Source organism: Desulfosporosinus sp. OT (genome assembly GCF_000224515.1).
GTDB lineage: Bacteria > Bacillota > Desulfitobacteriia > Desulfitobacteriales > Desulfitobacteriaceae > Desulfosporosinus.
The window spans coordinates 1-57,671 of record NZ_AGAF01000167.1 but is presented as its reverse complement, the minus strand read 5'-3'; the positions used below and the strand labels follow the sequence as shown (position 1 = coordinate 57,671).

The window sequence follows — 57,671 nt, the reverse complement described above, 5'->3', positions numbered from 1 at the left end:
AGAGGTTTTAAATTGTCTGGATTTAGCACTTAACAAAGTCGTAAACAACGTAGCCCTGAATTTGCCTGAACGGGGCAAAACATGTTAGAATAGTTCAAGAATAAGTTTGGCACACTAGCTCTAGTGTGTCTTTTTTGCGAATAATGGTTTGGTGTACGACTGATTCTCGTTTATTTTTTCAATAGGGGGGATATTAGTGACAAAAGAACGCGAATTACCGTTACTCCCGTTACGTGGAATTTTAGTTTTCCCGTATATGGTTATTCATCTGGATGTAGGTAGAGAACGCTCCATGGCTGCGATTGAGGAGGCCATGCTCAGTGATCGAATTATTCTTTTGGCTTCCCAAAAGGAGACAGAGATTGATTCACCAAACCCAGACGATCTGTATTCTATGGGTACGGTAGCAGAAATCAAGCAACTTTTAAAACTTCCCGGAGGCACCATGCGTGTCTTGGTTGAAGGTATTTCGCGGGGGCGGGTACTCGAATTCTTAGAGGAAGACAAGTATTTCAAGGTACGCGTCGAAGAATTTTCTGAGGAAAAGAGAGCCCTTACGACGGAATTAGAAACGTTAATTCGCGGCATGACTCATCAGTTTGAAGAGTATGCTAAGCTTAGTAAACGCGTCCCTGTAGAAACCTTAGGAACGGTTTTAGCGGTGGAGGAACCAGGCCAATTAGCCGATATCGTAGCTTCCCACCTTAACCTTAAAGTGCCCGATAAGCAAACGATTCTGGAAGCAATGGTGATTGAGGTGCGTTTGGAACGTTTGACAGAACTTATAATGCGTGAAATCGAGATCATGGAATTGGAACGACGGATTGGTCAACGAGTACGCAAGCAAATGGATAAGGCACAAAAGGAATACTATTTACGGGAGCAAATGAAAGCCATCCAGAAAGAACTTGGGGATAAAGATGAGCGTCTGGTTGAGGCAGAGGAATACCGAGAAAAGGTAGCTAAGGCTAAGTGCCCCAAAGAGGTTGAGCAAAAAGCACTCAAAGAAATTGAACGCCTTGAAAAAATGCCTCCGTCCTCAGCTGAGGGTACGGTTGTACGTACTTATCTAGACTGGATTCTCGCCCTTCCTTGGGGAAAGGCATCGAAAGATAAGATTGATTTACAAAAGGCTGAAGATATTTTAAACGAGGATCACTACGGTTTAGAGAAAATAAAGGAACGGATTCTGGAGTTTCTGGCGATTCGCAAACTGACACCCAAAATGAAAAGTCCGATTCTATGTTTAGTAGGTCCGCCGGGAGTTGGCAAAACATCCTTAGCTAAATCCATTGCCCGGTCATTAGATCGCAAATTCGTACGTATGTCCTTGGGCGGGTTACGAGATGAGGCTGAGATTAGAGGGCATCGCCGCACATATATCGGGGCATTACCCGGACGGATTATTCAGGGGGTTCGGACGGCAGGGACACGCAATTCGGTTTTTCTCCTGGATGAAATAGATAAGATGACCTCAGATTTCCGGGGGGATCCCGCTTCTGCTCTGCTAGAGGTTCTTGATCCTGAACAAAATAGTACCTTCACAGATCATTACATGGAAGTTCCTTTCGATCTATCGCAAACACTTTTTGTGTTGACCGCCAATACATTGCACACGATTCCTCGTCCACTCTTGGATCGGATGGAGGTCATCACCCTCAGTGGGTATACAGAAGATGAGAAGGTCAATATTGCTAAGCGTTACCTCGTACCAAAGCAGATGGAATCACATGGACTAAAACCAGATGTCGTAACCATGGATGACGAGGTTCTTCTCAAGCTGGTTCAGGGCTATACGCGAGAATCGGGAGTACGGAACCTAGAACGAGAGGTAGCTAATCTTTGTCGTAAAATAGCCATTCTCTGGGTGAAAAAGGAATGGGAACCGCATGCTTTGACAGTTGAAGATCTCGGGAAAGCGCTGGGTGTGCCTCGTTACCACTTCCAAGTAGCGGCGAAGGCTCCTGAAATCGGTGCTGTAACGGGATTGGCGTTCACGGAAGTCGGTGGAGTCGTTTTAACCGTTGAGGTAACTCCATTGCCAGGCAAAGGAAGACTGACGTTAACTGGTCAATTGGGAGATGTGATGAAAGAATCCGCCCAAGCGGCTTGGACCTTTATTCGAGCCTATGCACTTGAACTGGGAATAGAAGAAGACTTTTATGATCGCACAGACCTCCACATTCATGTCCCGGAAGGCGCTATTCCTAAAGATGGTCCTTCCGCTGGAGTAACCATGGCAACGGCGATGGCCTCTGCCCTGTCCAAGCGAGCGGTGCGCGCAGATCTCGCCATGACTGGTGAAATAACCTTGCGTGGCAACGTTTTGCCTATCGGTGGTGTAAAAGAAAAAGTCTTGGCAGCTCATCGGGCTGGAAGTAAAGTCGTGCTCCTTCCAGAGGAAAATCGCAAGGATCTGGAAGATGTGCCGGAGAATGTTCGTAAATTGCTGGAATTCCACTTTGTTAGTCGGATTGAAGACGTGCTGAAACTTGCTCTCTTACCGCTGGCCCATTCGGATGAAGTTCCCGGAGCAGATGTTTCAGTCCCAAGTCATTCCGTCTTTACTAAAGAGGGAATACCAGTTACAGATTCAAGACCAGAGGAAGCGCCTGTGTGGAAATCGTAAGCGCGGATGAACGATTAAGAAGAGGTCACATTGCACCTTCGACCGGTTGCATGGCGTTGGGTTATGAATTAATTAGACAGATGCCCAGTATCAGGGCATCTGTCTATCCGTTTTTAGAAAGATGGTGAAACCTTGATAGTTATCCGGAAAGCAGAATATGTGGCGTCTGCTGTTAAACACGATCAGTACCCTGTCGGTGGCTTACCCGAGATTGCGATGGCTGGACGGTCAAATGTGGGTAAATCCTCGCTAATTAACAAATTTCTAGGGCGCCGTAACCTTGCGCGGACGGGGAATACACCCGGAAAAACGCAAACTCTCAATTTCTACAGTGTCAATGATGCTTGGTTTCTTGTCGATTTACCGGGTTACGGCTATGCTAAAGTCGCCAAGACAGTAAATGCACAATGGGGTCCTATGATGGAAACGTATCTTAAGAAGCGGGAGTCGCTGCGGGCGGTGCTTCAAATTGTAGATATCCGCCATGCGCCGAGTATCGAAGATATTGAAATGCAGCAGTGGTTACGTACGATGGAAGTTCCAACCTTGGTTGTAGCGACGAAGGTAGATAAGGTTTCGCGTGGACAGTGGCCCAAACACTTGAATGTTATAGCCAAGGCGTTAGATGTTCCAGATGTCTCTCTGATTCTGCCTTTTTCAGCTGAATCGGGGGTCGGGGTAAAAGAATTGCACGAGGCGTTTGAAGAGATTCTGGGACTTGTGTGACACAGCGCTCGGTGCCTACGACGCAGAGCAAACTAACCGTTCAAGCTCCCGGCTATGGGGAGCGGGGTTCATCCTACGCCGGAAAGTATTCCTTTCGGGATCGCGGCTTCGGCGATATTAATCCTACGCCGGTAGGTATTCCTTTGGGGATCACGGCTTCGGCGATAGTCTCCACTGGAGACTATCGTCACTGGAGACTATCGTGCCAAAAGCGCCATCCGCTGGCCCGAAGACACTGTCTTCGCACGTATTAGCCTTCTTGCAGGATGGCCGAGTGTCCCTGAAGCCAAGGACGGCGAGAAGGGACCTTGGCGCATTGGCGGCAGCGCACGTCCTTGTGCGCTGCCCCGTCTTTGGGGTCGGTCGCTTGAACGGAAGTTTACTGTTCTGCTTACATAGAGACCTCACGCTCGTGTCACACTGCGTCCTGGGCTGGGGTCCGAGGAACGGAATGTGGGAGACGGCACTTTTATGTGCACCGTCAGAAATAAAGCTGGCTGGGGGGCGGGTTCTAGGTTGCATAATTTGCATGACTTTAGTTCATCGTTTGAGGTCGGTCGCCAGGGCTTACTCTACTCACACTGCGTCCGAGGTACGGAATGTGAGTGATTGAGCAGCATGGAACAGGAAAGTTCTGATGACTTCTTTAGTTTGCTTGCGGTTACATTTGTGATTAACTGTCCTTGCCATAGCTACTTTCCTTTTGCATAGTACCTTACATAAAAGTACATACTTACCTTTTGCTATGAAGTCATATATACTCAAGTAGAACATTTCTTTCGACGAATGCAATGGGGAGGTAGTAGTAATGAACGTATTAGCTATTAATGGAAGTCCGAGAAAAAATGAAAATACTGCAACTTTATTAAATAAAGCACTAGAAGGTGCGGCTGCGCAAGGAGCTAAGACTGAGCTCGTCCATCTTTATGATCTCAACTTTAAAGGATGTATTAGCTGTTTTGCCTGTAAATTGAAAGATGGAAAAAGTTACGGTAAATGTGCGGTTAAGGATGACCTGACCGCGATCCTAGAGAAAATTGATAATGCTGATGCGATTATCCTTGGTTCACCTATCTATTTTGGGAATGTTACGGGTGAGATGAGGTCATTCATGGAACGGATGACATTCCCGTACCTAGTGTATGATAAAAACTACTCTTCTCTTTTCAAGAAGAAGATACCGGTGGGCTTTATATACACCATGAATTTAGATGAGAAAACGATGCAAGAATGGGGCTACATTCCTGTTCTGAAGGGAACCGAAAATATGATTGGGCGCATTTTTGGAGCCCCTGAGGGTCCTGAAGTGCTGTATGTTACTGACACTTATCAGTTTAACGATTATTCTAAATATGTTGTGACAGGGTTCGATGAAGCTCAGAAAGCCAAGAGACGGAAAGAAGAATTTCCTAAGGATTGTGAAAAGGCCTTTGCAATGGGAGCAAGGTTCGCTGGAAATATTAAATAAGAGAAAAGCATACGGTAAGGGTTTTTCAATTGGCTGTCGTGTACAATATTACAAAGTGTCAAGCGTAAATTATTTTTAATATCGTGGCCTTGCTTTAAGGTATATTGCCTTAGAGTAAGGCTGCTTTTTAATGGAACACGACATAGGTTAGTTTTTTATGCTATCATCATCGTTATTTTTCAAGATAAGTTATCCAGTAGGATCTTTGTATGAAAAGGAGTTCAAAATGGATTCATCAAATTTAAATACAAATATGGAACTCCTGCGTAATAAATCATTTGTCTTGATTTGTTTTGCACGTGTGTCCACTACGTTAGCCTCACAGATGTTGGCTGTTATTGTAGGCTGGCAAATATATGAACTTACTAAAAGTTCGTTTTATCTTGGCCTTGTCGGCTTGGTTCAGTTCTTACCCATGGTTCTGCTTACTCTTATGGTGGGTCACGTAGCTGATCGTTATAATCGACGTGTAATTCTTACCGTTTGTCAATTTGTTGAGGGAGCAGGAGTTTTAGCCTTAGCTCTAGGAAGTTACTATGGTTGGCTCAACAAAGAAAGCATCCTAGTGATTATGTTTTTATTTGGTACTGTCCATGCGTTTGAAGGACCTACTATGCAGGCCCTGATGCCTAATTTAGTAGCTATTGAACATTTTTCGCGGGCCATTGCTTGGGCTACTTCTTTAACCCAAACGGCCGTAATAATCGGGCCGGCACTGGGCGGATTTCTCTATGTTTTTGGTCCTACGACGGTTTACTTAGTTATTAGCTTACTTTTTCTAATATCGAGTTTGTTCGCCTCTCAACTTCAAATTCGAGGGACAACTTTTAAACGTAATGAAATTAACAGGCGTTCGTTATTTGCGGGGATTAGCTTCATTCGAAGCAAATCGGAACTACTTGGGGCGATATCCCTGGATCTCTTTGCAGTGTTGCTTGGTGGAGCAACAGCATTATTACCGATTTATGCTCAGGATATTTTTTACGTCGGTCCCGTTGGATTGGGAATCCTACGGGCTGCTCCAGCTGTCGGAGCACTATTGATGTCAGCGGTTTTAGCACGTCATCCTTTACGAGAGCGTGTGGGGAAAATCATGTTTATTGCTGTCATTGTATTTGGAATCGCGACCATTATTTTTGCTGTATCAACGTCTTTCGTCTTGTCGGTCGCTGCGCTCATTGTACTTGGAGCATCAGACGTTATTAGTGTGGTTATCAGGTCCTCTCTTGTTCAGCTTAAGACACCCGATGAAATGCGTGGGAGAGTTAGCGCGGTTAATATGTTGTTTGTTGGAACCTCAAATCAACTGGGAGAGTTTGAGTCAGGATTAACTGCTTCCTGGTTTGGTACTATACCATCAGTGTTGATCGGCGGTATAGGAACTATAGTTGTAGCCGTAATCTGGATGCGGATGTTCCCTAAACTCCTTCAGGTTAAGAATCTGGAGTAAGTCCACGCCATCATGAGGCGTGCGATGGGCTTGGGTCGAGAGACTGTTAAGAAAATTAGGGAGACGGCACCTTCCATGTGAGCCGTCTCCATTTGCGTCTAAAAAGAGTCCTGTTGTCCTCTCTGAACTCGTCTCTCCCAGCCAGCCTGGAACTTCGTCGCTTACAAAAGCGAGTCTTAGTTTGATCTGTGATGACCAGGTAAGCGAGCGTTGTAAGGCTAAGTTCCCTAGTTTCATACATAAAAAAATAGCTCTCTCGTATATTTAGAGTGAGCGGGGAACTAGAGGGAAGTCTAACGTGATCTGCGAGAGGAAGGGAGAGAAATATTTGAGAGATATAGGCTTACTTATTGTGAGTTTAGGTATCATTTTGATAGGGGCAGAAGCGTTTACCAATGGGATTGAATGGTTGGGGCAAAAGCTCAAGTTAGGGGCCGGAGCTGTTGGAAGTATTCTTGCTGCTGTCGGGACGGCTTTGCCGGAAACGATGGTTCCTATTATGGCCTTTTTGAGTGGGGGAGTGGGCACAGAAGGTTCAGATATTGGCATTGGGGCTATTCTGGGTGCGCCGTTTATGTTGGCAACACTTGCCTTTTTTATCACAGGGCTCACGGCACTCTTGTTCCGTCGGAGAAATCTGCCCCTTCAGTTGGATGCTAAAGTCGTTCAACGTGACTTGGGGTTTTTCTTGTTTGTTTATACAATGGCTATTCTGGCGTCTTTTTTGCCCAGTCAACTGCTTAAGAATGGAGCGGCATTAGCGCTTCTCGCTGCTTATGGAATATATGTCTTCCTTACCTTACGCGCGAGTAAAGGGGGACATAAGCAGGAAAATTTGGCTCCGCTTTATGTGGCAACACGGACCAACAATCCGTCGCTGCTCATGATTTTAGTGCAAATCGCTTTGGCCTTAATTGCCATTGTTTTTGGAGCACGGGGTTTTGTCAACGCAGTGCAGCCTATCGCAGTGGCAATTGGAATACCGGTCTTTGTGCTCTCTTTAATTATTACTCCGATTGCCACAGAGTTACCAGAGAAGTTTAACAGTGTCCTTTGGATTCGTCGTGGCAAGGACACACTAGCCATGGGAAACTTGACCGGAGCCATGGTATTTCAGAGTTCCGTGATTCCAGCGATCGGCATTGCTCTTACGCCATGGAAATTGGATGCCCTGGCATTGTGGAGTGCGTTTCTCGCTTTAGGAGCTGCCATGATTCCTTACTTATCTCTTCGACGCAAAGGGGCGATTTTTCCGACCAGTCTCTTGATAGGAGGAGCCTTTTACTTGTTTTTCATTTTGACGGTATTTCGTTTCCCGATCCAGTAAACTCGGCGATTAACATGCCCCCTAGAACCAATCCCGCACCAGTCAGCCCTTTCAGCGTAAATACTTCACCGGCGAGGAAAAAGGCGGTGACGGCGGAAAATACGGGTTCCATAGAAAAAATGAGGGCAGTATGGGTTGAAGTGGTGAATTGCTGCATTTTGGTTTGAACAAAGAAAGCGAGTGAGGTCGCAGGAACGGCAGTCACTAATAAGGCCAACCAGGCAGTTGAGGTGAAGTGAATTGTTGGTTGAGGTAAAATTAGTGAGAAAATACCACTTAAAATGCTCACAGTAAGGATTTGGACACTGGCTAAAACTGTGGCATTTGTCTGAGGGGCATAACGTCCGACAAAGAAAATATGGAGGGCAAAGCTTAAAGCACAGACAAGAACCATGAGGTCACCCTTGTTGAGCTGAAAATGATCACCTAAGGAGAGCAAGGCCAGGCCTACTAGAGCGCTCAGGATACCCAGGAGTAGACTGGGACGCGGCAGCTTGCGAGTCGTTATAGTGACTAGTGTAGGGACAATGACGATGGAAAGTCCCGTTATAAAACCGGCGTTGGACGCGGTCGTATATTGCAGGCCAACCGTTTGCCAGGCGTACCCGGAGAACAGAAAGACCCCCAAGGGCACTCCTTTAAGTAGTTCTTTGGTGGAGATATGTGTTTTTTGAAACCAGAGAAAGGGCAAGAGGCTAATAAAGGCGAGGGCGAAGCGAATCGCTAAGAATGGAAATGGGGGCAGATCCTCAATTGCCCATTTGACGATGACAAAGGTCGATCCCCAAACTAAGGCAACTAAAAGTAACGAAAAATCAGCCCAGCGGCTTTTGTTTAGCTTCATCAAATCACTCCTACTCCTACTGTTCTTAATGTATGTAACTTGTAAAATTATTACGGAAGGAAATAAAAGAAAAGGCCATTGCGTGGGATACGCAATGGCCTTTCTGAAGTTTAACAGATTTTTACTGACTGTTGATATCATCTGACCTCTGGCCTCAGACATCCGATCTCCGACCTCTGTTAAGATGGCACAGCGGATTACGCAATTTCTAGTATAACGGAACGAACGCCAACTGGAAAGAAGAAATTTTCAACCTTTTCCTCCATCATGCGGTCCTGGCATTTCTGGGGGGTCTTCAATCGGAGTATAGATGGGTGGTGGAGAACAAGGCGGCGGAGTTGGGCAGGGGGCGCATTCGCTACAATATTGCTGCTTTGCTTGACAGAACAGATGGTAATGACGTTCCTCATCGGCTGCTATTTCCATCAGGATACATTGAATTTCTGGAATGGGTATTTTGTGGGCCAGTTCAAGATATTCCCGGTGTGCTTTGGCCTCATCCTCGATGTTCAGGTCAAGAAGTGCACAAAGTTCACTGGTATAGTTGATAAAACGGGCACGCCAATCGACCCAATGGCCACTACTTAATGACCCGTACCTGGGGTCGACCCCTAGATGGCGCAAAGCTAAAGCTAATTTTTCGAGATGCCGGATTTCGTCATAAGCAATGGGTCGTAATAAGGCATCGAACTCCGGGCGGTCAAGCAGTACAGCTTGATAAAGGTAGGTTGTGATGGCAGTTAATTCCGAATCCGTTCCTGCATAAGCCTCGTAGAGCCACAGGGCATATGTAAAATTTGGTTCGGGAATTTCCTCAGGACTCGGTTCATGAGTCTCCTGGACAGGGAGTAATAGAACTTGACCAGCATAAATGCGATCAGGATGCTTTAAATGATTGAGTTGAATGATTTCTCCCATTTCGACATGATAAGCCTTGGCGATTTTAAAAATGGTATCGCCTGCTTGCACAATATATCGTACATAATCCATTAGGACTCCTCCCTTTCACGTATCATGCTACAATATATTCCCGAAGAATGAGAGTGGTAATGGATAATTATGGCATAATGAGGAATGTATTGGACAGGTTCAACGTATTCATAGATAGAGTTTAGAAAATCACAAGAACTTAAGCGTTCGGAGTTATTAATTTAGAAAAAAGGAGGAACATAGCAATGGGTACATGCCTCTTAAGAGGAATCACTACGGCCTTGATGGTTACGGTCTTAACTCTATTTGCAGGAATTGTATGGGGTGCTATGGGTCTAGGAGGCCTAAGCACTTCACGGCTGTTGGATATTGGGCTCTTGGCAAGTTGTCTTGTAGGCGGATATCGTTCAGCTAAAGAAAGCGGTTCATGGTGGATGGGTGGGGCTACTGGAGTTGGCTATGTTGCAGTGGGGACGCTTTTGCTGGCTTTATTTTTGCCGATCCGACTCTGGGGCTTTATCCAAGTCCTTGGTGAAGGTGCAATTATTGGGTTGATAGCAGGTGCAGTTGGGGCTGGAGGTGCTAAAGGAGTAGTTTCAGGCACTTGGTCAGGAAAACGGCGTCAATCGTATTTTAAGCCTTCTTATGCAGGCTATGACTCTGATGATCATGTCAGTAGTGAATTTGATTGGGGCCCGGAGGAAAGCTTCCAAGAAAGAGAAACTGCGTCGAATTCATTTTGGGCTGAGAGATCTGAAGGAAAATTCCAGGGAACTCGTGGATCGAAGTGGGATACAGAAGAGAGTTCGGATGTTGAGTGGTCTTGGGATCAGAAGGATGATGATAGATTGCCATCCTTAGGAGCAGGGGATTCTGAAGCTTTGATCGATTGGGAGCCGGAGTTGGTTAGGAACGACGTGGTTAAGAGTGATGTAGTTAAGAGCAAATTGTTTGAGAGAAACAGGACGAGTTTGAAAAATGCGAGTGAGAACAACGAGAAGGCAGCAAGACCTTGGTGGGAGGAATAGGAGTGAGTATTACAGAATAGTTGGAACATTAGGAAGGATTTTTGTTAAATAAGAGAGAATAGTTCGATAAGTATAGAAGAGAATATTTGACATATGTTCTTGTTCTTATGTGTTTTGAAATAAGGGGTAGCTCAGAGGGGGTATTCACTCCTGCATGAGGTTTATGGAGCATAGAGGCAGAAGGGCGGCGAGGTATGGACTTTCAGTTTAACCACGACCAATTAAAGATGCAGAAAATGGTACGCGATTTTGTTCAGAAGGAAATCATTCCGCAAGCAGTGATCACTGATGAGACACATGAGTTTCCTTTAGAGACCATCCGCAAGATGGGAAAGCTCGGATTGATGGGTATTTCTATCCCGAAGGAATATGGGGGGATGGGTGCTGATTTCTTATCTTATATCTTGGCTATTGAAGAAATTGCCAAAGGTTGTGCCTCTACAGCCGTTATTACGGTCCATACGTCTGTGGAAAGTTTCCCGATTCTTTACTTTGGGACTGAGGAGCAAAAACAGAAATATCTGACCAAGCTCGTGGGAGGAGAATATATCGGGGCATTTGCTTTGACTGAGGCTAACGCTGGTTCGGATGCGTCTAGCTTGCAAACAACTGCAAGGCGTGATGGGGAATTCTATATCTTAAATGGCCAAAAGCGTTTCATCTCGAATGCGGGTTATGCGGACATTTATTTGGTCATGGCTTCTACAGACCGCAACAGAGGGGCACATGGGGTTTCCGCTTTCCTCGTTGATAAGGATACGCCGGGATTTAAAGTGGGGAAACGGGCAGAGAAAATGGGTCTCAATGGCTCGGCAACGTGTGAGTTGATTTTTGAAGATGCTCGTGTGCCTGTCGAAAATTTATTAGGAGAAGAAGGGCAAGGTTTCAAAGTTGCCATGTTTCTTTTGGACGCTGGACGAATCGGGATTGGGGCACAGGCTTTGGGGATAGCTGAAGCGGCACTTGAAGCAGCACTTGCCTATTCACAGGAAAGGGTACAGTTTAAACAACCCATTGGCAACTTCCAAGGGATTCAATTCATGCTTGCAGATATGGCCACCCAAATTGAAGCATCAAAACTACTAGTTTATCAGGCCGCCTCTCTCAGGATGGCTGGCCTTCCCTATAGCAAGGAGGCCTCGATGGCCAAGATGTTCGCGAGCGACACTGCGGTGAAGGTGACGACGGATGCAGTGCAAATTTTTGGTGGGTATGGCTATTGTAAGGAATACAAGGTTGAGCGTTATATGAGGGATGCCAAGATCACGCAAATTTATGAAGGAACAAATCAAATTCAGAGGATTTTGATTGCGAAGCATCTACGGACTTAGGGACTTGGGGGACTTGTATGACACAGCGCTCGGTGCCTACGACGCAGAGCAAACTAACCGTGAAAGCTCCTGGCTTTGGGGAGCGGGGTTCCCCCCAAAAGCGCCATCCTTGGCGCATTGGCGGCAGCACACGTCCTTGTGCGCTGCCCCGTATTTGGGGTCGGTCGCTTTAACGGAAGTTTGCTGGTCTGCTAACGTAAAGACCTCGTGCTCGTGTCATACTGCGTCCTGGGCTTGGGTCGGGGGAACGGAAAACAGAAAGAGGGAGCGCTAGGTGGACGGCACATTGCATGTGCACCGTCCTGTTTTGGGATAAACCAGTTGAACGTGAAAAATTGGAGTATGTCTTGGAAGCTGCAAGGTTGGCACCGTCTTGGAAAAATATGTAGTGTTGGCGCTCCGGTGAGTATCCTATAAAAATTTAGAAGAATACCCTCACGTCACATTTAGGACATGAGGGTATTCTTATTTTAGGCTCTTTTTCTAAATTGTCCTTGACATAGGGCCCATATTACTTTTAGGTCGTGCTCTTTCTTTTTCATGAAAAAAATAAATGAAAATTAACGGCTCGCTAAGAGACTCGTCTTTTCAAAGATCTCCTCGGGGTTCCCATGTATACGGGCCACTCCCGATTTGATAGCGGCTTGAGCAACTGCGGCAGCAACTTTAGGGGCTACCCGTGGGTCGAAGACCTCAGGAATGATATATTCAGCATTTAACTCTTCATCAGAAATGATTCCCGCGATCGCATAGGCGGCAGCGAGTTTCATTTCTTCAGTGATGTCTTTAGCACGGACATCTAATGTGCCTCTAAAGATACCTGGGAAAACCAAGACATTGTTTACCTGATTAGGATAGTCAGAACGACCAGTACCAACAACCGCCGCTCCTGCTGTTAAGGCTTCTTCAGGGAATATTTCCGGCGTCGGATTTGCCATAGCAAAAATGATCGCCCCAGAATTCATGGTGGCTACCATTTTCCCGTTCAGGACACCTGGAGCAGAAACTCCAATGAAGACATCAGTTCCTACCAGTGCATCCGTTAAAGAACCGTTGAGCTTTGCATGGTTTGTTAGCTCCGCCATCTCTTCCTGAGCCGGATTCATCCAACATTCACCAGTGCAAAGAATGCCTGCCCGATCAACCATAATTGCATTTTTCAAACCCGCTTGTAGCAATAATTTCGTAATGGCTATACCTGCGGAGCCTGCTCCGTTGAGCACTAATTTAATCTTATCGATTTTCTTATTAACAACCCTTAAGGCGTTAAGGAGTGCCGCTAAAACAACAATGGCGGTACCATGCTGGTCATCATGGAAGATTGGAATGTTGGTCTCCTTTTTCAGCCGTGCTTCGATCTCAAAACAGCGTGGGGCAGAAATGTCCTCAAGATTTATTCCACCAAAACTGGGTTCCATGGCCTTAACGACTTGAATTATTTCCTCAACATTCTTTGTATTTAAACAGATGGGGAACGCATTAACTCCCCCGAACTTCCTAAATAAGACACATTTTCCTTCCATGACAGGTAAGGCTGCCAGGGGACCGATATCACCCAACCCCAACACTGCTGTACCATCAGATACCACAGCGACCATATTACCCCGACCAGTATAGTCAAAGGCCGCGTCTGGATTTTCAGCAATCACTTTACAAGGTTCTGCCACCCCTGGAGTATAAACTAAGCTCAAATCTTCAGCAGAATTCAGTTCTGCTTTACTGACAACTTCGATTTTCCCTACCAGCTCTTTATGGAGCTTTAAGGCTCGTTCCTGAATACTGCTCATTGTTAGACCCTCCTAATTTCTCATTTGGTATGACTTAACTTGCATCGATAAGAACTAATTCGCATCTCGGAAGTCCTTATTCGGGGCAGAGCACAAGGTCCCTTCTTCGCCATCACGGCGCTTGGCCATCCTGCAAGAAGGCTAATACGTGCGAAGACAGTGTCTGTTAGAAAGGTAATCCGTGCGAAAACAGTGTTTTCGTGGGCCAGCGGAAGTGTACTACCGCCAGTGAGCCAAGACGGTGCACATAAAATGCGCCGTCCTCCCAACCTTTTCGTTCCCTGACCCAAGCCCGGGACGCAGTGTGACACGAGCGCGACGTCTTTACGTAAGCAGATTAGCAAACTTCCGTTCAAGCGACCGACCCCAAATACGGGGCAGTGCACAAGGAAGTGCACTGCCGCCAATGCGCCAAGGTCCCTTCTCGCCGTCCTTGGCTTCAGGGACACTCGGCCATCCTGCAAGAAGGCTAATACGTGCGAAGACAGTGTCTTCGGGCCAGCGGATGGCGCTTTTGGCACGATAGTCTCCAGTGGAGATTATCGCCGTAGGCGGTTCTTTAAAAGAATGCTATCGCCGAAGGATGAACCCCGCTCCCCAAAGCTGGGAGCTTGAACAGTTAGTTTGCTCTGCGTCGTAAGACTGAGCGCTGTGTCACACAAGTCCCCTAATGCCAGAGCTTCATTAATATTGTGGCAATTACAATCATCGAGGCCCCGCCAATTCGAGTGGAAATCTGAGCAAAAGGCATCAATTCCATCCGATTTGAAGCAGAAAGAATAGCGACGTCTCCTGTTCCGCCCAGACCGCTGTGACACCCTGTGACGATAGCGGATTCAATAGGATACATGTTCATGAAGCGACCGATGAAATATCCGGAAGAGATCATGGCTATAACCACAGAGGCACAGACCACGAGGTATCCAGGAGTCACTGTGGCAACGACATCTTTCAAAGGGGTATAAAGTACACCCAAACCGACCATCAAAGGCCAGGTGAGGCTCGAAGAGACAAACTTGTATAGATGAAACGAACCTTGTTCCATTTTAGCAGGCATAATGTTGAGATACTTGACGATAGCAGCGGTGAAAATCATAATAATTGCGCCCGGAATTCCGATAAACGGGCTCGCGAAGTTACCGAAGACGAAAAAAGTACAGGCTAGGAGAAGTCCTGCTCCCATAAGAGGAAAATCAACTGGTTTATCAATGCTTTTGGAGTTCAACAATTCTGAGTCATCGCCGGATTTGACTAGTACGCCGTTTCCGGTTAGCTCCGGTTTCTTTTCCCCTAAACGCTTTAATAATCCGGCACATACAATCGCAACAATATTACCAATAACAGCGGCTGGAATAAGTTGGCCGACTAAAGCTTCTTGAGGTATTTTCAAAATAGTGGAGTAGCCGATAGAGAGTGGAAGTATGCCTTCACCAATACCTCCACCGATAATTGGGATAATAATATAGAAAAATGTGCGGTGGATGGTGTAACCAAACAAAGTACCGACGAGCAACCCAGTCGATATAGCACCAACTGTCCCAACAATGAGAGGAACAAACATGCGCAGAAAACCTTGAACGAGAACTTTCCGATTCATGCCCAGAATACTGCCTACGACCAAGACGGAGATATACAAATAGAGAAAATTGGATGTTTTCATAACAGCTGTTATTGCTTTTAAAGCCGAAGGATTGATTAAATTGTAAAAGACCATAGTGGACGGTATCATAATAGCCAAAATAGCAGGACCGCCAATATCTTTTAAAATTGGAACCTTAAGCCCGATATCCCCGAGAAGGACCCCCATGATGATGATGACCGCAAAACCGCCGAGCATATCTGCAGGGAGTTTGCTGTAAGCAGATGCGGCATAAATGATCACTGCCAAGATTAAATAGAGAGGTAAGGGAACAACTCCAACTTTTGTGTTCGCAAACTTGGAGACGAAACCGGAAGGTGGGATTTCATTATTCTCAGACGACTTTAATATGGGATTTGAGACTTCCGTATTCCTGGCCAGACTCATAGAAGCACCTCCTGAATTTATTTTCTTCTCCATATTAAGTTTTTTCAAACAATTTGAACAGTTTATTTAATTATGTTAACTGTTTTGTAACTAAAGTAAGTGAAAATCGGCCGAATGGCCCGTTTTTTAATTTATTAGGATTAAATAGGTATGAAAAGGTTATAAATTCCAAACTGGAGTTATAAATAATTTATTATTAAAAAATAAACCTGAAAAAACAAACTTTGACAAATAATATATTATTCTAGTTAAAGGGATATACAGATTATTGTTGATAAACTTTATTAACTGTTTTGTAATTAAAGAAAGAGAGTATCAATACTTACGAAGTGCTAATATAAAGCCACGGAACAATAGTGCAAATGTTCACATTTAGGTACCGAATATGAGGAACTGGGTATGAAACGTCATATTGTTAACACTGGAATCTTGCTTGCAGGAAGATAGGTGAACTACACAAAAGGTTGGGCATATTGCCCAACCTTTTAAAAATAAGTTTTTATTAAATCATTTTCAGGCTTTGGGCAGCGGTGTTGATAGACTGGTCGACCGATTGAACCATAAATAATCTCCATCTCGATTACACCAATATCTGTGAGAAAGCTTAGGTATTTGCGCATCGAAACCCTTGATATTCCAACACAGTTAGCCATTTCTTCAGTCGAAAACGAGCGTTCTTTCATTTCTTGGATGTTTTCCCAGACAGTCTTCAGGGTGTTTCGAGTCAGACCTTTCGGCAATTCACTTGGCATAGTAACTGGGGTTGGATGAAGAAGTCGTAGATCTAATTCTGCCTGGCTTAGTTTTTCTTGATCCTTCGTCATGCTTACCCATTCTCGGTAAGCGGATAAAGCTGTTTTGAAACGTTCAAATTCAAAAGGTTTAATTAAATAATCAACTGCTCCATAGCGTAAAGCTTTTTTGATACTTTGACTATCACAAGCAGCGGATACGACAATAACATCAACCCCTTGGCCTTGCTTTCGGACCTGAGTCAATAAATCAAATCCATTCATACCTGGCATAAATATATCAAGTAAGATTAAGTTTATTTCTTGACAATCCAAAATAAGCAAGGCATCAGTAACCGAAGGGGCGACTGCTATTAACTCAAAGCCCTCGACTTGCTCAAGATATCGCTTATTAAATTCAGCGACCATAGGATCATCTTCTACGATTAAGACCTTAATCATTCCATTTCATCCTTGCTCTTGTAAGGTAAAGACACTTTGAATTGAGTTCCTTGACCTTCCTCTGAAAGTATCTCGATTTTCCCATTAAGTCTCTCCAGACTTCGTTTCACTAAGTACAGTCCTAAGCCCCTGTTAGGTCCTTTGGTAGAATTGCCTTTAACAAAGATTTGACGTTTAAGCTCATTGTTAATACCGGGCCCAGTATCGCTTACTTCAAGGATTATAACACCGTTTTCATAAGAAAAGTTTACGTCAATCCGTTTAAGTGGGCAATCAACGACCGCATCCAGCGCATTATCGACCAAATTTCCAAACACGGTAACTATATCGTGAATCATTTCTGGGTTTGCCGGTTCAGGTAAAAAGCATTCCTCGAACAGTACTAACTCTGCCCCAACCTCTCGGGCATAACTCATTTTCCCCAATATAAAGCCTGCCAATACTGGATCTTTAATATGTCTTGAGATAAAACCGATTTCATTTTGTTGCTGATGAGCAATCCGACTGATGTACTTGGATAGCTGGTCATAATATTTCATATGGACCATACCGAGAATAACCTGTAATTTATTCATAAATTCATGGGCCTGTGCGCGCAAGGCCTCAGCGTAGAGGAGCACACCAGTTAATTCTTCAGCCATTTGTTTTATTTCGGTTTTATCTCGAAACGTTGCAATCGCTCCAACACTTTTGCCGTTGACAAAGAGCGGAATAACGTTCGTTACGAGCGTTATTCCAAATAGATTTAGTTCCTGATCTAATTCCGCACTCCCTGTTTCCAGCACAAGCTGCATACGTGTGTTGGGTACACAGTCCGTTACTCTTTTTCCAACCGGGTCGCCCAGAATGCCAGCTTTATTAAATAGCCGTAAGGCAGCAGCATTCGCAAGTGTAATGTGGGAATCTTTGTCGATCGCCAAGATACCTTCCCTTACGGATTCTAACATGGCACTGCGTTCTTCGAGCATTTTGGCGATTTCGTTCGGTTCTAAACCAAACATAATGTGTTTAATTTTTCGAGCTAAGAATAAGGCACCAATAACTCCTACCAGTAATCCGAAGCCAACACTGATAAAAATAATTAGTCGACTCTGGGCGACAGCCTGATTTACATTATTAAGCAAGATCCCAACGGCAACGGCCCCAACTTGTTTACCAGTGGGAGTAACGATAGGAGTAAATGCACGTAAGGACATGCCCAGCGTTCCTTTGGCATTGGAAACGTATTCGTGACCCTTTAGGGCCTCCCCTTCGTCTCCCCCCACAAAGGGCTGCCCAACTTTGCTAATATCCGGATGAGACTTTCTTATCCCCTTCATATCTGTGACAACAACGAACTCGACGTCGGTGATCTGTCGTATTTCATTCGCAAAGGGCTGAATTTCCGAATCGGCTCTTTGACCATTAAGAGCTTCAATTACAAGAGGCGTGTGGGCAACAATGCGGGCAATATTCGTCGCTTTATTTGCTAGATTTTGTTGCGTGTTATCAGCAACTTTCTGACTAATTAGGATGTCGGTTACCGTTAAAGATAGAGCCACTACACCGCAAACTAGCAAAGTCATGATGGTCTGCAAACTAAAAAAAGGCTTACTCGTCCGCATGTTTTCCCTCCCAACACTTTCAAGTGAATTACCTGCCAAGAATAAGCAAAGTGGGCCAGAATGTCAAGGGGCTTGCGCTCTCCTCGAAAGCAGGAGAATGAGCTAATCTTATAGAATAATTTTTAGTAGAGAAGATAATATAAAGAAAAAAGCTAACAAGAGAATAAAGGAGAGATTGAGATGAACTTTCTGGAAGTGGTACAGGCCCGTCGGAGTTTGCGCAGTTATCTCGATAAGCCGGTGGAACGTGAAAAATTGGAGTATGTCTTGGAAGCTGCGAGGTTGGCACCGTCTTGGAAAAATCTGCAGTGTTGGCGCTTTATTGTAGTTGAAGATGCGAATGGTCGTCAGGCTTTGGCTGATAGTATGGGGGAGAGCAATCCTGGGCGTAAGGCTTTGACTGGGGCTCCGATTGTCATTGTGCTGTGTGCTGTGCCGACTGAATCAGAAGTATGGGAAGGCAAGGATTATATGATGCTTGATGCAGGTCTTGCGATGGAGCACTTGTTGTTGGCAGCGACTGATCAAGGTTTAGGGACGTGTTGGCAGGGCTTATTCACTGAGGAGAAAGCCCGAGAAGCTTTAAATGTTCCGGCTAATGTTCGTGTTTTGGCTATGACTCCTTTGGGTTATGCCGCAGAGGAGCGGAGGCCACGCCCTCGCAAAACGATGGCAGAGATTGTTTACCATGAAAAATGGGGTCAAGCTTAGAGTGAAAGATAATTATGGTTTTTAAATTCAAAAGGAACCCCTTGACCATTTAGGTTAAGGGGTTCACTTTTGAAGTTGAAAACCTATTTTAGCACCCTTTTTATAGAGCTAATCCGGGAGACGAGGAAAAATGCAGCCAAAATTATAAGGATTTCGACTGCATTTTGCAATTGCTTTTTCACCTCTCAAGTGAACCCGTTAGTTTTTTACGGCTCTCCTTTTTTAGGTTTTCTGAAGCCAGTCAAGCAGATTGAGATGGCGGATACCTGAAAAATTCCCTCCGGCGCCAATATCGTCAAGGGTCAGAAGAATCTTTGGATAATTGTCCGCAATTTTCTGCAGAGGTTCCAGTTCGCGATTCAAAGTGCTTTCATCGAGTACTGAGGCAGATACCTGGTAGTAGGTTATTCCATTCATGTCTCTAGCGACGAAGTCAACCTCTTTTTCGTAGAGTTTGCCGATATTGACCTTATACCCACGCCTGAGTAACTCTAGGTATACCACGTTTTCGATCATGTGACCAAGGTCGGAGGATGAACTGGAAAGCAGCATATTACGGATGCCGGAGTCTACTAGATAGTATTTGCCAAGTGTTTTCAGATGCTGTCTGCCTTTGATGTCGTAGCGCTCAACTTTATAGAAAATATAACTGTCTGCCAGGGCACGCAGGTAATGTTCTACAGTGTTGACAGAAATCTTCCGGCCGCTTGAGTTAATAGTGTCGCTGATTTTTTTAGTCGAGATAGGACTTCCGACGCTTGCAGCGACAAACTTAATTATGTTTTCCAGGAGAGAGACGTCGGTTATGCCTCCCCGTTTAGCAACATCCTTTAACAAGATCGTGCTGTAGATACCGTCTAAATATGGTATAACGACGGCATCGCTGCGTTCAAGTATGGCGACATAAGGAAAAGAGCCAAACCGAAGATAATCGTTAAAGTTTTCCCGTATAGTTTTTCCAGCGCTATTAGAGGTTTCACAGTACTCTTTAAAAGACAAGGGAAGCATATCAATAGTGACGTAGCGTCCGGAAAGCAGCGTCGCCAGCTCGCCAGAAAGCATGTAAGCATTTGAGCCAGTGATATAGACATCTACATTTGCTTTAATAAACAGGCTGTTTACTGCCTTCTCAAAGGATTTACAGCTTTGCACCTCATCAATAAGAACATAAGTATATTTGTCCTTGCACAGACGTTCCTTCACGTAGTCGTATAACGCTTTGTAGCCCAATAAGTTCTCATGTTCCACGTCTTCAAGATTAACGTAAATAATCCGATCTTCGGAAACGCCAGTAGATTTTAAATAGTCGATATACAAGGTAAAAAGAGTGGATTTTCCGCAGCGCCGAACGCCGGTTACCACCTTGATGATTTGCTTCTCGCGTCCGGAGATAAGCTGATTTAGATACTCTTCGCGTTGGATCACTTCAAACACCTCTTTTCATAAACTAAGTGTATACCAATAATTTACAAAAATCAATATTTTTTCTCTGCAAAGAAAATAGTATTATTATTATGCAGTTTTTTCTTATACGACAAAAAATAACCTATTTGTTCTCTCTATATTTGTGCTAATTCTTTGCTAAAAAGCGTGCTAAAATAAGTATTCCACTCCAGAACAGAACCCCTTGACCATTTAGGTTAAGGGATTCTGTTTGAGTGGAAACCATAAAAACATTTAATCAATTTTGCAAAATATGTAAATTCATCTATTATAAAATTGTATTTTACTTTTATAACAACCTCTTAAAACGGGTCACAAAGATGTCGATGCTTCACTTCCTTGATACAGGTCTTTGCGCCCATCTCTTGAAATGGGGTAATCCCGAAGCTCTGGAGAGAAATAAATGATTATACTGCTGCAAAAATGCGAAAGAGATGTTAAAAATGCATACCGCGCATAATCGAACGATTCGACATTGATGAATTGTTCGATTATGATATAATTAAATCATCTAATATTATAGACAAGGGGTGGTTCGAATGCTTATTACTGCGACTGAATTTAAAACAAACATTGGGAAGTATTTAACACTCGTTAATGAGGAGGAAATTATCATCACGAAGAATGGAAAAGGGATTGCAAGACTCTCTCCTTTAAAAGAAGATAAGGTAAAAATGGCGGAATCATTGTTTGGTATTATTCCCAATGATATGACTCTAGAACAGGCAAGAGAAGCGAGGTTAAAAAAATATGAACGTCCTGATTGATACAAATGTCATGCTTGATGCCTTGATGAACCGTACTCCTCATAATATCTCTGCCGAAAAGATTTTTAGGTTTGTTGCGGAAGATAAGTTAAATGCATCCATAACTGCAAGCTCTGTAACCGATATTTACTATTTCCTTAAAAGATATTTTCACGATACCAATCAAGCAAAGCAGATACTTACAACAATTTTTAACCTATTTAAAGTTATTGATGTTACAAGAAGTGATTGCGAAAAAGCACTCAGTCTGTCAATGGATGATTATGAAGATGCCTTATTGTCAACCTGTGCCAAACGTAAGAGACTTGAGTTAATTCTTACTCGTAATGTAAAAGACTTCGCTGGGTCACCAGTTACAGCAATTACACCCGATGACTTCATTACTAATTATTTTTAATAAACATTAGGGTGGGGCGATACTTTATTTTAAATGTGTATTTCCTACACCTAGCAAGATGCAAGTAGTGAGGACGGGTTGAGAATATGAAACATTATAAAAAATGACCACGATTTAATAACAAGTCGTGGTCATTTTTCTGATAAAAATCTGCTAATAGGGCTTTTGGGGTTGAGATCTAAAAGTTCACAGGTGCTGATATCGATATTGACTGCCTCGAATGAGATTTCACTAATTATTTTACAACATTGACCTGCTCACCCTCATTGAGAAAGATTTGTCCTTCGGTGATGACCTGATCGCCTGCTTTGAGGCCACTTGTAATTTCACTGAACTTAGCGTTGGATAATCCGGTGGTTACGGGGACTTTTTTTACAGCACCCTGGGCGACGGTATAAACAACCGACGTGCTATTTTCGATCTTGATTGCTTCATTGGGTACAGTCAATATATTATCCTTTTTTGCTTCGGGTAAAATAACCCTTGCGAACATGCCGGATTTTAGTTGATCCGTCGTTTGAATCAGAATCTTGATCGTATAAGCTTGGGACTTGCTATCTGCGTCAGGGCTTATATAGTCAACGGTACCCTCTACCGTCTGGTTATCCAACGCATTCATTTTCACAGGAACGATTTGGCTTTTTTTGACCTTAGCTACCATTTTATCCGGTACACTAATCTCGGCGACCATCGTGTTGGTATCAATGATCGTAAATGCAGCGGTGGAACTGGAGATGATTTCCCCTACATCCACATTCCTTACAGATACTATGCCTGAAATGGGAGAGGTGATCACAGCATTTTTGAGCTGCTCAGCCGCATAATTTACACCGGCGGCTGCCTGATCGACTTGGGCCGAGGCCACGCTGATCGACTCCGGCCCGGACTTATCCTTTAGCAGGTTCAGATTAGCCTCGGCTGCTTTTAAATCAACCTCTGCGCTTTGATATTGTTTTTGAAAATCATCTAAGGCTAGTTTGGAGATGGCCCCGCTATCATATAGTTGCTTATTTAGATCATATTTTTTCTTGGCATCATCATAAGTTAGCTGTTTGGTTTGCAAAGTTTGCTCGGCTTGGATAATTTGCTGATCATAAGCGGAGCCTTCAGTTTTCTCAAGATTAGCCTGGCTGGCAGCGAGGTTGGCTTGCTGCTGCTGAAGCTGAGCCTGTAAGTCGCCAGATTCTAAGGTAAATAGGACCTGACCTTTCTCTACTTTTTCACCGGCCTCAACATTAACCGTCGCGACTTTGCCGACTGTTTTGGAGGAAACATTCACTGCTTGAACGGGTTGCAACTTACTGGCATATTCAACCTCGGTGGTTATGGAGGACACCGTCGCTGCCACGGCTTTGACATTTTTTAGTTGTTGATTAACTGGAGCTTCTTTATTTCCAAAGCCTAAGGATAACGAAGTGAATATTAGACCAGAAATTATCAGCGCTGTTCCTATGCTTATTGCTTTAATATGCCTCATAATTTGTTACCTCCCCGACAACTTGAATTGGCTTCTTTTTTTTGGACAGACGCTGCTTTAGATCCTCCATCATTGTATAAACCACGGGCAGAAGAATAGGAGAAAATATCGTAGAAGTGATCATGCCACCAATAATTATGATGGCCATTCCGCTGCGCATTTCACTCCCTGCGCCGGTGGATAGTGCTGAGGGCAGCATGCCGACAATCATGGTTGCGGAGGTCATCAAGATGGGTCTTAACCGAGTGGTTCCGGATTCAATCAAAGCTTCTCGCAGAGGTACCCCGCGTTTCATCAAGGTATGGGTATAATCAATCAACAGAGTCCCGTTCTTAGATGCCAACCCGTCGAGCAATATTAAGCCGATCATCGACATGATATTCAACGATTGGCCGGTTAAGGCTAGCAATCCAAAGGCCCCGATAATTGCGCAGGGCAACGAAAGCATCCGAATAAACGGAGTCAAAAAGGATTCATATAAAATGACTAGAATGGCATAGACCAGAATAATCGATGCCGCCAGGGCTTTGATCAGGGCGCTGAAGCTATCGGCCATATTCTTTTGAGTGCCATCGAAGCTTATCGTATAGCCAGCGGGCAGTTTAAGGGTGTCGAGTTTGCTTTGAATGATCGAATGCACATCTCCCAGCGTACTGTTCTGCAAATTTGCCGAGACGGTTACGATATCCTCTCGATTCTCTCTTGATATCTTCAGCGGACTGTCCGCATACCCGATGGAAGCGACCTGATTCAGGGCAATCTGCTGTCCTGCTGAGCTTTGAACCTTAATTGCTCCCAAATCATTGGGGGTTTTGATCTGGTTATCCATATACTGAACGACAATGTCGTATTCATCGCCGTTCTGCCGGTAGATGCCGGCCTTCGATCCTTGCAGGCCTGTCCGGAGTATGGTAGCAATATCTGAGGCATTCACTCCATACTGGACGGCTGCAAGCCTGTCGATTGTTACTTGGATCTCACTCTCTGTGGTCCGCTCTGAATTCGTGACATCCGCTGTACCCGGGGTGGCTTTGACGATATCCTCCACTTTGGAGGACAACTCTTTTAAAACTGCGGGTTCTTGTCCACTAATAGTTAGCTGGACAGGTTTGCCATTTCCCCCAGCAGACTGTGCTTCAGATACATTGAACTGGACACCGGGTAGGGTGTTCCCCCATTGGCGCATTTCTGTCGCAATGACACTCTGACTCTCGGGCCGTTTACTTTTATCCACAAGTTTGACGATGATATTGGCGGAGGATTTATCAGAGTTGTTTCCAATAGTGGTCAGGTAATCCTTCACTTCACCCATGGACTGCAGATGCTTTTCAACCAGAGATACCTTTTCTTCAGTCTGGTTTAAACTGGAACCTGGTGTAAGATTTAAATCGATGGTTATCTGGCTTTGATCACTTTGAGGCGTAAACTCAGTTTTGATAAAACCTAAGGGGAGTAAGGAGATAGCCAGAATACAGCCGACCATGATGAGACTAACAATTTTCCAGCGGTTGTCGAGCGACCAGGTTAATAATTTTGTATAGATTTCAGTGACACGGTCAAAGAGATGTGAGAATCTCCCCGGTTTTTTAGTTTTAAGCTGTAAATCTGTAGCTTCTTCAGATGGCTTCTTTTTCAAAAATAGGGAGGATAACATCGGTGTCACCGTAAATGAAACGAGCAGGGAAAATAGGGAAGCCGCAGCAACCGTGAGGCCAAATTCTTTAAAGAACTGCCCGACCATGCCCGACATAAAGGCTACGGGAATAAAGATCACAACGTCACAGAGCGTGATGGCAATTGCCGCCATTCCAATTTCGCTGCGCCCCTCAATTGCCGCCTGTTTCGGGTTTTTCCCCATTCCCAGGTGCCTTTGAATATTTTCGAGAACCACAATGGAGTCATCCACCAGAATACCTATACTGAGGGATAAGGCCATTAGGGTCATCATATTTAAGGTGAATTTAAACTCGTACATCATAAAGAAGGTAGCAATCAAAGAGGTTGGAATAGCAACCAGGACTACGAGGGATGACCGCCAGCTGCGCAAGAACAAAAAAAGCACGAGAGCAGTCGTAATGATTCCTTCGAAAAGGCTGGTTTGCACGTCCTTCAGAGAATCATTGATAAACGTGGTGCTATCGGTGGTGACGATGACGTTCACTCCGGTGGGTAGCTGCTTCTGGATGTCAATCAATTCTTTTTTGACGTTATTCACAGATTCCACGACATTGGCATCACTCTGCTTTTGAATACTGATGCCAATCGCATTTTGGCCATTCAACATTAATAGTTGTTCATTGTCAGGATATTGCAGTTGAATATCGGCGATATCCGCCAGCCGCACGTTCCCCCCACCTGAAGTGGGAATTAATAAATTGTTAATCTCATTGATGTCTTTAAACTCGCCAACCAGTTTGACCGCTTGGTCGCTTGTTTCCTGACTGATCCGGCCAGCGGGCATATTACTATTTTCTGTCTTCAGCCTGGTCAGCAGAGTATTAACATTGATTCCGTAATAATCCATAGCCGTTTTATCTAATTGAATGGAAAGTTGTTTATCATTGGCTCCCTGCAGGCTGACCTGACCAATGCCCGGTATTTTCTCCAGATCCTCTTTGATCTTATCTGCTTCATTTTGCAGTTGGTCGTAGGGGGCTGTCCCCGTTATACCCAGAGTCATCACAGATTGAGCGTTCATGTCGATCTTGGATAAAATCGGAGAATCGGCATCGACGGGCAGTTTGCCTGCAGCCGCATCAACGGCCTTCTGCACATCTAAAAAAGCCGAATTCATATTCGTTTCCATGGTGAAGGCTATAACGGTTTGCCCAAGGCCCTCTTTGGCTGTAGACTTGAGGGTATCAATTCCGCTGATCCCAGAAACGGCATCTTCAACGGGTTTGACAACGTCTTTTTCGATCTCCTCCGCACCGGCTCCGTTATAACTAGTTGTGATGGTGATAATCGGGATATTAACCGATGGATATAAGTCTGCCCCCAGACTCGTGTAACCGATGATACCCAGACCAATACATAAAGCCAGTAATACGAAGACTGCTGAAGGCCTTTTTACCGATAAGTCAGTAATACTCATGTTTTAAGGTACCTCTTCCATTAGTTTTAATGGAGATAAGTATACTGAGTAAAGGTAAAACCCTGCTAAAGAGAAAATAATTAAATGTGAAGCAAATGTGAAAAAAAATAAAGTGACACACAATAGGGTCACTTCACAAGCGGCAGGCAGAACCGGACTCCCAATCCCCCATAATTGGAATGAAAGGCTTCGATCCCACCGCCATGATGCTCAATAATCGATTTGCAGCTGGCTAAGCCCAGTCCCATACCGCCGCTTTTATTCTGTCTGGATTTGTCGACTGTGAAGAACTTAAGAAACAGAGAGGACAGTTCCTTATCCGGTACACCCAGTCCGTTATCCTCTACCTGGAAATAGGCATTGTTGCCCTGCACATAGCCACTCATATAGACCTTCAAATCTCTCTTTTCAACATACCTTACGGCATTGCTGAAGAGGTTCCCAAAAACACGGCGGATCATGTGTTCGTTAATCAGGATGTGTTGGTTTGGGTTGAAGGTGTGATTCCAAGCCAGCTCAAAATTAAACCCGGATAATTCGATTTCATATTCTGCAGCAATGTTTTCAAAGAGTTTTCGTGCTTCAAAGGATTTCATATCGATAGCTTCCAGTTCAAGCTCATCCTTGGTAAACGAAGAGAAACCGTTGATAAGTTCAGCAATATGCCTTGTTTTCTTGAGAATGAGCTCATAAAATTCCTGTTTTTCCTTCTCAGAAAGATTTTTCTGTATCGCTAGCAGTTCCACAAAACCGTTGATGGTAGTCAGTGGAGTCTTCAAGTCATGAGCCATAGCGGCAATCATACCGACTTGCTCCTTATGTGCCCGATGAAGTCTATCCTCCATATCATTAAAGTGGTTGTAGAGTTCTCCGATCTCATCGTTCCTTCTTGAGTTTAGTGTGGTAATCGGACGTCTTATATTGACACATTTTAGCCGCGTATTAAGAAGTTGCAGCGGTATGGTTATGGTGAAATGTAAATAGATTGCCAAAATGACAAATACGAGACCCGTTAAAAAAAGCAGATAAAAAATCACTTCAAAATGCACTGGAGTTGAGAAGATTCTTAACGCTTGGGGTCTTTCATTGGTAATGAACGTTTTTATAAAAATAGCGCCAGGAGAAAGTATCAGCGTAAAAACCAACAGAAACAGAAGAGGAAGCTTAATTTTTAACTTCATAGGCCTTCCTTCCCTTCGGTAAATTTATAGCCAATCCCCCAGATCGTTTTAATAAAGTCATATTGGCTGCCGAGCTTTTTGCGGATATTTTTGATATGTACGGTGACGGTATTGATTTCTCCGTATTCGCCTGCCCACACATTTTCATAGATTTGTTCTCGGGTTAAGACGTTATTGGGATGATGCATGAGAAACGAGAGGATCTGAAATTCCTTCGTCGACAGATCAATCTTCTGGTTGTCCAAAAAAGCCTCAAAAGTCTTTTGGTTTAAAACCAGCTGAGCAACAGAAGCGATAGTATTAGGAGCAGTCTCCTGCCCGAGTTCCTGCCATTCTTTGTACAAACGGTCAACCTTTCTGAAATGAGCCTTAATCCGCGAGGTAAGTTCCTGAATACTAAACGGTTTGGTCATGTAGTCGTCCGCACCTATTTCCAGCCCAATTATTTTGTCAATGTCTCTATCGCGAGCGCTTAAAAACAGAATGGGAATGCTATATTTGTTGCGGATGTTCCGGCAAACTTCCAGTCCATCCATTTCGGGCATCATAATATCCAGAACAATAAAATCTATCGGATTTTCTTGAAGGGCAGACAAAGCCTCTTGGCCAGAATAAGCTGCTATAACCTCGAATTGTTCGAGCCTTAAACTTTTCGTGATCAGTTTTACAATGTCCCGATCATCATCCACAACTAAAATCGTTTTTTCCATTATTTCACACCCAGCTTTATTAGTTTTCCTTTAGCATATCAAGAATTTATGAAGCAAAAATAAAAAAACTATAAAGAATAATAAGACTTATAGAGGCAGCATTGGTGGGAAGGGTATTTCTGATAACATGCAAGCAAGAACCGTCCCCACTTGCATCCCTGCTTGCGCCGGGTTTCCTTTGTATATTATTAGCCAAGCAGCATAGACTATGTCCATTAGACTGAGAAGATAATTTGCATAATAACTAAGATGGGGGATTGACCTTGTTGCTAGAGACGGCCCTGCTCGTTCTTGCTCTCTCAGCTTTGGGGGCGCTGATAGCTGGAGTCATAATACTTGGTATACTTTTTTTTGTGGGTAAACGGTTGTTTCGAACCATCGTCCAACGGCTCTTTGGCTTAGTTATGGAAAGGCTCCTGGAAGACAAATACCACGAAAATCTTATGGAACTCTGGGGTGCGATGCGTCGTACATCCATACAAAATATCCTGGAAATTAGTTTGCGGGCCGAAGAAGGAAAACTTATCCAGAGGCCGCTAGGTACCCCAAAGTTGTTGCCCCATTACGATACCCTGATGTTTGTCCCCGGCCAAATGGCGCGGCTTCCTAAGGAGGGCAATATTCCGATCGACATGCAGGTAACTCTGGGTAGCAAAGCAGAAAAGCCTCTGCAAATTGAAATTCCGTTAATGATCTCCGGCATGGGTTACGGAGTGGGTCTCAGTGAAGAAGCAAAGCGAGCCTTAGCGAGAGCAGCAAAACAGCTCGGGACCGCCACGTGCTCCGGTGAGGGACCTTTTTTGCAAGAGGAACGAGATGAAGCAGGAAAGTTTATCTGGCAAATCAGTCGGACTAGCTGGGGTCGTAGTTCGCAAGGTATGGCCACTGCGGATATGCTTGAAGTTCAGATGGGCCAGGGGGCGAGGATGGGTCCTTTTACGGTAGAACCCAATGCAATCAAGGGAAAGGCTCAGAAATTAATGGGTATATCGCCAGTAGAATCGGTTGTGACTGCGGCGGTCATATCAGGAATCAATACTCCTTGGGATTGGATAAAGTATGTTGCTGATTTGCGGGCAGAAGCCGCCGGGAAACCGATTGCCATTAAGCTTATGGCGACTGGGGGCTTAGAAAGAGACTTAGCTGTATGTTTAGAAGCTGACTTCGATGTCATCGTTCTCGATGGTGCCCAAGGTGGGGCTTCCGGCGCGTCTCCGATCGTTTGCGATGATTTAGGGATTCCCAGTTTATTGGCCCTGGTGCGCGCTGAACGTTTTTTGCACGAGCAGGGTGCTCGTCAAGACGTGAGTTTGGTAGTCGCTGGGGGATATGCTACGCCCGGGGAATGCTTAAAAGCCATAGCCCTGGGGGCGGATGCCATCTATCTGGGAACGGTGCCGCTGTTTGCGCTGGTTCATAAGCAAATACACAAAGTTTTCCCCTGGGAACCGTTGACTCAATTAGTCTATTATAATTCTCCCTATAGGACACGGCTGGACATTAATTTAGCGAGCAAAAGCGTGGCCAATGTCCTAAAATCCATGGCGATGGAGATGGAGGAGGGAGTGAGAGCTCTGGGGAAAACGGCTTTGTCTGAGCTGGGCCCCAACGACCTCGTAGCTCTGGATGAATGGACGGCTCAGGTAACGGGTGTAAAACGCGCATATTCTTGGCAGGAGTAGATCATGGATGCCCCTTATTTTGACAATGTTTATATTGCCGAGTATAATGTATTAAATAAAATATTCATAATAAACTCGAAGAATGTGAGGAAAAGCGTCAGTGAACCGTTCAGAGAGAAAGGCCATTGCTGGGAGGCCTTTTCGGCAAGGCGCTCAGGTCGCACAGGAGAGGCAGTGGGGAATGAAGTACTCACTGACGGAAAACCCGTTAGCAAATGACAAGTGCTGGGAAACGCAATGTTTCTCAGAATAAAGGTGGTACCACGAAAGCTTTTCGTCCTTTACCCAGGATGAGAGGCTTTTTTTGAGTCAGAGGGGGAGGAAGTTTCTCTGCCCGTTCACGCACGCTGCATTGCTATTCCCTTGACGTTAAGGCTAAAACGCAAAACCTCTGGGCTTTCTGCAAGTGAACCGTTGCGTTTCTTAACGCCTTATCGTCTGCGCTCATTGACGCAATTCCGCTAAAGCGTTCTCTAAGCAGAGAAACTTCCTCTGGGCTTGGGGTCGACGGGGGTTGGTACGACAGGAGTTGGTACGACGGGGGTTGGTACGACGAGAAATGTTTTCGTTGTTTGCGTCGTTGACGCAAAGGCGCTTGGATGGAGGAAAGCGGGAAAGAGCTAGGGGAGAGGGGATTTGCGTCGTTGACGCAAAATATTTGGTGGGATGCAAGGGCGGTCCAAGGGTGGTCAATGTACATAGGCAAATGCAGATCTATCGTTGAAGCAACGTAGTGGGCGGATGACTAAACTAGGATGATTGAGAAGTTACTTTAATGGGCAAATGTGTAAAGAGGAACCATGTTTCAGGGAAACATGCAGTAATGAGCCATCCCTAGTTGCTCATTCGGTAACACGTTATTTCAATAGTTAAGATAAAAGGAGTTAAATTAATATGGCAGAGATTGAAAAGCAAGAAAAACTGGAAATGGCAAAGGCTTATGAACCTGGCTTAGTTGAAGGAAAGTGGTATCAATATTGGGAAGAAAAAGGGTTTTTCCATGCTGAGGTCAATAAGGATAAACCGCCCTTTAGTATTGTGATGCCGCCACCGAATGTTACGGGTGCGCTTCATCTGGGTCATGCTATGGACAGCACAATTCAAGATATTTTGACGCGTTATAAGCGGATGCGGGGATTTAATACGCTCTGGTTACCGGGGACTGATCATGCGGGGATTGCAACCCAAGCTAAAGTAGAAGAGCAGTTAGCTAAAGACGGTACGAGTCGTGACCAACTTGGGCGCGAGAAGTTTGTCGAACGGGTTTGGGAATGGAAAAGGCAGTATGGTGGACGAATTACGCAACAGTTACGTCGGCTGGGTGCTTCTTGTGATTGGCAGCGTGAGCGGTTCACGATGGACGAAGGGTGTTCAAAATCAGTTAGGGAAGCATTCGTGGATCTTTATAATAAAGGCTTGATTTACAGAGGAAATTATATTATTAATTGGTGCCCTAAATGTCACACAACGATTTCGGATATTGAAGTGGAACACGTAGACAGGGAAGGCCATTTATATCATCTGAGTTACCCGGTCAAAGATAGTGACGAGGCCTTGATTGTAGCGACTACGCGGCCGGAAACAATGCTTGGGGATACGGCTGTGGCGGTTCATCCGGACGATGAGCGGTATAGCCATTTAATCGGAAAAACGTTGATCCTCCCCCTTGTGGAGCGAGAAATTCCGATTATTGCTGACGAGTATGTCGATCGAGAGTTTGGGACGGGTGCCGTAAAGATCACGCCCGCGCATGATCCTAACGACTTTGAAATCGGGCTTCGCCATAAGTTGCCCCAGGTTGTTGTCTTAGATAAAGAAGCTAAAATGAATGAAAATGCAGGCAAATATCAGGGGATGGACCGTTTCGACGCTCGTAAGAAAGTTGTAGAAGATTTAAAAACAGCAGGGGTCCTCGTCAAAATCGATGTCCATGATCACGCTGTCGGGGAATGCTATCGTTGTTCCAGTGTTATTGAACCGATGGTTAGTAAACAATGGTTTGTGAAAATGGAGCCGTTAGCGAAGCCTGCGATTGAGGTCGTGCGCGATGGGCGTTTGGAGTTCGTTCCCGATCGATTTGACAAGATTTATCTAGGTTGGATGGAAAACATCCGGGATTGGTGTATTTCCCGGCAACTGTGGTGGGGACACCGCATCCCAGTTTGGTATTGCGAAGCTTGCGGTAAAGAAATCTGCACGAAGGACGATCCGGTAAGCTGTCCAACCTGCGGAGCCAAGCACCTGAAACAAGATCCTGACGTTTTAGACACCTGGTTTTCATCGGGACTATGGCCTTTTTCAACCTTAGGTTGGCCGGAAAAAACGCCCGAACTGGACCAGTTCTATCCGACGTCTGTGTTGGTCACGGGCCGGGACATTATCTTCTTCTGGGTTGCTCGCATGATTTTTATGTCAATGCAGTTCATGGGCGAAGCGCCCTTCGCTAAAGTCATGATTCACGGACTGGTGCTGGATGCGAAGGGGCGGAAGATGAGCAAATCCCTAGGCAACGGCGTCGATCCGATTGAAGTGATCGAGCAGTATGGGGCAGATACCTTACGGTTTATGTTGATCACCGGCAATACGCCGGGCAATGACCTGCGTTTCCATCCAGAACGTTTAGAAGCAACCCGCAATTTCTCAAACAAGATTTGGAATGCCTCTCGCTATGTGCTGATGAATCTAGAAGACTATGCAGAAGGGCCGCGTGGGGAACTGACCCTGGCTGATCGTTGGGTTCTTTCTCGTTATGCAGCGACTGTGGAGAACGTCACAGAAGCTCTCGAAAACTTTGATCTAGGTGAAGCGGGCCGCTTACTTTATGAGTTTATTTGGAATGAATTCTGTGACTGGTATATTGAGCTCACCAAGCCCCGCCTTTATAACAAGGCAGACGGGTTAGCAAGGCATACGGCTCAATCCATCTTGTTTGAAGTTCTCGAAGGAACCCTGCGGCTTTTGCATCCGTATATGCCTTTCCTCACAGAGGAAATATGGCAAAACCTGCCTGTACAGGGCGAAACTATTATGATGCAGGCGTGGCCAGAAGTACCCACCTATCAAGATGCACTGGCTGATAAAAATATGACCCTCCTCATGGAATCGATTAAAGCGATCCGCAACATTCGCGCAGAGATGAAGGTGGCACCAGGCCAAAAAGTAGAGATCATCATGCTGGCCCCTGAGGCGACTCAACGCGAAGTCCTCGAAAATGGCAAAGCAGATATTCTGAAATTGGCTGGAGGGGCGAGTGTCGAGCTGTTCGCAGCGCTGGCAGAGAAACCTCCTCAAGCAGCTAGTGCAGTTTTGGAGGGAGTCGAAATTTATCTGCCTTTAAAAGGGTTGATGGATCTCGATAAAGAAGTAGCCCGTGTGGAAAAGGAGATTTCTGTTGCCATCCAGGATCAACAGACTTTGGAGGTGAAACTTAATAATCCAGGATTCACAGGTAAAGCACCAGCGGCTGTTGTAGCTAAAGAACGGGAAAAACTTGATGCGGTGCTGGCTCGTAAAGTTGCCTTAGAGGAACGACTAAAAGAGTTAAAGCAAAACGCGTAAAGTGAGGCCGAAGTCCGATTCGCGAGGCTTGAGTGTCTTTGTACTCTCGGGCTTTGACGAGCTTCGTAAGGGGAGATCTCCATTCTTGGCGATGCTGTCTGTTTAGTGACAGGCATGAGTGGAGAGGCAATTTCATGAAGTAGTTGAAATAGGAGGGGAAAGCGGGTATGTCCGAAAAATATCTCGAAAAGGAATATCAAGAAAGCTTACAATACCTCGTCAACATGACAACATTTGGTATTAATTTCGGTTTGGGACGTATTGAGGAACTTCTTAAGCGGTTGGGGAACCCAGAAAAGGCTCTGCGCGTAATCCATGTGGGGGGTACGAACGGCAAGGGTTCGACAACGGTCATGATCGCCCGTATTTTGAAAAGGTCAGGGCACAGAGTTGGGGTCTTTACTTCGCCCCATATGCATGATTGGCGGGAGCGCATGGTAATCAATGGATTAATGGTTTCCAAGGAACGGGTTATCCAGTTGATTAAACGCGTGGTCCCGCTTTTGGAGGACATGGTTGCCAAAGGGTTCGAGCATCCAACCGAGTTTGAGGTAAGTACCGCGCTGGCCTTTCTCTATTTCGCAGAGGAAAAGGTCGATTTTGCTGTGATTGAAGTTGGCTTAGGTGGAGCAATTGATTCGACGAATGTGGTTTCCCCTCTCATCTCGGTCATAACCAATGTGGGCATGGATCACATGGATTATTTGGGTTCTGATGTGGTTTCCATTGCCAAAGTAAAGGCAGGAATCATTAAACCGAACTCAGTTGTCGTGACGGCTTCCGAAAATCCGGAAGTGATTCAGGTATTGCGTGAACAAGCTAAGGCCGTGGGTGTTCCGCTTTGGTTGGTGGGAGAAGATGTTCGGTGGGAAAGCAAGTGGAGTGGGGAGCTGGAACAGGAATTTGATCTGGCAGGGCTGCATGGGGTTTACTCGAAACTGCGCTTGAGCTTGATAGGGTTGCACCAGCTACGTAATGCCGCCACAGCGGTGACAGTCTGTGAAGTGCTGAAAAATGACTATGGAGTTAATATCACTCGAGAGGCCATTTATACTGGCTTGAGCGAGGTCGTGTGGCCGGGACGCTTAGAACTACTTTCCCTAAAGCCTAAAGTCCTCTTGGATGGGGCGCACAATGTGGACGGAGCACAGGCCTTAGCCCAGGCTATCCACCTCTATACCCGGGACCGCCTCATCCTTTGTTTGGGTATGCTAGCCGACAAGGAACGGGAAAAAGTGGTAACTATGCTTGTGCCTTTGGCCGATGAAATCATTATCACTCGCCCTGATTCACCACGTGCGGGTGACTGGAAGGCTTTGGGAAGTTTGGCTGAAGAACATGGTCGACCGGTAACCTGCATTGAAAATCCTAAGGAAGCGGTTATCTTTGCACTCAGCCGGCTCGAGGGGAACGATATGCTTTGTGTAACAGGTTCGATTTACATGCTGGCCGATGCTCGCCAAGCTTTAATTGAAAAATTAAAATATTAAGAAAATCGGGACCAAAGAGAATGATGGTAAAAAACTTAACATACAATTTACACAAACCCACTTTGATTTGATATAATACTCCGTGGAATGAAGCCGACTTACTCAATGTACGTAGAGTTTTGTTGAAAAATTACGAATATTGTCCGTTTGAGGCTATTTCCGATGGGGTTCTGAGAAAATATTTAGGTTGGGGGTTATTTTTTATGTTCAGTTTGTCACCAAAAGAAGATAAATTTTATCAACTCTTTGGCCAAAGCACTGAAATCATCACTAAATCACTTAAAAGGCTCCAAGGAATTATGCAACAAGATTTCGTTTCCGCAGAAGACGCTGCTCAAATGCAGCGCTTCGAACATGAAGCAGACAATGTAACCACTCAAATCTTAGAACGGCTGAATTCCACGTTTATTACTCCGTTGGATCGTGAAGATATCTACAAGCTAGCCCAAGTTCTGGATGATATCGTTGATTATGCCGAAGGCACAGTAGAGCGCATGCATCTTTATCGTACGGGCAAACCCTCTCTGGGAACACAAGAACTTGTCCATTTGGTGGGCCTGGCGGCAGAGCAAATTCAGACAGCATTCTCTTGCTTGGGGAATATTCACTATAAAAAGACCAAGATCCAGGCCGCTGCCGAAGAAATCTACCACCTGGAATGCGCTGGGGACAAGCTTTATAGACAGGAAGTAGCTCGTTTGTTCGAACACGAGAAAGACCCGATTGAGATTATTAAATGGAAAGAGATCCTGGAGCATATTGAAGCGACGTTAGATCATTGTGAATCCATTGCCGATCTTCTCAAAAGTGTGGTCTTAAAATATGACTAATCTAGGTATGATGTTAGTCGTTGTGGTGTTTTTAGCCCTTGCTTTCGACTACATCAATGGATTTCATGATACAGCAAATGCCATTGCCACCAGTGTTTCGACTCGGGCGTTAACACCCAAACGGGCTGTGATTCTCGCCTCGACCTTTAATCTTATTGGAGCTCTTTATAGTACAGGGGTTGCCCAAACGATTGCCAAAGATATTATTTCACCTAAATTTGTGACTCAAGAGGTCGTAATTGCCGCTTTGCTCAGCGCAATCGCTTGGAACCTCGTTACTTGGTATATGGGAATTCCCAGCAGTTCTTCGCACGCCATTGTCGGCGGTATGAGCGGAGCCGCCGTTGCCAGGATAGGATTTGGCGTCTTGCAGTGGGAGGGTTTAGGGAAAATCTTAGCAGCGCTGGTTTTTTCCCCAATTATCGGTATGATTCTTGGTTTTACGATTATGAAGATTTTGGCCCTTATTTTTGCTCATGCTGCACCATCCCGTGTCAATCACGGATTTAAGAAAATGCAAATATTCTCTGCAGGATTGCTGGCTTTTAACCATGGGTCCAATGATGCCCAGAAATCGATGGGAATTATCACCATGGCCCTGATCGCGGCTGGGTTGCAATCCCAAACGGTTCTGGCCCCGCCCCTTTGGGTGAAATTTGCTTGTGCCTTAGCCATGTCTTTGGGAACCGCTGCAGGTGGTTGGAAGATCATTCATACCATGGGAGGCAAGATCTTTAAACTAGAGCCCATCAATGGGTTTGCTGCAGATTTAAGTTCCTCGATTGTCATCTGGTCAGCGACCGTATTTCCTGGTTTGCATTTGCCTGTTTCCACCACCCATGTCGTTTCAGGTTCGATCATGGGGGTTGGGAGTGCCAAACGAGTTTCCGCTGTGCGTTGGGGTGTAGCTCAACAGATGCTTGTCGCTTGGCTGGTAACGATTCCTTCAACATCTCTTCTTGCTGCCCTTTTTTATACGATTTTATCGAGATTTTTTTAAATATAAAAATAAGAAAAGCGCTACGGTTAACGATACCGGGCGTTTTTCTTATTTTTGTTTTTTAAAGTCTATTTCCTTTATTAAAAACATATCTTCCGGTAAAAGGACTGTCCAAGCAACACGGAAGGGGAATGGAAGCATGCAAGGGAGAAGGAAAGGGTTAGAGCGAATTCGAATTGTCATTGTCTTAATCTTGGGGATGATGGCCTTGGGTTTACTGACGTTGGGGATTGGTAAGGTTTATTTGGAACTCGTAGGGCAATCCAGTCGTGTGAAGGCAGAAGGATCACAAAAAAGCCAACAAGTTTCCAATACCCTCGATGGAACAGTACTAGTCCTTCCAAAAGCGACGTTTTGGACTTGTCAGGTTGGCGTTTTTCAAAATGAAACGAATGCGCAGTTGACGAGAGAAAGACTTCAGGTGTTAGCCCTTGATGCCGAAGTGTTAAACGCTAATCCCTGGATAGTTGGTATAGGCTTGGGTCATTCAGCAAACGAGCTTAAACGGATGCGACAATTCCTTGCCGAAAAAGGAATCCAAACCATTCCGAAACAAATAGAGCTTCCAGAACGGTCATTCCGTGTCGCCGGAAATGGTTCACAACTAACAGCAGAACTGTTAACAAACGTCAATACGATACTCCAAAAGGGGATGACGGCGGAGGTTCTGGCCAAAGAAGAGCAGGCCTGGAATTCCTTGGCAGGGGAGCATCCACCAAAAGAATTGGAAGCACTTCATCAAATGTATAATCGAATTCGGGCAAAAATCAATAGTGAAGATCAAAACGCTTTGGGATTGTCACTATATTTTGAATCTCAGAGGGTTATTAATAAGTTTTCTGGTAAATAATAGAGGGAGAAAGTGTCTTAGCACGGTCGCACACGTTCCATTTGCTATTCGCTTGTCGCTAAGGCTAAAACGCAAAACCTCTGGGCTTTCTGAATGTGAACCGTTGCGTTTCTTAACGCCTTATCGACTGCGCTCATTGACGCAAATTCCACTAAAGCGCTCCCTAAGCTAAGAAACTTCCTCCAGGCTTGTGGGTCGACGAGGTTAGGACGACGTGAGTGTTGTGGGACTGTTTGCGTCTTTGACTCAAAGGCGCTTCTGGATGCAAGTGGGGACGGTTCTTGGTAGCATGCGTGCGAAGACAGTGTCTTCGGGCGATGCTCTAACCTCGAACGTCTTGTTTGAGTCTTGGACAAGTCCCGTTGCGTTTCTTAATGTCTTATCGACTGCGCTCATTGACGCAATTCCACTAAAGTGCTCTCTAAGCTAAGAAACTTCCTCCAGGCTTGTGGGTCGACGAGGTTAGGACAACGTGAGCGTTGTGGGACTGTTTGCGTCTTGGACGCAAAGACGCTTGAATAGATGTAGAAGGTATGGTTTCAAGGATTAGAATGTTGTTTACATATTCACGGGAATAAATACGCAAATTGTGTTTTTCCTGGATAGTGATATAATTAACTATCTATATTTGACAAATTATAGTGAGAAATGAGGGAACCAATTGAAAACGCTAAAAATTCCAGAGGCGACAATTATTCGACTATCAGTTTATTCACGTCATTTGACTGAAGTTGATCGAAAAGGAATTATAACCACCTCCTCGGGAGATATTGCTGATGGAGTCGGCGTTAGTCCTGCACAAGTACGGAAGGATCTGGCCTACTTTGGGGAGTTTGGGACAAGGGGTGTTGGGTATAATGTTAAAGATCTCCGTCAACATATTCTGAGGATTCTTGGTTTAAGCGTTGATTGGAGTGTGACCCTGGTTGGGGTGGGGAACTTAGGATTGGCCTTGAGTTCCTATAAAGGGTTTAGTGAACGGGGTTTTATTATTACGAGTATTTTTGACTCAGATCCCAGCAAGGTGGGAACAATGATCGGCAACGTGGAGGTTTTGCCTATCGATCGATTGGCAGAAGTGGTGAAACAAAACCGCACGCAGATCGGTATTGTCGCTGTGCCGGCGGCTGTGGCGCAAGAAATCGCTGATCAATTGATCCAAGCAGGTGTACAAGCTATCTTGAACTTTGCACCAGTGGTACTAAACGTTCCGCCTGAGATCGAGCTGCGCAATGTTGACCTAGTGGTAAATCTTGAGGTATTGACATTTAATGTAGGTGCTCAGTGGTTTTAGGACGGCTTGGGTCGAGCAGATGTGCGAATTGCCCGTTCACATGCGCTCTGTTGCTGTTTACTTAACTACAAAACAAGCCGCCAAACCTCTGGGCTTTCTGCATGTGAACCCATGGCTTGCTTATCGTTTTGTAGTGTAAGTTGCACTTGACGCAACGCCGCGAACATGTTCACTAAGCAATTCACCCCTCTGCTTCGGTACTGCACCGTGGGGTTGGGAACGAGGCGGGGATGATGCTTGTTTGCCTTACAGCTGCCCGTGAAAGGAAACGCTCTTTAACTTGGTTCAATATTCTGTGATTGAACTGTTGTGTATTAATGGGTATCTGTCGTATAATAGCACCATGAAGAAGTGTATCTAGGGTTCCGCCGCAAGGGTCTGGTCCGAGCGATACTGGTTGGATGGTGCCAACTACACCGTGTGGGAGAAAAGCCCCGTGGCAAGTTCTTTGGAACTCGGCGCGGGGCTTTTTAGTACTGTCAGAAAGTATAAGTTTTCTTTATACTTATCAGAAAGTATAAACTTCGTTTACATACTTTCTGTATCATAAGTGCAACTAGGCAGCCGCCTGCGCTAAGGCTTAGCGCCAACCAAGTTTTCTATAGATGCGCTAAAAAAAAGGAGGAAAAGTATGAATCAAAATCAGGAGAAAAAGAAAATTACAGTGTACGATACGACGTTGCGAGATGGGGCTCAGGGTGAGGGGATTCATTTTTCAACGCGAGATAAGTTGAGTTATGTGAAGCGGATAGAAGAAATGGGGAGTCTTTATGTGGAAGCGGGTTGGCCGGGTGCAAATCCACGCGATGAAGAACTTTTCCAGCTCGTGAGCGAGTTGCATCTGTCGCAGGCACGTATCGCAGCGTTTGGGAGCACCTGCAAAGTTAATGAGTCTCCAGAGAAGAGTAATATCTTGTTGAATCTGCTCGCTTCAAAAGCTAAAACGATCACAATCTTTGGGAAGTCATGGGATCTGCATGTTCGTGATGTATTGCGGACAACTCGTGAGGAAAACCTGCGTCTGATCCGAGAGTCCGTTGCTTTTTTGGTTTCCCAAGGACGTGAGGTTTTCTTTGATGGCGAACATTTTTTTGATGGATTTAAAGAAAATCCGGACTATGCTTTGAAGTGCATCGCTGCTGCGCTTGAAGCCGGGGCGTCGATGGCGATTTTATGTGATACAAATGGAGGATGTTTGCCCGGAGAAATAACCGAAGGGGTTCGGGCCGTTATGCAAGCATTTTCGCCACAAGAACTTGGAATCCACGTCCACAATGATGGGGGTCTAGCCGTCGCCAATTCCTACGTAGCAGTGGAAGCTGGGGTAACTCAAATTCAGGGGACTTGGAATGGGTTCGGGGAACGCTGTGGTAATGCTAATTTAAGTACTCTGATACCTTTATTACAAGTCAAAGGGGGATACTCGGTCGTTTCTGATTCGGCTTTGCTAAAGATCACTCCCTTTTCACGTTTCGTTGCCGAGCTTACCAACGCGCCCTTTGATGATCGTCAGCCGTATGTGGGGCGCAGTGCCTTTGCTCATAAAGCGGGTATGCACGTGGATGCGATCCTTAAGAATCAACGTTCCTTTGAGCATATGGACCCTGCTGGGGTGGGAAATGAGCGTCGTATTCTAATCTCAGATCAGGCCGGGAAGGCTAATATCTTGGAACGTTTGCAGCGTTTTGAACCTGCTATGAGTAAGGATGACCCTCGAGTTGAAAAGGCGATGGTCGAGATCAAAGAGTTAGAACACACCGGGTTTCAATTCGAAGCAGCTGAAGGAAGTCTCGATCTATTATTACTACGGATACTTGGCAAGTTCCCAGCTCCACCGTTTGAAGTATTAGATTATCATGTTTGGAGTGACCCCTTACGAGGAGAACTTGATTCTGTCGCGGTGGTCAAAGTCAAAGTCGGTGAACAATCAGTACAAATTGCTTCTGAAGGAAATGGTCCCGTGAATGCCTTGGATACGGCATTGCGACAGGCCCTCGTAAGTTTCTTCCCGATTTTAGGAGAGAGTGAACTTGTGGATTATAAGGTGAGGGTTCTCGACGGTTCGCGTGGAACAGAAGCCATTGTGCGGGTTATCATCGATACTCGCCTGGATCAAGAAGTTTGGGGAACAATCGGCGTGTCCAAGAATATTCTCAAGGCTAGTGCCCAGGCTTTGCTTGATGCGCTGATTTGGACGATTTGGAGAGGGACTGCAAGGAACTAAGGTCTTTCAGCCAAAGCGGCGTCCATGCCGTAGGGAAAAAATTGCGGAAAACAATAAGTGATCACGGCAAAGGGAATATATCGTCAGACTAAAAGTGAGGAACAAGTGAACGGAAATACAGAAGAGGCGTAAAGCCTTTTCTGTATTTCCTTGTCTTTCCACCCTAACTCTGGTTGGGACGAAGAGGATTCTTTCTGATGAAACGGGAGCTTACACGGTTAGTTTGCTCTGCGTCGTAAATACTGAGCGCTGTGTCACACAAGTCCCCCCGTTCTCCGTCCCTCTCCTAATTTCAGACGGTGCACATGAAATGTGCCGTCCTCCCCAACATTCCGTTCCCCGGACCCAAGCCCAGGACGCAGTGTGACACGAGCGCGAAGTCTTTACGTAAGCAGCCCAGCAAACTTCCGTTCAAGCGACCGACCCCAGACACGGGGCAGTGCACAAGGATGTGCACTGCCGCCAGTGAGCCAAGGATGGCTCATCTGGCGGGCACCCCGCTCCCCAAAGTCAGGAGCTTGAACGGTTAGTTTGCTCTGCGTCGTAGGACTGAGCGCTGTGTCACACAAGTCCTCAAGAAGAACGGTGTCGAACTTGCGTAGTAAAGGGGAAGATGCTATGCTACAATTATACGATGCATAATCAGGAGAGATAGGCTTTGGATGGATTACTATAGATGGAAGGGGAAAAAACAATGGCGGTTGGGCGAAATTCCTCAGGCTCAGGAAGAACCGTGTTGCTCATTCTGATCGGTGCTGCCATGGGGACTTTAGTCGGATTTGGTTTAGAGAAATATGGAATTTTCGCGCCGTTTTTGCGCCCAGCCGTCATCGATGTACCCTCCCATACTTACTTGGATTTCTTTTTTTCTCCCTTTCCTTTGGTTTTCGCTTGAGTATTACCATCGCAACAATTTTGGGAGCATTTGGAGGATATTTATTGTCAAGGAAGTGGTAATATGCTCGTACTTGCTTCCTCGTCTCCACGAAGAGCAATGCTGCTTTGTGAGCGAGGTTATGCCTTTGAAACGATCAAGGCTTCTGTTTCAGAAGCGTTGCCAGAAGGGATGACTCCAGAAATTGGGGTTAGACATTTGGCTATACGCAAAGCCCAAGCGGGTTTAACTCACTGGTTAGATCTGGGAGGAAACATTCAGGATGTTGTTTTAGGGGCGGACACGATGGTGGTCCTTGATGACTGCATTTTAGGAAAACCGTCAACACCCGTGGAAGCGGAAAAAATGCTGCTAAGGCTCAGTGACAGGACACATGTCGTTTTGACCGGTGTGGCTTTGCTTTCTGGATCAGGAAGATTGGAAGCGGACGTGGTGCAAACCGTCGTGCGTTTTCGGCAGCTTTCTATGGAGGAAATCAAAGAATACGTAAGCAGTGGAGAACCGATGGACAAGGCTGGGGCGTACGGTATTCAGGGGGAAGCAAGGAAATTTGTCGCATCGTTTGAGGGATCATTGACAAATGTGATTGGCTTACCGATGGAATATCTCTTGGAACATCTAAGGGCGTGGGGGATTGAGCAGACAAATATCGCTTCACGCGAGGTGGAGGATGGATTATCGGCGTTTAAAGGATTTACCGGAGGAACTTCTACCACGTGAGCGACTTTACCAATTAGGCCCTGAAACATTATCAAACTGCGAAATTCTAGCGATCTTACTTCGTACCGGTACCAAGGGAGAAAACGTTTTAACGTTGGCAGAACGCATTTTAGTGGAGGTCGGTGGGCTCTCTGGGTTAGGAAAGCTGACAGTCCATGATTTAGCTCAAATACATGGCTTAGGCAAAGCGAAATCAGCGGAAGTGAAGGCTGCTTTGGAACTGGGGCGTCGTTCGGTTTCTGTTGATCCAATGTCCCGGCCTGTGGTCAATTCTCCCCAAGATGTGGCGCACATAGTTATGGAAGAGATGCGTTTCCTTGATCGTGAGCATTTCCGGGTTGTCTCTTTATCAACGAAGAATCATGTTTTAGGAATTAGTTCCGTCTCGATTGGTTCGCTCAATTCCTCTTTAGTTCACCCACGAGAGTGTTTCAAAGAAGCAATTCGGCGTAACTCCAACGCCATTATTTTATTGCACAATCACCCCAGTGGCGATCCAACACCCAGCCAGGAAGATATTGAAGTAACCCGTCGTTTGGTTGAGGGGGGAAAGATTCTTGGGATTGAGGTACTTGACCACGTGATTATTGGCGACAACCGATTTATCAGTTTAAAGGAACGGGGAATCTTGTAGTGGTTCGATATTCGATATTCGTTGTTCGAACTTGAATTCGATTCTGCGAATTGAAGGACAAAATTAAAGTATAAGGTTAATGACTTTGGGCTTTTAAAATAGTGTACAAACTCTGTTGCTGGGATTTGAATCTCAAAACCTCGTGTTTTGGAATTAGGTAGATTACAGAGCGATCGGGTATACTTATCCTATAAAGTGTAAAGCGTGACTGGAAGGAGTTATAGCAAACAATGTTTAATTTTTTTAGCAGGGACTTAGGAATTGATTTGGGAACTGCAAATACATTGGTTCATGTGAAGGGAAAAGGAATTGTTGTACGGGAACCCTCCGTTGTGGCGATAGATATAACGACTAAGACCCCTTTGGCCGTTGGTGACAAAGCCAAGGAGATGATCGGGCGGACTCCGAGTAATATCGTAGCAATTCGGCCCTTAAAAGACGGGGTTATTTCTGATTTTAATGTAACGCAAAAAATGCTGAAATATTTTATTAGTCGAGCTCTAGGGACGGAGCACCCCTTTATACGGCCACGTGTGGTTATTTGTGTGCCTTCAGGTGTAACTCCGGTTGAGGAACGTGCGGTCAAAGAAGCAGCTATGGCAGCTGGTGCGAAAGACCCGATTATTTTGGAAGAGCCTATGGCCGCAGCGATCGGTGCCGGTCTTCCGGTTAGTGAGCCAACGGGGAATATGATCGTAGACATCGGGGGAGGTACCACAGAAGTAGCTGTTATTTCCTTGGGGGGAATTGTTACAAGTCGTTCTATCCGTGTGGCAGGCGATGAAATGGATGATGCTATCGTTGCTCATATTAAAAGACGTTATAATCTAATGGTCGGTTATCGTACAGCAGAATCATTGAAATTTGAAATCGGGTTTGCCTACAAGGCCGAACCCGGCATGTACACAGTGCGCGGACGGGATTTATTAACGGGACTCCCTAAAACTGTGGAAGTGACTTCTGAAGAAATTCAAGAGGCTCTGCAAGAGCCAGTCATGGCCATTGTTGATGCAGTGAAATCCTGTCTGGAAAAAACCCCCCCAGAATTGTCTTCGGACATCATGGATCGAGGTATTATGATGGCCGGTGGGGGTTCTTTACTCCGCAATCTGGACAGGCTCATTTCAGATGAAACAGGTATAGCGGTGCACATGGCGGAGGATCCACTATCCTGTGTTGTCAATGGGACTGGGTATGTCCTGGAAGATGCAGATATCCTCCGTAAAATTGCCGCCTCGCAAAAGAGTTAAAAACAGCGGGGAGGAATTATGGTGGCGAAAAGAGTTAATGTAACGGGAATTGCGGTTCTCGTTTTCTTTCTGTTGTTAGGCGTACTTATTAGTATTCGACTAACAGGGCTGGGCAGCAATTTTCCGAATCCGGTTGGGGGAGTTTTGCAGCGTGCTTTAAGCCCGATAGAAGCGGCTATTCTTGAGTTAGGGACTGGTATTCGGGATAATACGAAAGCATTGTGGGACTTCCGAGAAGTCCAAACCGAAAACGAAACCCTGCGCAAGCAAGTCGAGCAATTAACGGGAGATAATCTCAAGCTCAAAGAACAAGTCTTGGCAGGTATACGTTATACAGAACTTGATCAGGGACAGTTTCGCAGTCCGTCTCTGGATAAGTTTTCTAAAATTGGGGCCAGTGTTATTAATCGCAATCCTAACACTTGGTATCGGACATTGACTTTAAACCGTGGAAGCGACGATGGGGTTACTGCGAATGACCCGGTCATCGGTGCTTTAGGACTGGTGGGAAAAATAGTTTCTGTTTCCTCGACAACCTCTGAAGTGTTGATGATTCTCGATGGGGAAGGGCAAGTGAGTGCTTTGGTGCGTGGCAGTACCGGCGAAGGAACCTTTGGCATTGTGCAAGGAACTTATAAGCGCGGTTCCCGCCTGACTCCGGCAGGGAATTTGCAAATGCTTTTTCTTCGCGAGGACAATGTCAATGCTGGAGATCTAGTGCTTACTTCAGGGATTGGTGGAGTTTATCCCAAAGGTGTCCCAATTGGGAAAGTAACGAGCATTCAGCTCGACCCTTCTGGTTTGCTCAAAACCGCTTATATTGAGCCGCTGGTTGACTTTGATTCCTTAGAAGAGGCGTATATCGTTAAAACACCGGGGGGAAAATAATGCGTTATGTTTTGATCGCGGTGATGTTTCTCCTGAGCCTTATTTTACCGGGAACTGTCTTTCATTTTTGGTCATGGTCAGGGATTAAACCGGATTTACTTATGCTCTTAACAATCTATATAGCGATGCATCATCGGTGGCCTTCGGGCGTGTTATGGGGATTGGGTGCAGGCTTATTGGAAGATTTATATTTGGGGCGGTACATTGGCATGTATACGGTCACCCTTGCAGTGGTTGCTTTTTTGAGTTATTGGCTTGCGGAGCGCTGGTATCGGGAGAACTTTCTGCTGACAACCTTTATGGTTTTTATCGTGACCATGGTTGGGCAAGCTGTAGTGGCTTTTTTGAGTCTGGGAGCTGGTCTTCACTGGTCTTTAGGGGATATTGGGGAGTTAGTGATTGGGGTTGCCCTCTACAATGCGGTCATGGTGCCGGTAACCTATCCGTTGATTCACAGGTCTTTTCTGCATGGATGGTTGCGTTATCGGCCGCGATATGAACGATAGGGGGGGAGGAAGTGTCTTAGCCCAGTCGCGCACGTTGCATTTGCTATTCGCTTGCCGTTAAGGCTAAAACTCAAAACCTTTGGGCTTTCTGAATGTGCGCCGTTGAGTTTCTTAACGCCTTATCGTCTGCGCTCATTGACGCAAATTCCACTAAAGCGCTCCCTAAGCTAAGAAACTTCCTCTGGGCTGGGGTCGACGGGGTTGGGACGACGTAAGTGTTGTGGGGCTGTTTGCGTTTTTGACGCATAGGCGCTTCGGCATGCAAGTGGGGACGGTTCTTGGTAGCATGTATGGTCGCATGGTTTAAAGAGATAAAATGTTTCGAAGAGGAGTTTTTTGAATGGATGAAAAGGAACGAAAACCTTATGTTCATCGTCTTTGGGGTTTAAGTGTCGTAGTGGTTAGCGTTTTTTCGATTCTGAGCTTTAATCTTTGGCATTTGCAGATCGCTCAAGGAACCTATTATGCTGCTAAGGCAGAGGGGAACGTTATGCAGCTTGTTAAGGTCCCTTCGACTAGAGGAGATATCGTTGATAAGAATGGTACCATTTTAGTGACGAGTGTTCCGGAGTTTGTTCTTAACATAGACTGGTTGGATTTGCAGCAATCGAAATCAAGTGATTGGAAAGATGTTGTGCGACGTTTAGCCGGTTTTATTAAACAGGAAAAGGGTTGGGCTAATGCTAATCAGTCAGTTGAGTCGATCACCGAGGATATATTGGTTAATATTCAGAATCATCAATGGGATCGTTATCGTCCTGTAACGATCTTGGATCATGTTTCTCAAAATCTCCAAGCAGTTATTGCTGAACACCAGGAGGAGCTTCCGGGTGTAAGTGTCGATGCGATTCCGGTGCGTTCCTATCCTAAACATATCCTAGCCGGTCAGATCTTGGGATACGTTCGGGAGATAGGGGAAAAGGAGATTGCGCAGTTTAATCAGAATGCCGATGCGCAAAAAGCAGGATTTAAATACGAACAGGGAGATTTGATCGGTAAGGATGGGGTTGAGAGATCTTATGATTTTTGGTTGCGGGGTGTGGAGGGTGTTCAACAAGTTGAAGTAGACAATAGTGCCCGTCCTGTTTCCAAAAAAATACTCAATCCCCCAGAAGCGGGGAAGACACTCCAACTGACGATTGATGCTGACTTACAAAAGGCTGTGGAGGATAGTCTTGATGAGCGTATAGCTGATATTCAAAAGACAAATCCGAAGGCCCATTCCGGTGCGGCAGTCGTGATAGACGTTAATACAGGCAAGATTTTGGCCATGGCTTCTCGGCCTGCTATGGATCCTAACGATTTAATCGGCACTATTTCTCAGGCTGCTTCGGACAAGTATTTCACCAATAAAGTTGTACCAGCGGCTTCCCTTAACCGGGCGTTGTCCGGTACGTATCCTCCGGGATCAGTCTTTAAGATGGTGACAGGTATGGCCGCCTTGAAACTCAATCTCGCAACTCCGGATGAACAGATTGATGACCGAATGTCCTCCTTGGGAAGTGCAAAATCTCAATCAGGAGGTTTTCCAGAATGGGGAGGAAATTATTTCGGCTGGGTCAATCTGGCAAAAGGTCTCGCCAAATCCTCGGACATTTATTTTGAGGTGATGGGACGCCGCGTTTTTGATGCTAACCCAGAAGCTATTAAACAGGTTGCCAATGAATTCGGGTTAGGTGTGACTAGTGGTATTGATCTGCCTGGCGAAGCCAAAGGAATCGCACCCTCAGCAGAATGGAAAAAGGCGTATTTTGGTCCTCAATATGAGAAGTTGCGCGATCAGAAGTTGGCTGCGATTGAGAGCGAATATGCTCCCAAACTAGCTGGTGCCCCAGATGCAAAAACAAAGCAAAAGTTGCAAGCCGCGAAAGATACAGCGATTAATCAGGTTAAGTTTGAATACAAGCAAAACGTCAGTCGATATGTTGACTGGTTGGTCTATGACAGTTACAATAATGCCATTGGGCAAGGGTATAACACCTATACACCTTTGCAATTGGCCAACTACGTTGCAACGATCGTCAATGGTGGAAAACACTATCAACCGTATGTCGTTGATAAACTCTTAGATCCAATTACTAAGAAACCGGTGTTAGAAAACAAACCTAAGGTTCTAAACGTTGTATCCGTCTCGCCTCAAGATTTGGATAGTACAAAACAAGGAATGCGCGCTGCGGTGTCGGGCAGCGGAGCGAACGCTGGGACAGCTCAATTTATCTTCGCAGATCTGCCGGAATTTACCGGCGGGGCTAAGACCGGAACGGCTCAAACAGGAAACGTTGGTACAAACTTAGAAAATGTCTTCAATGGAATGTTTGTCGCCTTTGCTCCCTATGATCATCCCCAAATTGCCTTCGCCGGAGTGGTGGAATATGGGAGTCATGGTGGGGAAACAGCAGGTTACGTCGCTAAGGCGGCCTTTATGAAGTATTTTGGTTGGAAGTCCACGAATGGGGGCTAAAAAACGAGGAAATTTGTCCTCGTTTTTTTAAATTGTAAAAAGGGAATTGGGACAGGCTTGTAGAATTTATAGGGAGCATTTGAATTAAGACAAGCGATGGGGGATTGTGCAGGTTGACACGGACTGAACATGTGGCACTTAAGGGAACCCGCGAAGGATTAGTCCTATACTTTGATCCAGCTGCGGACTTTGGATTGCTGATGAATGAACTCGATAAGCTCTTAAAGAATTCTGTTCAACTCCTGCAAGGCGCGAGCGTCCGGTGCTATGCTGGAAACAAGGAATATACTGAGGACCAACACATTATGTTAGCCACAGTCCTAGAACAACACCAGTTGGAACTCGCTGGATGGTTGACTAAGGAAGAAGTGTATGTGCCAGGCCAAGCAAAGTCCTATGCAACAGAGGATAGAGAAACCCGCCTTGCAGATGAAGGGATGGTGGAAGGTCGCTGTCTCTTTGTGGAACGCACACTTCGTTCTGGGAAGAGTGTTCAATTTGAGGGTCATGTAGTTGTTCTCGGTGACGTTAATCCCGGGGCGGAAATTATCGCAACCGGCAACATTGTCGTTTTGGGTTCCCTGCGAGGGGTTGCCCACGCTGGAGCGACGGGTGAACGGAAAGCCTCAGTGAGCGCTTATCATTTAGCCCCTACTCAATTGAGGATTGCAGATTTGGTGACCAGAGCACCGGATGAAGAAACCGGCGGACGAGGTCCGGAAATCGCCAGAATCAAAGACGATCAGTTGATTGTAGAAGCGGCGGGTATGAGTGGTTGGCGTGGCAAGGCCCGGTAACGCGATGTTCGATGTTCGAGGTTCGTGGTTCGAGCTTAGAATTCGATTCTGCGAATCGAAGAACGGAATTCATCTTTAAGGCTTAAAATTTTCTGCGAACATTGTTCGCTTCTATTCGAGCATCGAACATCGAACTTCGATAAAAGTCTATATGGAAAGGCAGGTCTATATATGGGTGAGATAATCGTGGTGACTTCTGGTAAAGGGGGCGTAGGCAAGACGACAACATCCGCAAATATTGGCACAGGACTGGCTGCCGCAGGGCATAAGGTCGTCCTGGTTGATACGGATATCGGTTTGCGAAACCTTGATGTGGTGATGGGACTGGAAAATCGCATTGTTTACGATTTAGTCGATGTGACCAGTGGAAATTGTCGCCTAAAACAAGCGCTCATTAAAGATAAACGCTTTACGAATCTTTTTTTGCTGCCAGCTGCCCAAACTAAGGATAAATCATCCGTAAGTCCCGAGCAGATGGAAACCTTAGCCAAGGAACTCAAGGAAGAATTTGATTTTGCAATTATTGATTGTCCCGCAGGAATTGAACAAGGCTTTCGCAATGCCATTGCCGGTGCAGACCGAGCGGTTGTCGTGTGTACGCCAGAAGTCAGTGCCGTGCGTGATGCAGATCGTATTATTGGCCTCTTGGAGGCGGCGGAGCTAAGGAATCCGAAATTAATTATTAACCGGATTCGCCCTGAAATGGTTAAACGTGGGGACATGATGGATATCTCAGATATTCTGGATATTTTGGCGATCGAACTTATCGGTGTCGTTCCGGAAGACGAGAGCATCGTGATTTCTACGAACCGGGGCGAACCCGCTGTTTTGGATCAAGGGTCTAAAGCAGGAGAAGCTTACCGACGGATTACCAGACGAATTAAAGGGGAAGAAGTAGCCCTGATGAATCTGGATGTGCCCTCAGGACTTATGGATAAACTTAAGAAACTTGTGGGTCTACGCTGACCGGTCGGAACTGAGAGGAGGAATCGTCCTTGTTAGAATTTATCAGCCGAATGCTTGGCAAGGAAAGTGCCTCGAGCAAGACGGTGGCTAAAGAACGTCTACGGCTTGTTCTGGTTCATGATCGTGCCAGCATTTCGCCTGCCATGCTGAACAGATTAAGGGAAGATCTAGTCAAAGTTATATCGAATTACATGGAGATCGATGAAGCGGCACTCGAGTTTAATCTACTTCAGGATGATAACGAGGTGGCTTTAGTTGCTAACATTCCAGTCGTAAAAATGAAGAGAGACTATGCGGCCAAAGCATAGGCAGAGTTGGGGCACAATGAATTGTGCCCCAACTCTGCATGATACTTATTAATTCACAGCAAATCTCGGGTTAACAATAATTATTGTTAACCCGAGATTTGCTGTGTGAATTATAGTGAGAATTAAGAGGTGAATTCTCACATGAATATCTGTTATATCAGCCTTTAAATCCAGCACTTCTCGAAAGATGATAAAGAATTAATTGATTTAGACTTATATTTTCTTTTTTGGCGAGTTCAGATAAATATTTGTGAAGGCTCTTTGGGACCCGCACATTAAATTTCCCTGAGTAATCTTCTTTGACCGGTTCAGGAATTTCGATGCCTTGTTCTAAAGCTATCTCTATCCATCCCCTTTTGGCGTCCTCGATCATGGCCAATGCTTCATCAGCGGTCTCAGCTTGGGTAATGCAACCAGGCAGATCAGGTATTTCAATAACATACCCTCCCTCTTCAGCCGGGTATAAAGCGTATTTATACGGGAGAGCTAAGTAATACTCAATCCCTTTATTCGTCATCGTTAATCTCTCCTTCCAACAGTTCGATGGCCCGTTCAACGTATGTAGCTTTAATATGTGGTTTGTGAAATGGGACCGATAGAAGCTTCTTACCCTTTGTGTAGTAATAGTGACTGGTGCCTTTGGATGATTGACGTTTAGAAAATCCGAAATGGATTAATATTTTGTCTAATTCTTCGAATCTTACATTTTTAGGATTATTTCGAATACGTTCGAGTAGCTTTTTAAGCTTGCTCAATAGCTTCACCTCCCACAGAAATAGTACCATATATGGTGGCGAACATCAAATGTATCTAGAGAAAAATGACTCTTAGCTTTAATTAAAATCCGAACGCCACTTGTTGGATTCTTTTTTTGATGCAATCGCAAAATCGTACCTCGAACCTCGACCCAGTGCTTTGGGTCCATTACATTATGTGTTATAATGGGCAAGAATTCGCTTAATAATCAGAGGGGAAATTATCACGTGGATAGACGAACATTAAGAAATTTAGACTCCTTATTCATCTTAATTACGATCCTGTTATTAGCAGCCAGTCTCTTTATTTTAAGCACGGCTTCGATCAATGTAGATAAAGCAAATCCTCTGCATTATGTAAAGGTACAATCCTATTGGATTATTAGCGGGATTTTCATCACAGCGCTCCTCGCAGCGATTGATTATCAAAAATGGCGACGTTTGCGGTGGTGGATTTATGGCCTTAATATAGTCTTGCTTTTGGCGGTAATTATATTTGGTTCTACGGCTAAAGGGGCAACGCGTTGGATTCCGATCACATCTAGTTTTAGTATTCAACCTTCGGAATTTGCCAAAATCTTTATTATTATTACCCTTGCTGATTTTTTAGCCGACCGAAAAGGAAAGCTCAATAATTATAAGGATTTCGTAGTGCCATTTTTGTTTGTGATATTCCCCATGCTTTTGATCTTTAAGCAACCGGACTTAGGGACAACCCTGGTTTTTGCGGCTATATTTATTGGTATGATGTTTGTTGCGGGAGCAAATCCCTGGAAATTCGGTGGTCTGTTACTTGGCGGAGTTTGCATCCTAGGGGTATGGCTGTGGCTTCACTTCGCAACCAACTTACCTGGCTGGCTCCATTGGGCTCAGGGATTGCCGATACCTTTGGAAGATTATCAGTTAAGGCGCCTAACCATTTTCATGAATCCGGCTGCGGATAAGTCAGGAGACGGATGGCATATTCTGCAATCGCTCTGGGCCATCGGGTCCGGAGGGTTATGGGGAAAAGGGTACCGCATGGGAACACAGGGCCAGTTGAACTTCCTACCGGAGCATCACACCGACTTTATCTTTTCTGTGGTGGGAGAAGAGTTCGGCTTTATAGGGACAATCACTCTGCTCTTCCTCTTTTTGATTTTTATTATACGAAGTATTAGTATCGCCCTGAAAGCGCGGGATACGTTCGGAATGCTAATCGCCACGGGCGTGATTTCCATGTTTACCTTTCACATTCTGGTCAATGTTGGTATGACCTCTGGAATAATGCCTGTGACAGGTATCCCTCTGCCGTTGATCAGCTATGGAGGAAGTGCCATGTGGTCGAACATGGCAGCAGTCGGATTACTGCTAAGTGTCAATTTGAGACGCCAAAGACTCATGTTTTAGCGAGGATCTAATCGAGGTTCGTGGTTCGATGTTCGAGGTACGAATCGAAGCGAACAAAGTTCGCAAAATATTAAAGACTTAAAGATAAAGACAGAAATAAAATCCGTTCTTCGAATCAGAGAATCGAATTCAAAGTTCGAACCACGAATATCGAATATCGAATATCGAATATCGAACATCGAACCACGAGTAGAGCTGCACAGCAGTTCTATTTTTTTTGCCCTCTCATAGACTATTAAGGGATGTACGAGCCTGATCGTGGTTCGATGTTCGTGGATCGTGGTACGAATCGAAGCGAACAGAGTTCGCAAAAGATTTGAAGCCATAAGGATTTTAATTCCGTTCTTCGATTCGCAGAATCGAATTCACAAATCGAACAACGAATATCGAACCACGAACCACGAAAGTGAGGTTGAGAAGGATGAATCCTTTTGAACGTTGGGATGACTGGGAATGGGAACGAGCGATCCATGAAGTGGGGAAAGAACAGGGGCGGGGTAAATCGGCACCACTCTATCATCGTCAATCTGGGCGTAATCGAAGTCCAGTCAAGTCGGGTTGGGGGAACTTATTGCAACATTGGAACGGAACTCAGAAGCGAACGTTGATAGCCGCTGTGCTCTTTCTCTTAGTTTTCTTTAGCGCCAATAGTTCAGATGGGGTTTCCCTTACGGTTCACTCGCTATATCGGAGTGCGATGGATTCTGGTAATTTTTACGGAGCTTTGAATGGCATGGCCAAAGATGCTTTGTCACTTGGGGGTGTTAGCAATAAGGGCGTGCCCGTCGATGCGAAGATGAAAGGTCAGTTTTTGGCTCCGCTTTCAGGCGCCGTTGTTGCCGGGTTTGGAGAGGTCGGAGACGGGGGGAGCAATGCCTTGGGTTCAGTTCATAATGGAATTGATGTGGCAAGTGCTTTGGGGACCCCGGTGGTTTCGCCGGCTGCTGGGGTTGTTACCTTAGTGGGAGACGATTCTCAACTCGGAAAGATTGTGAAAGTGGACTTGGGCGATGGCTGGACCACTGTCCTGGGGAACCTGGGCGACATTGCTGTCCAAAAAGGTCAGCGGGTCAAGAAAGGGGATGTTCTTGGAGCAGTGGGACTTTCTGCACCTCTGAAGAAACCCTGGCTGCATTTTGAATTAAGAAAAAATAACCAACCGGTCAACCCGATACCTTATCTCATACCGCCCAAATCGTAGATCGTGGTTCGAATCGAAGCGAACAAAGTTCGCCCAATAAATTAAAGCCTAAAGATTAATTCCGTCTTCGATTCGCAGAATCGAATTCACAAATCGAACCACAAATATCGAACCAGTGGATTGTGGTTCGAAGCAAATATAGTTCGCCAAAATATATTAAAGCTTAAAGATCAATTCCGTTCTTCGATTCGGAGAATCGAAATTCAGAGTTCGAACCACAAATATCGAACATCGAACCACGCCTTAAGGGGGAGGAAAAATGGAGCTCGCAAAAATTAATGGGATGAGCCTTCGAATTCATCCCACATTTCTGTTGGTTTTGGTAGTCTACGGAGTCCTGGGTTTAGTAGCCCAGGCTCTTCTCGTCTTTAGCTTGGTGCTCGGGCATGAATTGGCGCATCTTTTGACCGCTAAAGCCTATGGTTTTAAAGTCGTTGGCTTAGAACTGTTTCCCATTGGTGGAGCGGCTTATTGCGATGATCTCTTTGAGGGTAGAAAGCTTGAGGAAAGTGTGATGGCTTTAGCCGGTCCAGCCTTTAACGTGGCGCTCCTATTTGGGGCTCAGGTGTTAAGGTGGCATGGGCTGTGGACGGGAGAGCTGGCTAATGATTTTGTCCGGTATAACTTTTGGCTGGCAGCGTTTAATTTAATCCCCGTTTTGCCGCTGGATGGTGGACGTGTCCTGCGAGCAATTTGCGCGGAAGGGTTCGGATTCGTCCGGACTACGAAGTTCTTGGCCAAGTCTGGTCAATGGCTGGGCGTTCTTTTTGCCCTCTACGGAATAATTCTATGGAGTCAAGGAAAATTTACAGAAGGATCGCTCACCTTAATGATTTTGGGGGGATTCTTCTGGTTTGCTGGTAGTAAAGAAATTTCAGCTGCTCATATTACGTTTCTCCGGCAATTGACCCGTAAGAAAGAGGAATTGGTAAAGAGAGGGCTGATGCGTAGCAAATGGCTAACCGTTCACCGGAGTACTCCGCTGGTACGAATCGTTGAGGAATTTACCCCTGATCGCTATGCTATGGTCTCCTTGACGAATGAAGAAATGGGACTGGGTAAGATACTGACCGAAACAGATGTGGTGGAAGGAATGATGCGGGAGGGAATTCGTTTTCCAGTGGGGAAACTATAAGTTTAGAAGTCATAATAGCGCGGGTTAGAGGGATGGGATAAAGACTGAGGTTGAAACATGTAAAATTAGGGAATTTATGATATAATCTAAGATCACAATGTAGTACAAGGAGGCCTCGTTGACAGCATGAGTAAATTAACTGCGGCGGAAGTACGCCGGCAGGTCGAACGGTTCTTACCCAAGGTCTTGAAACCCAGCCGCTATTTAGGATCAGAATGGAATGCGATTCGCAAAGACTGGGAGCAAACAGAGGTCCACATGGCCTTTGCTTTCCCGGATGTGTATGAAGTTGGAATGTCCCACTTAGGAACAAGGATTCTCTACCACTTGGTCAATTCGTACCCGGAATTTCTTTGTGAAAGAGCGTTTACTCCTTGGGTGGATATGGAAGAGATGATGCGGGAAAGGAATATTCCCCTCTATGCTCTGGAATCGTTTCAACCGCTTAAAGAGTTTGATGTGGTCGGATTTACCCTGCAGTATGAGATGAGTTATACCAATATACTCAGTATGCTCGATTTAGCAGGAATTCCGTTGCGTACGGAAGAACGCGGGATCGACGATCCTTGGATTATTGCCGGAGGCCCTTGTGCCTTCAATCCGGAACCCCTCGTTGGGTTTATCGACTTCTTCCTCCTGGGGGAGAGTGAAGAGCAGTTGCCTGAAGTGCTTCGCCTTATCGCTGAGCAAAAGAAGAACCCTCTGCCTCGGAACGAATTTTTAGTCCGGGTTGCCCAGGTACAAGGGGTTTATGTGCCGGATTTCTACCATGTAACCTATAAAGCCGACGGGCGAATCGAGAAGATTGAGGCTGAAGCGGGTGTTCCAGCCGTTGTGGAAAAGGCCATCGTGCAAAATTTGGACCAAGCGTTTTTCCCCACTAATCCGGTTGTCCCGTACATGGAAATTGTGCATGATCGGATGATGCTCGAAGTCATGCGCGGCTGTTCCCGAGGGTGCCGTTTTTGTCAGGCAGGCATGATTTATCGACCAGTTCGGGAACGTTCTGTGGAAACGCTGCTGAAGCAAACCGAGGAATTGGTGCGTTCGACGGGATATGATGAGATTGCGCTCACTTCGCTTTCCAGTGGGGATTACACCTGCATACAACCGGTCATTCAGGCCATCCTTGAGAAACATGGGCCCGCAAGGGTCGGCGTTTCACTCCCCTCACTGCGTGTCGATTCGTTTGACGTTGATTTAGCTGAGACAGTTCAGAAGGCTCGCAAATCCGGCTTAACGTTTGCCCCGGAAGCAGGCTCACAACGCTTACGGAATGTCATCAACAAAGGGGTTTCGGAGGAGAATCTATTAAATGCTGCTGAGGCTGCCTTCAAAAAAGGCTGGTCCACCATCAAATTATATTTCATGGTGGGATTACCGACAGAGACCCAGGAAGACATCGATGGGATTGTCGATCTGGCTAAAAAAGTCGCCAATCTGGGAACTAAGCTGGGACGTCGCAATATTACGGTGACAATCTCTACGAGTATCTTTGTTCCTAAAGCGCACACGCCCTTCCAGTGGGAACCGCAGGAAGCCAAAGCTTCCGTGGAATTAAAGCAGAGATATCTCAGAGAAAAATTGCGAGATCGCCGTTTAAAATATAATTATCATGATATAAAGACAAGTTATCTGGAGGCAGTCTTTGCCAAAGGAGATCGGCGCTTGGCTCCGCTTTTGGAATGGGCTTACCGCCATGGAGCGCGTTTTGATGGCTGGTCAGAGCAATTTCGGGAAGATGTGTGGATGGAGGCCTTTAAAGAGTTAGGAATGGACCCTCATTTTTATGCTAATCGGGCGATGGACTATGATGATATTTTACCTTGGGAGCATTTAGAGAGTGGGGTGACAAAACAGTTCTTGGTGCAAGAGCACCATCGAGCACTTCAAGAAGCAAAGACTATCGATTGTCGGTATGATGTATGTACTGGGTGCGGAATTTGCCCCGGCAGAGGGGTTCAGATTGAGTTGAAAGGGTGAGTGCCATGCGGCTAAGAATCGCCTATACCAAAGTTGAAGATGCAAGATATATCGCACACCTGGACTTGACACGGGTGTTTGAGCGTGCGATTCGTCGGGCAGGGATCAATATGTCTTATACGGAGGGCTTTAATCCACGTCCGAAAATTTCCTTCGGTTTCGCCTTGGCGGTTGGAACAGAAGGGGAACGAGAGTACGTGGACATTGATATCCAACGTGATATGGACTTGGGGGAAGTATTAGCACGTATTCAGGAGCAGTTGCCACCTGGTATTCGGCTCTTGCAAGGTCGTGTCTTGACTCAGGGTGCAAAACCCTTGATGGCAGTACTCAATGCAGCGAGTTATAAGATGCGCGTTCTTATGGCTTTGCCGATTCTACCGGAACGTTTGCAAGAAGCGGTTGGAGCTTGGCTGGCCAGGGAACATGTGAACTATTCACGTTATTCAAAAAAAGGGCCAACGGATAAGGACATTCGACCTTGGGTTAAGCGATTGGAAGGCGAAATCCATGGGGACGAGATTACCTTCGATCTGGAGGTCGAGATGGGCAACGCGGGGAGTGTCCGGCCGGAGGAAGTGCTGGCCAGTTTGCGGGAGCTGGAGAATTTGCCGTTGGATTTGGAGGCTTTGCATGTTAAGCGGACGGGCGTCCATGTGAGTTATCAGGGCGAGAATAGCTCGCCGTTTGAGGCGGCTTGGTGAGCGTTCGGGGGCTCCGAGGGGCGATTTT

At 45.6% G+C, this 57,671-nt stretch carries 52 protein-coding genes, 2 pseudogenes and 1 other annotated feature (1 of these 55 running past the window's edge); of the genes and pseudogenes, 39 read left to right on the top strand and 15 right to left on the bottom strand.

Going from position 1 to position 57,671, the window contains the following annotated elements; all coding sequences use genetic code 11:
* From lonB to DOT_RS15785, 8 genes are all read left to right on the top strand, one after another.
* Positions 1–88, top strand: the final stretch of a protein-coding gene (lonB, locus tag DOT_RS15810) for an ATP-dependent protease LonB (protein WP_009620780.1). 1,658 nt of this gene lie to the left of the window's left edge; the window shows 88 of its 1,746 coding nt (coding positions 1,659–1,746); the start codon falls outside the window, past its left edge; its stop codon occupies positions 86–88.
* 108 nt (positions 89–196) lie between these two features.
* A complete protein-coding gene (gene lon, locus DOT_RS15805) occupies positions 197–2,629 on the top strand; it encodes an endopeptidase La (RefSeq protein ID WP_009620779.1) in 2,433 nt (810 codons plus the stop codon).
* A complete protein-coding gene (locus tag DOT_RS30540) occupies positions 2,617–2,757 on the top strand; it encodes a hypothetical protein (RefSeq protein WP_157998470.1) in 141 nt (46 codons plus the stop codon). Before lon ends, DOT_RS30540 begins: the two co-directional genes overlap by 13 nt.
* 4 nt (positions 2,758–2,761) lie before the next feature.
* On the top strand, positions 2,762–3,355 hold the full coding sequence (gene yihA / locus DOT_RS15800) for a ribosome biogenesis GTP-binding protein YihA/YsxC (RefSeq protein ID WP_040412426.1): 594 nt from the start codon (positions 2,762–2,764) through the stop codon (positions 3,353–3,355).
* Positions 3,352–3,609, top strand: a complete 258-nt coding sequence (locus DOT_RS29805) for a hypothetical protein (RefSeq protein WP_139024227.1) — start codon at positions 3,352–3,354, stop codon at positions 3,607–3,609. The genes yihA and DOT_RS29805 overlap by 4 nt, the downstream gene beginning before the upstream one ends.
* Before the next feature lie 554 nt (positions 3,610–4,163).
* The gene (locus DOT_RS15795; RefSeq protein WP_009620777.1) at positions 4,164–4,823 is read left to right on the top strand and encodes a flavodoxin family protein; all 660 of its coding nucleotides are present in this window, start codon (positions 4,164–4,166) and stop codon (positions 4,821–4,823) included.
* 226 nt (positions 4,824–5,049) lie between these two features.
* On the top strand, positions 5,050–6,273 hold the full coding sequence (locus DOT_RS15790; protein WP_009620776.1) for an MFS transporter: 1,224 nt from the start codon (positions 5,050–5,052) through the stop codon (positions 6,271–6,273).
* A 328-nt stretch (positions 6,274–6,601) separates the two neighbouring features.
* Positions 6,602–7,600 carry a sodium:calcium antiporter gene (locus DOT_RS15785; protein ID WP_009620775.1) on the top strand — a complete coding sequence of 333 codons (999 nt, stop codon included), beginning with the start codon at positions 6,602–6,604 and terminating at the stop codon, positions 7,598–7,600.
* Here DOT_RS15785 and DOT_RS15780 read toward each other — a convergent pair.
* Positions 7,566–8,444 carry a DMT family transporter gene (locus DOT_RS15780; protein WP_009620774.1) on the bottom strand — a complete coding sequence of 293 codons (879 nt, stop codon included), beginning with the start codon at positions 8,442–8,444 and terminating at the stop codon, positions 7,566–7,568. The two genes, DOT_RS15785 and DOT_RS15780, sit on opposite strands and share 35 nt — an antisense overlap.
* Before the next feature lie 249 nt (positions 8,445–8,693).
* Positions 8,694–9,434: a LysM peptidoglycan-binding domain-containing protein gene (locus tag DOT_RS15775; protein ID WP_009620773.1), complete on the bottom strand. Its 741-nt coding sequence runs from the start codon at positions 9,432–9,434 to the stop codon at positions 8,694–8,696.
* A gap of 185 nt (positions 9,435–9,619) precedes the next feature.
* Between DOT_RS15775 and DOT_RS15770 the strand changes: the two genes are divergently transcribed.
* The 4 genes and pseudogenes from DOT_RS15770 to DOT_RS29795 all read left to right on the top strand — a co-directional run.
* Positions 9,620–10,402, top strand: a complete 783-nt coding sequence (locus DOT_RS15770; protein WP_009620771.1) for a TIGR04086 family membrane protein — start codon at positions 9,620–9,622, stop codon at positions 10,400–10,402.
* Between the two features lie 194 nt (positions 10,403–10,596).
* Entirely contained in the window at positions 10,597–11,733 is a 1,137-nt protein-coding gene (locus DOT_RS15765; RefSeq protein WP_009620769.1) for an acyl-CoA dehydrogenase, read from the top strand.
* Positions 11,734–11,750: 17 nt separating this feature from the next.
* The gene (locus tag DOT_RS29800) at positions 11,751–11,906 is read left to right on the top strand and encodes a hypothetical protein (RefSeq protein ID WP_157998468.1); all 156 of its coding nucleotides are present in this window, start codon (positions 11,751–11,753) and stop codon (positions 11,904–11,906) included.
* A 117-nt stretch (positions 11,907–12,023) separates the two neighbouring features.
* Positions 12,024–12,119 (top strand): annotated as a pseudogene (locus tag DOT_RS29795) (nitroreductase family protein); the annotation flags it as partial.
* Positions 12,120–12,293: 174 nt separating this feature from the next.
* Here DOT_RS29795 and DOT_RS15760 read toward each other — a convergent pair.
* The 5 genes from DOT_RS15760 to dcuS all read right to left on the bottom strand — a co-directional run bounded on the left by DOT_RS15760 (position 12,294) and on the right by dcuS (position 18,343).
* The gene (locus tag DOT_RS15760) at positions 12,294–13,520 is read right to left on the bottom strand and encodes an NADP-dependent malic enzyme (RefSeq protein WP_009620767.1); all 1,227 of its coding nucleotides are present in this window, start codon (positions 13,518–13,520) and stop codon (positions 12,294–12,296) included.
* Between the two features lie 20 nt (positions 13,521–13,540).
* The gene (locus DOT_RS29790) at positions 13,541–14,041 is read right to left on the bottom strand and encodes a hypothetical protein (RefSeq protein ID WP_139024226.1); all 501 of its coding nucleotides are present in this window, start codon (positions 14,039–14,041) and stop codon (positions 13,541–13,543) included.
* A gap of 146 nt (positions 14,042–14,187) precedes the next feature.
* Complete coding sequence (locus DOT_RS15755; protein ID WP_009620766.1) at positions 14,188–15,546, bottom strand: 2-hydroxycarboxylate transporter family protein; 1,359 nt, start codon at positions 15,544–15,546, stop codon at positions 14,188–14,190.
* Between the two features lie 485 nt (positions 15,547–16,031).
* Positions 16,032–16,739, bottom strand: a complete 708-nt coding sequence (locus DOT_RS15750; RefSeq protein ID WP_009620761.1) for a response regulator — start codon at positions 16,737–16,739, stop codon at positions 16,032–16,034.
* Complete coding sequence (gene dcuS, locus DOT_RS15745; RefSeq protein WP_009620759.1) at positions 16,736–18,343, bottom strand: DcuS/MalK family sensor histidine kinase; 1,608 nt, start codon at positions 18,341–18,343, stop codon at positions 16,736–16,738. The genes DOT_RS15750 and dcuS overlap by 4 nt, the downstream gene beginning before the upstream one ends.
* Before the next feature lie 180 nt (positions 18,344–18,523).
* Between dcuS and DOT_RS15740 the strand changes: the two genes are divergently transcribed.
* Entirely contained in the window at positions 18,524–19,054 is a 531-nt protein-coding gene (locus DOT_RS15740; protein WP_009620755.1) for a nitroreductase family protein, read from the top strand.
* A 222-nt stretch (positions 19,055–19,276) separates the two neighbouring features.
* On the opposite strand, the gene DOT_RS15735 is transcribed toward DOT_RS15740, so the two are convergent.
* Positions 19,277–20,479 carry an ATP-binding protein gene (locus tag DOT_RS15735; RefSeq protein ID WP_009620753.1) on the bottom strand — a complete coding sequence of 401 codons (1,203 nt, stop codon included), beginning with the start codon at positions 20,477–20,479 and terminating at the stop codon, positions 19,277–19,279.
* Between the two features lie 233 nt (positions 20,480–20,712).
* On the opposite strand from DOT_RS15735, the gene DOT_RS32735 reads away from it, so the two are divergent.
* From DOT_RS32735 to DOT_RS15725, 3 genes are all read left to right on the top strand, one after another.
* Complete coding sequence (locus DOT_RS32735) at positions 20,713–20,904, top strand: DUF4143 domain-containing protein (protein ID WP_009620751.1); 192 nt, start codon at positions 20,713–20,715, stop codon at positions 20,902–20,904.
* Between the two features lie 132 nt (positions 20,905–21,036).
* Positions 21,037–21,264, top strand: a complete 228-nt coding sequence (locus DOT_RS15730; RefSeq protein ID WP_009620750.1) for a type II toxin-antitoxin system prevent-host-death family antitoxin — start codon at positions 21,037–21,039, stop codon at positions 21,262–21,264.
* On the top strand, positions 21,248–21,661 hold the full coding sequence (locus tag DOT_RS15725) for a PIN domain-containing protein (RefSeq protein ID WP_009620749.1): 414 nt from the start codon (positions 21,248–21,250) through the stop codon (positions 21,659–21,661). Before DOT_RS15730 ends, DOT_RS15725 begins: the two co-directional genes overlap by 17 nt.
* 235 nt (positions 21,662–21,896) lie before the next feature.
* On the opposite strand, the gene DOT_RS15720 is transcribed toward DOT_RS15725, so the two are convergent.
* The 4 genes from DOT_RS15720 to DOT_RS15705 form a co-directional block, all read right to left on the bottom strand.
* Positions 21,897–23,138 (bottom strand): efflux RND transporter periplasmic adaptor subunit, encoded by a 1,242-nt coding sequence (locus tag DOT_RS15720; protein ID WP_009620748.1) that lies wholly within the window; start codon positions 23,136–23,138, stop codon positions 21,897–21,899.
* On the bottom strand, positions 23,125–26,232 hold the full coding sequence (locus tag DOT_RS15715) for an efflux RND transporter permease subunit (RefSeq protein WP_009620747.1): 3,108 nt from the start codon (positions 26,230–26,232) through the stop codon (positions 23,125–23,127). Before DOT_RS15715 ends, DOT_RS15720 begins: the two co-directional genes overlap by 14 nt.
* Positions 26,233–26,360: 128 nt before the next feature.
* Positions 26,361–27,413, bottom strand: coding sequence for a HAMP domain-containing sensor histidine kinase (locus DOT_RS15710; protein WP_009620745.1), 1,053 nt, complete (start codon positions 27,411–27,413; stop codon positions 26,361–26,363).
* Positions 27,410–28,123 carry a response regulator transcription factor gene (locus DOT_RS15705; protein WP_009620742.1) on the bottom strand — a complete coding sequence of 238 codons (714 nt, stop codon included), beginning with the start codon at positions 28,121–28,123 and terminating at the stop codon, positions 27,410–27,412. The genes DOT_RS15710 and DOT_RS15705 overlap by 4 nt, the downstream gene beginning before the upstream one ends.
* 266 nt (positions 28,124–28,389) lie before the next feature.
* On the opposite strand from DOT_RS15705, the gene DOT_RS15700 reads away from it, so the two are divergent.
* From DOT_RS15700 to cimA, 8 genes are all read left to right on the top strand, one after another.
* Complete coding sequence (locus tag DOT_RS15700) at positions 28,390–29,805, top strand: FMN-binding glutamate synthase family protein (RefSeq protein ID WP_009620737.1); 1,416 nt, start codon at positions 28,390–28,392, stop codon at positions 29,803–29,805.
* 69 nt (positions 29,806–29,874) lie between these two features.
* Positions 29,875–30,090 (top strand) — a binding site (T-box leader).
* Between the two features lie 609 nt (positions 30,091–30,699).
* Positions 30,700–33,363 carry a valine--tRNA ligase gene (locus DOT_RS15690; protein ID WP_040412423.1) on the top strand — a complete coding sequence of 888 codons (2,664 nt, stop codon included), beginning with the start codon at positions 30,700–30,702 and terminating at the stop codon, positions 33,361–33,363.
* A 167-nt stretch (positions 33,364–33,530) separates the two neighbouring features.
* On the top strand, positions 33,531–34,853 hold the full coding sequence (locus tag DOT_RS15685) for a folylpolyglutamate synthase/dihydrofolate synthase family protein (protein WP_009620718.1): 1,323 nt from the start codon (positions 33,531–33,533) through the stop codon (positions 34,851–34,853).
* A 203-nt stretch (positions 34,854–35,056) separates the two neighbouring features.
* Positions 35,057–35,683, top strand: coding sequence for a DUF47 family protein (locus DOT_RS15680; RefSeq protein WP_040412421.1), 627 nt, complete (start codon positions 35,057–35,059; stop codon positions 35,681–35,683).
* Positions 35,676–36,683, top strand: a complete 1,008-nt coding sequence (locus DOT_RS15675) for an inorganic phosphate transporter (protein WP_009620714.1) — start codon at positions 35,676–35,678, stop codon at positions 36,681–36,683. Before DOT_RS15680 ends, DOT_RS15675 begins: the two co-directional genes overlap by 8 nt.
* A gap of 139 nt (positions 36,684–36,822) precedes the next feature.
* Positions 36,823–37,533: a hypothetical protein gene (locus tag DOT_RS15670; RefSeq protein WP_009620712.1), complete on the top strand. Its 711-nt coding sequence runs from the start codon at positions 36,823–36,825 to the stop codon at positions 37,531–37,533.
* 661 nt (positions 37,534–38,194) lie between these two features.
* The gene (locus tag DOT_RS15665; RefSeq protein ID WP_009620707.1) at positions 38,195–38,827 is read left to right on the top strand and encodes a redox-sensing transcriptional repressor Rex; all 633 of its coding nucleotides are present in this window, start codon (positions 38,195–38,197) and stop codon (positions 38,825–38,827) included.
* Between the two features lie 631 nt (positions 38,828–39,458).
* Positions 39,459–41,051: a citramalate synthase gene (gene cimA, locus DOT_RS15660; RefSeq protein WP_009620703.1), complete on the top strand. Its 1,593-nt coding sequence runs from the start codon at positions 39,459–39,461 to the stop codon at positions 41,049–41,051.
* A gap of 383 nt (positions 41,052–41,434) precedes the next feature.
* Here cimA and DOT_RS29785 read toward each other — a convergent pair whose 3' ends face one another.
* A complete protein-coding gene (locus tag DOT_RS29785) occupies positions 41,435–41,620 on the bottom strand; it encodes a hypothetical protein (protein ID WP_139024224.1) in 186 nt (61 codons plus the stop codon).
* Positions 41,621–41,745: 125 nt separating this feature from the next.
* On the opposite strand from DOT_RS29785, the pseudogene DOT_RS15655 reads away from it, so the two are divergent.
* From DOT_RS15655 to minE, 10 genes and pseudogenes are all read left to right on the top strand, one after another.
* Positions 41,746–42,008: pseudogene (locus DOT_RS15655) on the top strand (DUF4321 domain-containing protein).
* 1 nt (position 42,009) lies between these two features.
* Positions 42,010–42,666, top strand: a complete 657-nt coding sequence (locus DOT_RS15650; protein ID WP_009620696.1) for a Maf family protein — start codon at positions 42,010–42,012, stop codon at positions 42,664–42,666.
* On the top strand, positions 42,617–43,300 hold the full coding sequence (gene radC, locus DOT_RS15645; protein ID WP_009620694.1) for a DNA repair protein RadC: 684 nt from the start codon (positions 42,617–42,619) through the stop codon (positions 43,298–43,300). Before DOT_RS15650 ends, radC begins: the two co-directional genes overlap by 50 nt.
* Positions 43,301–43,530: 230 nt before the next feature.
* Positions 43,531–44,550 (top strand): rod shape-determining protein, encoded by a 1,020-nt coding sequence (locus tag DOT_RS15640; protein ID WP_009620692.1) that lies wholly within the window; start codon positions 43,531–43,533, stop codon positions 44,548–44,550.
* Positions 44,551–44,568: 18 nt separating this feature from the next.
* Positions 44,569–45,438 carry a rod shape-determining protein MreC gene (gene mreC / locus DOT_RS15635; protein WP_009620690.1) on the top strand — a complete coding sequence of 290 codons (870 nt, stop codon included), beginning with the start codon at positions 44,569–44,571 and terminating at the stop codon, positions 45,436–45,438.
* On the top strand, positions 45,438–45,944 hold the full coding sequence (gene mreD / locus DOT_RS15630; RefSeq protein WP_009620688.1) for a rod shape-determining protein MreD: 507 nt from the start codon (positions 45,438–45,440) through the stop codon (positions 45,942–45,944). The genes mreC and mreD overlap by 1 nt, the downstream gene beginning before the upstream one ends.
* Before the next feature lie 340 nt (positions 45,945–46,284).
* Entirely contained in the window at positions 46,285–48,405 is a 2,121-nt protein-coding gene (mrdA, locus tag DOT_RS15625; protein ID WP_009620684.1) for a penicillin-binding protein 2, read from the top strand.
* Between the two features lie 113 nt (positions 48,406–48,518).
* Positions 48,519–49,202 (top strand): septum site-determining protein MinC, encoded by a 684-nt coding sequence (gene minC, locus DOT_RS15620; protein WP_009620682.1) that lies wholly within the window; start codon positions 48,519–48,521, stop codon positions 49,200–49,202.
* 171 nt (positions 49,203–49,373) lie between these two features.
* Entirely contained in the window at positions 49,374–50,168 is a 795-nt protein-coding gene (minD, locus tag DOT_RS15615; RefSeq protein WP_009620680.1) for a septum site-determining protein MinD, read from the top strand.
* Between the two features lie 29 nt (positions 50,169–50,197).
* On the top strand, positions 50,198–50,476 hold the full coding sequence (minE, locus tag DOT_RS15610) for a cell division topological specificity factor MinE (RefSeq protein WP_009620678.1): 279 nt from the start codon (positions 50,198–50,200) through the stop codon (positions 50,474–50,476).
* Between the two features lie 157 nt (positions 50,477–50,633).
* Here the strand turns inward: minE and DOT_RS15605 are convergent, their stop codons facing one another.
* Entirely contained in the window at positions 50,634–50,993 is a 360-nt protein-coding gene (locus DOT_RS15605) for a toxin-antitoxin system HicB family antitoxin (RefSeq protein ID WP_009620676.1), read from the bottom strand.
* Positions 50,983–51,240: a toxin HicA gene (locus DOT_RS15600; protein ID WP_348982150.1), complete on the bottom strand. Its 258-nt coding sequence runs from the start codon at positions 51,238–51,240 to the stop codon at positions 50,983–50,985. Before DOT_RS15600 ends, DOT_RS15605 begins: the two co-directional genes overlap by 11 nt.
* A 177-nt stretch (positions 51,241–51,417) precedes the next feature.
* Here DOT_RS15600 and rodA point away from each other — a divergent pair, with 177 nt between their 5' ends.
* The 5 genes from rodA to DOT_RS15575 all read left to right on the top strand — a co-directional run bounded on the left by rodA (position 51,418) and on the right by DOT_RS15575 (position 57,643).
* Entirely contained in the window at positions 51,418–52,620 is a 1,203-nt protein-coding gene (gene rodA / locus DOT_RS15595) for a rod shape-determining protein RodA (RefSeq protein WP_050809892.1), read from the top strand.
* Positions 52,621–53,041: 421 nt separating this feature from the next.
* A complete protein-coding gene (locus DOT_RS15590; RefSeq protein WP_009620669.1) occupies positions 53,042–53,821 on the top strand; it encodes a M23 family metallopeptidase in 780 nt (259 codons plus the stop codon).
* Between the two features lie 259 nt (positions 53,822–54,080).
* A complete protein-coding gene (locus DOT_RS15585) occupies positions 54,081–54,956 on the top strand; it encodes a M50 family metallopeptidase (protein WP_009620667.1) in 876 nt (291 codons plus the stop codon).
* A 126-nt stretch (positions 54,957–55,082) separates the two neighbouring features.
* Positions 55,083–56,939: a TIGR03960 family B12-binding radical SAM protein gene (locus DOT_RS15580; protein ID WP_009620665.1), complete on the top strand. Its 1,857-nt coding sequence runs from the start codon at positions 55,083–55,085 to the stop codon at positions 56,937–56,939.
* Positions 56,936–57,643: a TIGR03936 family radical SAM-associated protein gene (locus DOT_RS15575; protein ID WP_085930988.1), complete on the top strand. Its 708-nt coding sequence runs from the start codon at positions 56,936–56,938 to the stop codon at positions 57,641–57,643. The genes DOT_RS15580 and DOT_RS15575 overlap by 4 nt, the downstream gene beginning before the upstream one ends.
* The last annotated feature ends 28 nt before the right edge of the window (positions 57,644–57,671 follow it).

Coding starts and splice junctions, on each gene's coding strand:
- DOT_RS15585 (WP_009620667.1), top strand. CDS start 54,081: ATGGAGCTCGCAAAAATTAATGGGATGAGCCTTCGAATTCATCCCACA.
- mreC (WP_009620690.1), top strand. CDS start 44,569: ATGGTGGCGAAAAGAGTTAATGTAACGGGAATTGCGGTTCTCGTTTTC.
- DOT_RS15755 (WP_009620766.1), bottom strand. CDS start 15,546: ATGAGTCTGGCCAGGAATACGGAAGTCTCAAATCCCATATTAAAGTCG.
- DOT_RS15770 (WP_009620771.1), top strand. CDS start 9,620: ATGGGTACATGCCTCTTAAGAGGAATCACTACGGCCTTGATGGTTACG.
- DOT_RS15760 (WP_009620767.1), bottom strand. CDS start 13,520: ATGAGCAGTATTCAGGAACGAGCCTTAAAGCTCCATAAAGAGCTGGTA.
- DOT_RS15780 (WP_009620774.1), bottom strand. CDS start 8,444: ATGAAGCTAAACAAAAGCCGCTGGGCTGATTTTTCGTTACTTTTAGTT.
- DOT_RS15765 (WP_009620769.1), top strand. CDS start 10,597: ATGGACTTTCAGTTTAACCACGACCAATTAAAGATGCAGAAAATGGTA.
- DOT_RS15670 (WP_009620712.1), top strand. CDS start 36,823: ATGCAAGGGAGAAGGAAAGGGTTAGAGCGAATTCGAATTGTCATTGTC.
- DOT_RS15740 (WP_009620755.1), top strand. CDS start 18,524: ATGAACTTTCTGGAAGTGGTACAGGCCCGTCGGAGTTTGCGCAGTTAT.
- cimA (WP_009620703.1), top strand. CDS start 39,459: ATGAATCAAAATCAGGAGAAAAAGAAAATTACAGTGTACGATACGACG.
- DOT_RS15725 (WP_009620749.1), top strand. CDS start 21,248: ATGAACGTCCTGATTGATACAAATGTCATGCTTGATGCCTTGATGAAC.
- DOT_RS15795 (WP_009620777.1), top strand. CDS start 4,164: ATGAACGTATTAGCTATTAATGGAAGTCCGAGAAAAAATGAAAATACT.
- DOT_RS15690 (WP_040412423.1), top strand. CDS start 30,700: ATGGCAGAGATTGAAAAGCAAGAAAAACTGGAAATGGCAAAGGCTTAT.
- DOT_RS15680 (WP_040412421.1), top strand. CDS start 35,057: ATGTTCAGTTTGTCACCAAAAGAAGATAAATTTTATCAACTCTTTGGC.
- mreD (WP_009620688.1), top strand. CDS start 45,438: ATGCGTTATGTTTTGATCGCGGTGATGTTTCTCCTGAGCCTTATTTTA.
- DOT_RS15590 (WP_009620669.1), top strand. CDS start 53,042: ATGAATCCTTTTGAACGTTGGGATGACTGGGAATGGGAACGAGCGATC.
- rodA (WP_050809892.1), top strand. CDS start 51,418: ATGGGCAAGAATTCGCTTAATAATCAGAGGGGAAATTATCACGTGGAT.
- DOT_RS15750 (WP_009620761.1), bottom strand. CDS start 16,739: ATGATTAAGGTCTTAATCGTAGAAGATGATCCTATGGTCGCTGAATTT.
- DOT_RS15790 (WP_009620776.1), top strand. CDS start 5,050: ATGGATTCATCAAATTTAAATACAAATATGGAACTCCTGCGTAATAAA.
- DOT_RS15720 (WP_009620748.1), bottom strand. CDS start 23,138: ATGAGGCATATTAAAGCAATAAGCATAGGAACAGCGCTGATAATTTCT.
- DOT_RS15715 (WP_009620747.1), bottom strand. CDS start 26,232: ATGAGTATTACTGACTTATCGGTAAAAAGGCCTTCAGCAGTCTTCGTA.
- DOT_RS15705 (WP_009620742.1), bottom strand. CDS start 28,123: ATGGAAAAAACGATTTTAGTTGTGGATGATGATCGGGACATTGTAAAA.
- dcuS (WP_009620759.1), bottom strand. CDS start 18,343: ATGCGGACGAGTAAGCCTTTTTTTAGTTTGCAGACCATCATGACTTTG.
- DOT_RS15710 (WP_009620745.1), bottom strand. CDS start 27,413: ATGAAGTTAAAAATTAAGCTTCCTCTTCTGTTTCTGTTGGTTTTTACG.
- DOT_RS15675 (WP_009620714.1), top strand. CDS start 35,676: ATGACTAATCTAGGTATGATGTTAGTCGTTGTGGTGTTTTTAGCCCTT.
- DOT_RS15775 (WP_009620773.1), bottom strand. CDS start 9,434: ATGGATTATGTACGATATATTGTGCAAGCAGGCGATACCATTTTTAAA.
- DOT_RS15605 (WP_009620676.1), bottom strand. CDS start 50,993: ATGACGAATAAAGGGATTGAGTATTACTTAGCTCTCCCGTATAAATAC.
- radC (WP_009620694.1), top strand. CDS start 42,617: ATGGATTATCGGCGTTTAAAGGATTTACCGGAGGAACTTCTACCACGT.
- mrdA (WP_009620684.1), top strand. CDS start 46,285: ATGGATGAAAAGGAACGAAAACCTTATGTTCATCGTCTTTGGGGTTTA.
- DOT_RS29800 (WP_157998468.1), top strand. CDS start 11,751: ATGACACAGCGCTCGGTGCCTACGACGCAGAGCAAACTAACCGTGAAA.
- DOT_RS15730 (WP_009620750.1), top strand. CDS start 21,037: ATGCTTATTACTGCGACTGAATTTAAAACAAACATTGGGAAGTATTTA.
- DOT_RS15650 (WP_009620696.1), top strand. CDS start 42,010: ATGCTCGTACTTGCTTCCTCGTCTCCACGAAGAGCAATGCTGCTTTGT.
- DOT_RS15580 (WP_009620665.1), top strand. CDS start 55,083: ATGAGTAAATTAACTGCGGCGGAAGTACGCCGGCAGGTCGAACGGTTC.
- minD (WP_009620680.1), top strand. CDS start 49,374: ATGGGTGAGATAATCGTGGTGACTTCTGGTAAAGGGGGCGTAGGCAAG.
- DOT_RS15685 (WP_009620718.1), top strand. CDS start 33,531: ATGTCCGAAAAATATCTCGAAAAGGAATATCAAGAAAGCTTACAATAC.
- DOT_RS15640 (WP_009620692.1), top strand. CDS start 43,531: ATGTTTAATTTTTTTAGCAGGGACTTAGGAATTGATTTGGGAACTGCA.